Here is a 57,671-nt window from a genome sequence, read left to right on the forward strand (position 1 = left end):
CACGCCGTGCCCGGCAAGTTTACCGATCACTTCATCACAGTAATCCTTGCTTTCGGCGGCCTTTTCGACATCAAACAGGCGCTTGTCCCAGCTTGGAATCTGAACACCTTTATAGCCGAGTGACGCCGCCCAGCGACCAATCGCGTCAAGACTGTCGAACGGGGCTTCGTCGCCGGCAAATTGCGCCAGAAAGATCGCCGGTCCCTTAAGCGTTTTCATCTCAGACCTCTTTAACTGCGTTCTGGTGGAAATCAGTGGAAATCGGGCTGCGTCGGGCGGCGACCGCCCGACGCAAGAGTGCTTGTCCCAACCAAAGTTCGTTTAGAACGGGCTGTCCGGGAAATAGAAGTTCTCGGCATTTTCCTGGGTAACAACAGTCGCACCCAGGATATAGCGACCTTCAACCGGCGCATTCGACGTGAACTTCATAACGGTCACGTCCATCGCCGTTGCGATCATTGCCGGCGGATACAGAACATCAATCGGGGTCAGTTCATCGCCATCCATCACGCGTTTGATGATGTCTTTCATGCCAGCACCGCCAACGATGAACATCTCATCGGTACGATCGGCCTGTTTGACGGCTTCGATCACGCCAAGGGCGATGTCGTCATCCTGTGCCCAGACCGCGTTGATTTCCGGGAAGCGCGACAGGAAGTCCTGCATCACTTCATAGCCGTCATCACGGTTCCAGTTGGCATGTTTCATATCAAGGATTTCGATGTTCGAGCCGTCAAGCGCTTCGACAAACGCGTCCACACGCTCGGTATCGATCGTGGTCGGAATACCGCGAAGAACAACGATCTTGCCTTCGTCATTCAGGCGTTCACGGATATATTCGCCCGAAACACGGCCAAGTTCCGGGTTGTTGCCCGCAACATAAACGTCTTCAATCCCCGGAAGCGAAAGACCACGGTCAACCACGGTAACAAACTTGCCCGCCTGTTTGACCTGCTGGACCGGCACGGTCAGCGGATCAGACTCAAACGGCAGAACGACCAGAGCGTCGATATTCTGAACCGACACCAGATCTTCAAGATCGTTGGCCTGTTCGGTTGCACCATTCGCGCTGACCACAATGACATCGATATTGGGATAGGTTGCCTCAATACGCTTTTCGGCCTGTTCGGCATGCCAGTTCAGGCCACCTGCCCAACCATGGGTCGCTGCCGGGATCGAAACCCCGATCTTGATCTTTTCCTGTGCGATTGCACCGGTCGATGCCAAACCAAGGCCCAGAACACAGGCGGCCCCCAGATATTTTGTAAACGTTTTCATCAACGTTTCCTCCTGATCAAAAAAATGATGCGTTTTCACATTCTTCCCGGACGTTGATCGCCGGTTATTTGCTCTTTTTGCGTCGCCAGTCCCCGCGCTGCAGGAATACCGCAACGATGATGATCAGACCCTGAACTGCTCCGTTCAGATAGTTACTGATCGCATCCGTCAAATTCAGAATATTGCCAATCGTGGTCAGCATGATCGCGCCGATCACCGTGCCCCAGATCCGGCCATAACCACCCTTAAGCATCGTGCCACCAATGATCACGGCAGCAATGGCTTCAAGTTCCCAAAGCACCCCGGTCGAGCTTGAGGCCGACCCAAGACGCGGCACATAAATGATGGTCGCAACCGATACGCACAGCCCCTGAATGACATAGGTCAGGGTCTTCACACGGTCGACATGGATTGCCGAATACCGCGCAACCTGCTCGTTTGAGCCAATCGCGAAGCATTTCCGCCCGAACGGCGTCATGTTCAGCAAAACATAGCCCGCAACCGCCACGGCAAAGAACACAAGCACCGGCACAGGAATGCCCAGAATGTCGCCGTAATAGACCGGGCGATAAACACCGCGCACATCGAAATCAAGCGACAGGGTCCCGCCATCGGCCATATAGGTCACAAGCGACCGGTAAATCCCCATGGTGCCAAGTGTGACGATGAACGCTTCGATCTTGCCCTTGGTGCTGACCAGGCCATTAACGGCACCGGCCGCAATCCCCAGCAAAACCGACAACACCACACCGATCAAAACCGTCTCGATCCCGGCCCCCAGCGTTGCGACAAGCGTATTCATCACAACAATCATCGCACCCGAAATAAACGCCGCCATCGAGCCCACCGAAAGATCAATGCCACCCGCGGTGATCACAAAGGTCGCACCCACCGCGATGATGCCGATAAAGGCCGCACGGGTGAAAATGTTCGAAAGGTTGCCGCCGCTCAGGAACGCGTCATTAATACCCGTGCCCAGAACAAACAGGCCAACGAGGGCCAAAAACGGACCCAAGGCTTTGAAATCGATATTGAAACCACTCGAAGTCGAAGCTTCAGAGCGCTCAAGGCTACTCATGAACAGACACTCCCTGCTTGCCTGAAATTCCTGTCGCGTGCCGCATGATTTCATGCTCGTTGCGGTCGTTTCCTTCGAGAATGCCGGTGATACGGCCCGCCGCCATGACCGCGATGCGATCAGACAGGCCAAGCATTTCCGGCATTTCAGACGACAGGAGAATGACGGATTTACCGCGTTTGGTAAGATCGCCGATGAAATGATAAATCTGGCTTTTGGTGCCGATATCGATGCCGCGCGTCGGCTCGTCGATGATCACGACTTCCGGGTCGGTCTCCATGACTTTCGCCAGCAAAAGCTTCTGCTGATTACCGCCGGAAAAATCACCGACCTTGGCTTTCGGATCGGCCGCGCGAATGTCAAAGGCCTCGATCGCATTCGCCAGTGCGGCTTCTTCGGCCTTGCGATTGAGGATCACGGTGCCGAATTTTTCAAGTGCCAGCAAAGTCAGGTTGGGCCGCATATCCATATTCAGCAACAACCCGCTGCCCTTGCGATCCTTGGTCAGATAGGCAATGCCGCATTTCTTCGCGTCCTGAAGGCTGTGGATCGAAACCGGTTCGCCATTGCGTTCGATCTCGCCAGATGATCTGTCGCGCAGGCCAATGATCGCCTCCATCAAGGCTGTCCGCCCGGCCCCGACAATCCCGGCAAAGCCCAGAACTTCCCCGCGACGTAGATCAAAGCTGGCATCACGCACTTGGCCCTCAACCGATACATTGCGAACAGACATGGCAACATCATGGGCCTCAACCGGCGCGCGGTCGGGGAACATCTGTTTGATGTCCCGCCCGACCATCAGGCGCGCCATATCGTCTTTTTCAACATCCGCCACCGGCTCGGTCGTGATCAGGCGCCCGTCGCGCAGAACCGTCACCCGGTCGGCAATCGCCTTGATCTCGTCAAGCTTGTGGGAAATGTAAAGGATCGCGACACCTTGTTCGCGCAGGCGCCGGATCTGATCAAACAGGATATCAACCTCGCGCCCGGTCAAGACCGCGGTTGGTTCATCAAGGATCAGGATATCGGCGTTTTTCGAAAGTGCCTTGGCAATTTCGACCATCTGACGGTCCGAAACCGCAAGATCCTTGATGCGCGTGCGCGGGTCGACATCGCATTGCAATTGATCCAGAAGCTTTTTGGCTTCCGCGCGCATCGCCGCCTTGTCAAGGAACCAGCCCCGCTTGATCTCGCGGCCAAGGAAAATGTTCTCTTCGACGGTCAGTTGCTCGGCCAGGTTCAGTTCCTGATGGATCAGGATGACACCGTGATTTTCGGCAACTTCACTGTCTTCAAACGTGACCGCAGTCTGATCAAGACTAAGCGCGCCACTGGTCGGCTGATGATAGCCAGACAGGATTTTCACTAAAGTCGATTTGCCCGCACCATTTTCGCCCAAAAGCGCATGCACTTCCCCCGCACGCAGATCGATGGAAACATCGAAAAGCACCTGTGCCGGGCCAAATGACTTGCAAATCTCCCGACCGGACAGCCGCACGCGCGCCTGCTGATCGGGATTAACGGCGTGAACAGCCGCATCCGTCATGAATATATCCTCCCTAGCGTCGCATTTGTTGCGATCAACTGCTTATTAAGGCCTGTGTAAACGTTTTCATTTTCGATGTAAACCTTTACATTTTGCTCGGAGTGATCAAAATCACCTGCCGATCCGGGCGTAGAATGCCGCTGGACAGCCTGCAACCGGCGGAGTAGGAAGAAGAATGACTGAAAAAATCGCGACGATTGAAGATGTTGCCCGCCAGGCAGGGGTGTCTATTGCCACTGTCAGCCGGGCCTTGCACAAACCCAATGTGGTTTCCGAAACCACACGCGAAAGAGTGCAAACTGCCATCGCCGCGACCGGTTACACCGCCAATGTCATGGCCCGGAACCTGCGCCTGAACCGTTCGGGGATGATTCTTTTGCTGGTGCCTGATATCGGAAACCCTTTCTTTTCGGCGATTCTGTCCGGCATTGAAAAGGGTGCCAGTCAGGCGGGCTACAACGTCCTGATTGGCGATACGCAAAACGATCCCGAACGCGAAGCAACCTATGCCGCCTATCTGCGCAGCAATCAGGCCGATGCGATGATCCTGCTCAATGGCAGGCTCCCGGCACCGCTTGCCAAGGCCCCGGCGAACGCCACACCACCGGTGGTGATTGCCTGCGAACGCATTCCGGGATGTGCGCTGCCAACCGTCATCATTGATAATGACGAGGCATCCTTTGTTGCGACCAACCATCTGATTGATCTCGGCCATACCCGCATCGCCCATGTCAGTGGCCCGACGGGCAACATCCTGACCACGGATCGGGTGACCGGATATCGTCGCGCCCTGAAATCAGCCGGCATCACCCACGAGCCAGGCCTGATTTATCGCGGCGATTTCTCCATCGATTCCGGCATTGCCGCCGGGCGTGCGCTTCTGGCCGATCCAAAGACCCGACCAACGGCCGTGTGTTGCGCCAGTGACGGCATGGCGATCGGGGTGATTGTGGCGGCCAAGGAAGTCGGGCTTCGTATCCCGCATGATCTATCGGTTGTCGGCTTTGACGATATTCCGCATGCCGCGGCCTATGACCCGCCGATCACAACCGTGCGCCAACCGCGCCGCCGTCTGGGCGAACAGGCGATTGCCTTGCTTCTGGATCGTCTGGGATCAAAAACACCGCCGTCACACGGCGAAACCGGACCGGTGATCATCCCGACCGAACTGATCGTCCGTCAAAGTACCGGCCCCTGCCCGAGTTAGCGGCCCCTCTTAGGCACTGGCAATCTTAGGCACCTCTAATCTCAGGCACTGGCAATCTTTTGCCACTCGCCCATGACGGAACGCGCGTTTCCTTCATGATCCTCGCCGGATTTGGCAATTTCAGAGGCAAAGATTTCAAACCGGATACCATTGGGATCGCGCATAAATAACCGGCGCGACTTGCCGTCATCCTCGCTGTGATAGACCACCTTGTGCTGGAACAGATGGTTCTGCCAGGCGATCACATCACGCGGGGCTGAACAGCGCAACCCGATATGAAACACATCATCGGGCATGTTTGGATCGTCCGGATAAGGCCCGGTATCGGCCGGCCAGTCAAAGAAGGACAGGCGCGTGCCATCGGGCAGCGCATAGGTAATCAGCAAATAATCGGATTTCCACGACGGGCTATAGCCACTTTCCGCGTGGACCAGTGTTGCGCCCACCACTTTGGAATAAAAATGGTCGGTCGCCTCAAGATCGCGGGTCGGAAATGCAAGATGGTCGACACTTACAGGTGCAGGTGACATGGGGCCTCCTCCGTCTGAATGTATCCGTGTTACTGGCGCGACAACATGATGGTAATCATGAATGCGCCCCATGATCAACAGATGGGGCAATGGCCCTTCGAAATCAATGCGATTGCCCCTTGATCAAACCGTCATGAAACCACAACATGCACAGAGGCGCGAAATCGCCTAATAAAGGCGACATTGCAGTATTGACCGCCCCTGCCCCCGCTGCTATTGGGACGCAGCAAAACGCATTTGGCAAACCCGAAGGATGGAGGCATCTGATGAATGAATACAGTTTATCTGTCTCCGTCTATTGGATGACGCACCGTCAGGCTGACCACTAGAAAAGCCGGTTGCCCCCACCAATTTGGTGATTTTGCCCAAACCCGGAACCTGACAGCGTGATCGCGCGTTCCGAGTTCACCCGCATTCCCCGTGACATAGTTGTAGAGAGCCGTCCATGCCCGCAACGCCCTATTACCTGATCGACAAGTCCAAGCTGCTGCGCAACATGGAAAAGATCGCCTATGTGCGCCAACATTCTGGTGCAAAAGCACTTTTGGCGCTGAAATGCTTTGCGACCTGGTCGGTGTTTGACTTCATGTCGGACTATATGGATGGCACGACGTCATCCTCACTCCATGAGGTCAAGCTGGGCCGTCAGAAGTTCGGCAAGGAGACGCACGCCTATAGTGTCGCCTATTCCGATGACGAGATCGGCGAAGTGGTTGAGAATGCCGACAAGATCATCTTCAATTCCATCAGCCAGCTGACCCGCTTTGCCGATCAGGCATCCGGCATTGTGCGGGGGCTTCGCCTGAACCCGCAGGTCTCGACCTCAAGCTTTGATCTGGCCGACCCGGCCCGCCCGTTCTCGCGTCTGGGCGAATGGGATGTTGCCAAGGTCGAAGCGGTGATGGACCGCATTTCCGGCTTCATGATCCACAACAACTGCGAAAATGCCGACTTTGATCTGTTTGATCAGATGCTGGGCAATATCGAGGAAAAGTTTGGCTCGCTTCTGGCGCGCGTTGAATGGGTCAGCCTGGGCGGCGGCATCCACTTCACCGGCGAAGATTACCCGCTCGATAAATTCTGCGCACGGCTCAAGGCGTTTTCCGAGAAATTCGGCGTGCAGGTCTATCTTGAACCGGGCGAAGCATCGATCACCAAAAGCACCACCCTTGAGGTCACCGTGCTTGATACCCTGTTTAACGGCAAAAACCTTGCCATCGTCGATAGCTCGATCGAAGCCCACATGCTTGATCTTCTGATCTATCGCGAAAATGCCAAGGTCCTGCCGAACACGGGTGATCACCCCTACATGATTTGCGGCAAGTCCTGCCTTGCCGGCGACGTATTTGGCGAATTTGATTTCGAAAACGAGATCAAGGTCGGCGACCGTATCTCCATTCAGGATGCGGCCGGCTACACCATGGTGAAAAAGAACTGGTTTAACGGGGTCGGCATGCCGTCCATCGTGATCCGGGAACTCGACGGAACAGAGCGCGTTGTGCGTGAGTTCAGTTTTGACGACTACGTTTCGAGCCTTTCGTAAAACACGAAAGCGCAGTTTTCATAGCGAACCGGGGAAGTGTTTCCCCACCTCTCAAAACAGGGGAGTTTTTGGCCCGACATGAAAAAGAATGTTCTGATTATCGGCGCAGGTGGCGTCGCCCAGGTCGTTGCACATAAATGCGCACAGCATAATGACGTGCTTGGCGATATTCATATCGCATCGCGCACGGCATCCAAATGCCAGTCCATCATCGACAGCATCCACGAAAAGAAAAACCTCAAAAACCCCGGTGTTCTTGAAGGTCACGCTCTGGATGCGACCGATGTTGATGCCACTGCGGCCCTGATCGAAAAAACCGGCTGCCAGATCGTCATTAATGTCGGCTCTGCCTTTATCAACATGCCGGTCATGTCGGCCTGCATTAAAACCGGTGTCGCCTATCTCGATACCGCCATCCATGAAGAGCAGGACAAAATCTGCGAAACCCCGCCATGGTATGCCAACTATGAATGGAAGCGCCGTGCCGAGTGCGAGGCCGCTGGCGTTACCGCCATTCTTGGCGTCGGCTTCGATCCGGGCGTGGTAAATGCCTATGCCAAACTGGCGGTCGAAGATTACTTCGATAAGATTGACTCGATCGACATCATCGACATCAATGCCGGCAGCCATGGCAAATACTTTGCCACCAACTTCGATCCGGAAATCAACTTCCGCGAATTCACCGGCACGGTCTATTCCTGGCAGGACAGCAAATGGCAGTCGAACAAGATGTTCGAAGTCAAAAAGATCTGGGACATGCCAGTCGTCGGCGAAAGCCAGACCTTCATGACCGGCCATGACGAAGTCCATTCCCTGTCCCAGAACCTTGACGTGCCAAACGTCCGCTTCTGGATGGGCTTTGGCGATCACTACGTCAATGTATTCACGGTCCTGAAAAACATCGGCCTCCTGTCGGAAAAACCGGTCACAACCGCCGAGGGCCTCGAAGTCGTGCCGCTCAAGGTCGTCAAGGCCTGCCTGCCGGACCCAAGCTCCTTGGCTCCGGACTATACCGGCAAGACCTGCATCGGTGATCTGGTCAAGGGTACGAAGGAGGGCAAGGAAACCGAAGTCCTGATCTATAATGTGGCGGACCACAAGGACGCCTACAACGAAGTCGGAAGCCAGGGCATTTCCTACACCGCTGGCGTACCGCCCGTCGCGGCCGCGATGCTGATCGCAACCGGCGAGTGGGACGTGAAAAAGATGGCAAACGTCGAAGAACTGCCATCCAAACCGTTCCTGAATTTGCTCAACGGCATGGGTCTCCCTACCCGCATCAAGGACGCCGATGGCGACCGGGCGCTCGACTTCTCCTAAGTCATTCGCGTAACGCACAAACGAAATGGCGGGTTTCGACCCGCCATTTTGCGTTTTTGATAAGGTCGTCATTCCCGCGAAGGCGGGAATCCCCCGCCATTCGAACCGCTATAGATTGCAAGACTAGGCATCGCTCCGCCCGGAATGACGATGCGCAACACCCGCGCCTCAGGCGCGTCGCCAACTCACGATCACACCACACGTCACCAGAACGGCTCCAAACCCGGCCACGGCGGCAAAGCCGAACCCGGCATAAATCGGTCCCATGATCATCGGCCCGGCAAACACCGCCGAATAGGTCACCGCACTATTCAGCCCCATCACCGCTCCGCGCGCATCAGACGCCTGTCGGTTCAGCGACACCACCATCGTATTCAGACCAAGCTGATTAAGCATCCCCCAGATGGCAGTACCCGCCATGGCGCTGATCTGGCTTTGCAGGGTCAATCCCCAGGTGGCATAACTTGTCGCAATCGCGATCAACACCAGACACAAATACCCACGGGTAATTTTGGGCGATATCACGCCCAAAACAAATCCCATGACGCCAAACCCCACGCCATAGGCCATGACAAACATACCGCTGCCCTGTGCTGACAGGTCAAAGGCTGTGCGCACACCGACCCCGAAAAACGCAAAACAGCCGTAAAACGCGGTCATATAAACCAGCATCACCGCCAGTAACTGCCACACACCCGGCAGCCGAAATGCGCGCAAGGGCGATGTCCGCGTGCTCATCCCGCCGCGCACATCCGACAGCAACATCACCAGAATACCAGCCACCAGCACCGACAGCCCGGCCATCAGGAAATAAACCATCCGCCAGCCAAGATGCTCGGTAATGAACGCTGCGGCGGGGACTGCCACCACCAACGATAACGCCCACCCGGTCAGAACCACACCAAGCCGTGCTGCCTCCCGCCCCTTGGGGGCTGTGGCGGTGACCGTGGCATAGGATCCCGGCAACAACACACCAACCGCCACCCCGGCCAGCGCCTGCGACAGACACAGCCACATCCAATGCTGACTGAGCCCGCTTGAAACCTGCGCCACCGCCAGCAAAAGGGCCGCACCGCCCAAAACACGCCCGACCGACATCCGGTCAATCATCCCGGCCAGGGTCAGCGCCGATAGTGCCGTCGCCGCCCCGAACGCCGAAATCGCCCAGGCCACATGATAGGTCTGCGTCGAAAGCCCGCCTGCCACTTCTGACAGGATCGGGCTTAAAACAAACGAATTCGACCCGACAAGCAACACCGCGCCAAGCAGGGCCAGAACCTTTACTTGCGCAATGGCATTCGGATTAATCTCGGCATTTTGGTCTGTCATACCGCCATGTGATATGATTTGCCCTGTTTTAGGCAAGGAAATTCGATACTTAGCAGATAAAATCGAGCTCCGCTCAGTAACGGGACCATCCCCGACAGAATTGCCACTGATGGCATCACGCACCGTATTGGATGCAGCAACGGCGCGAGTCACCGCCGAACATGCCAAAACACACCACACCACGCGCGGCAACACAAAGGTTTGCGCCGCAAAATACGGCGCGCACTGAATTCTATACCTTTGGTTGATGAATTTACGCACAAGGCTTGGCGTGCATGAATTACACGCGATTTCACCCCACCCTTGCGGGTAGCCGGAACCCGCTGCCGCGTTGCAAAATAAATCGTTCAAAATCAACTATTTGACAACCGAAAGCGGTTTCGGATAGCGTTTCCCTGTTCCGAAAGCGGTTTCGGAACATCAAACACCGTCAAAAAGGCGGTGAAAAGCAGTAGAGCCTGTTGCATCAAATTTGCTTCGCTTTGTTTGTTTTTGGCGTGTCGTTTGGCAAGGCACAGCGTGCAGAGCGATGCGGCGCATCGGTCAAACGGTGTAACGCCGCGAAACGCCGCCAAAAACGAACCCTGTGGGCCGGGACATTCTTCCGCCCCGCAGCGTCAAGGTCCTTGAACCTTAGCCCCGCTACGCACAGCGGACCTTTCTTTGCCGGACAGAAGGATGTCCTCGGCAAAGTGAGGCAAATTTGATGCAACAGGCTCTAACGAAGACACTCAGGGAGGTTCCGTGCCGCGCGTTCGGAAGCAAAACGAAACCATGTCGATTGCCCGGCTGGCCAAACATCTTGGTTTGTCCGAGGGAACCGTTTCGCGCGCGCTTAACAATTATCCCGATATCGCCGAAAAAACCGTTGCCCGTGTGCGCAAGGCCGCCGATGAGCTGGGCTATCGCCCGTCAACCACCGCCCGGCGTCTTGCCCGTGGTATTGTCGAAACCATCGGCTTTGTCCTGCCCGCCCGCGACGGCCATCAGATCGATCCGTTTCTGGCCGAAATTCTCGATGGGCTTGCCACCGAACTTGCCCTGTCTGACTGGGACTTGCTGGTCTCCGCCGTTCCCGATGGTCATGACGAGGTCGAAGTCATGGACCGCCTGATCCGCTCAGGCAAGGTCGGCGGATTTGTTGTCGCGCGCACCAAACGCCATGATCCCCGCATTGATTTCCTGCGCACATCACATATCCCGTTTGTCGCGCAAGGCCGGACAGAGAACTGCGACGATTACGCATGGCTTGATATCGACAATGAAAAGGCCTTTGTCGATGCGGTGAATTATCTGGTCGGCCTTGGCCATCGCAAGATCGCCTATCTCGGCGGCGATCCCGAACTTAATTACGCCTGGCAACGGCGCGCGGGCTATCTTGCCGCGACCAAGGCCAATGGCTGCGACATTCTTCCGGGCTATATGCATGACGGCATCACCAACGAACTGGCCGCCCGCGAGGCCGTCCTGGAAATTCTCAAACTCCCCGATCATCCGACCGCCATTTTGTGCGTCACCGATGCCGTTGCCATCGGCGCCATCCATGCGCTGGCCCATGCCGGTATCGACGTCGGAACGGAAATGTCCGTGATTGGTTTTGATGGCCTGCCGATGGGCGAGGCCATCCATCCCGGCCTGACCACCATGAGCCAGGCCAGCTATCAGATCGGCCGTGAAGTCGGCCGGATCGTTGTTGCCCAAGCAAACAGGGCAAACAAGGCAAATTCGCCTGCATCCGAATTTTCCCAAATTCTGTGGGAAGCATCGCTGACCGTCCGTGGGTCAGCCAACCCGCCAGCATTGAAGCTGGCCGCAAATGCCAAGGGAGGCATCTCATGAAAACAAGGTTTACGCGTGCTTTAACGCTTGCTGCCGCTGGTCTGCTGGTTTCCACCAGCATCGCCAGTGCGCAACTGCGGTTCTGGACCACCGAAGAACAACCCGAACGACTGGCCAAACAAGAAGAAATGGCCAAGGAGTTCGAAGCCAAAACCGGCACCTCTGTGGAAGTCATTCCGGTCACTGAAACCGAACTTGGCACGCGTGCCACCGCCGCCTACGCCGCCGGTGACTTGCCAGACGTCATTTACCTGACCCTGCAATATGTCCTGCCCTGGTCCGAGGCCGGCATCCTTGATACCGAAGCCAACAACGAAGTCGTCAACCAGTTGGGCAAGGATACCTTCGCCCCGGCCGCGCTTAGCATGGCTGATTTCGACGGCGAAGTTGCCGCGGTCCCCTCTGATGGCTGGACCCAGATGGTGCTTTATCGCAAGGACCTGTTTGACGAGGCCGGTCTTGAGGCCCCCAACACGTATGCCAATATCGTCAAGGCCATCGAAGCACTGCACAATCCGCCTGAAATGTATGGCTTTGTCGCCGCGACCAAGATCGACGAAAACTTCATGAGCCAGGTTCTCGAACATGTCTTCCTGGCAAACGGCGCAACCCCGGTGGCCGCCGATGGCTCGGTCGGCTTTGACAAGGCAAAACTCGTCGAGGCGCTTGAGTTTTATAAAAAACTCGCCGATGCATCGCCCCCCGGTGATCTGTACTGGAAACAGTCGCGCGAGGTTTACTTCGCGGGCAAAGCAGCGATGATCATCTGGTCGCCCTTCATCCTTGATGAACTGGCAGGCCTGCGCGACAGTGCGCCGCCCACGATTAATAACGACCCGACCTCGGGCGAGCTCGCCTCGAAAACCGGTGTTGTTACCCGCCTGATGGGCCCATCCAACCCGAACGGGGCGGCCTGGGGTGACATTCGCTATTTCGGCATTACCAATGATGCCGATACCGACCCGGCCGAGGAGTTTGTCAAATTCTCGCTCGGTGAAGGTTACACCAGCACCCTTTCCATCGCACCCGAAGGCAAATTCCCGGTCCGTCATGGCACCGCCGACAATCCGGATGAATTTGTTAAGGCATGGGCTACGCTTCCGGTTGGTGTGGACCGCAAAAAGCCGCTGTCAGAGCTTTATGACCCGGCCGTCATCACCGACATCGTTTCCGGTCTTGAAACCGCAAACCGTTGGGGTGTTGCCGAAGGTCAGCTGGCCAAGGCATCGCGCATCATCAACAGTCAGGTCATCAACCGCCGTGTGCGCGAATTTATCGATGGCGAACGTAATGCCGATGCAACTGCTGATCTGATCAACGAAGAAGTCAGCAACATCGAATAAGCGATCTTGATCCGGGGCGCAGATTATCACCGCGCCCCGGATTTCCGATTTTCACAACGGATTTCAAGACGATGGCCCCTTCCAACTCAACCGCTCAACCTCCGGCAACCACCACGCTGCGCAAAGGCAAACTGGGCCCGATGGCCCGGCGCGAAGCACGGCTTGCCCTTTGGATGCTGGCCCCGACATTTCTGATTGTCATGGGCATTGTCCTGTTTCCGTTGCTGGCCAATTTCTGGATTTCGGTCAAGCCGGTCACACTATCGGATTTGCGCCCGCCAACCCCGGTGGTGTCCGAACGGGTCCGGGGCGATTTTGACATCGCCGGACAGGAATTTGAAATCCAGTATCGCCTGCGCAATTCATCGCGCGACGGCGATATTACCGACGTCGTCCTGACCGATACCTTGCCCGCGGGCATTACGGTTATTGATCCGGGGGATGTCTGTACGGTCACGGGGGCCGAGGTCCGCTGTGCCCTTGATGGCCTTCCGGCTGGCGAACGCACCCGGCTTAAGATGACGGCGGTTTCAGATGAAAGCTTTGCCGCCAATCCGGTTTCCCCGCGCGATAGCGAACCCACCGTCACCGGCACGTCCGACAACATCCTGACCAACAGTGAATTCACCCTCGATAACTTCGCACGTATTTTTGATTCCCACGAATTCTGGTCGGTGCTGTGGGTGACGATCACCTACACGGTCTTTGGCACTTTGGGCGCACTGGTTTTGGGCCTGTTTGCCGCGCAAATGCTCAACAAACCCTTTGCCGGGCGGTCGATCATTCGCGGGCTTTTCCTGTTTCCCTATGTGGCACCGGTGATCGCGGTCGCCTTTACCTGGGTGATCCTGCTTGATCCCTTCAACGGCACCTTCAATGCCATCTTGCAGCGCATGAACCTTGCCGACGAGGGCGTAAACTTCTTTGGTCAGCGCGACATTCCCATTGATGTTTTCGGGCTCACCATCGATTTCCCGCTGGCCTTGGCAACCGTGATTGCCTTTGAAGCCTGGCGCTATTTCCCGCTGTCCTTCCTGTTCATTCTGGCAAGGATGCAGTCGATTTCATCAGACATGTACGAGGCCGCCGAGGTCGATGGCGCCACGCCCTTGCAACAGTTCTGGCACATTTCCCTGCCGCAACTGCTGGGGATCCTATCCACCCTGTTCCTGCTGCGCTTCATTTGGACGTTCAACAAGTTTGACGACATTTTCCTGCTCACCGGCGGGGCGGCGGGTACGCGCACACTCACAGTCGATGTCTATGAACAGGGCTTTGCCCTGTCCAATCTCGGCGCCGGGGCGGCGGTGGCGGTGGCCATCTTCATCCTGCTTCTGGTCTTTGCCGTGTTCTATTTCAAATTCGTCCATCGGGAGGATTCGTAATGCGTATCGGTACGGGTCTTCTTCTGGGGCTGCTGACCGGCTTGCTTTGGGGCACGATTGCGGTTGCCCTCACCGGCATTTCATTGACCCTGATCACCGGCCTTCCGGCCACACCGATCATTTCGGCAGGTGCGCTTGGCGGGGCGGTCAATGCCGCCATCATCATGCTGCGCGCGCCCGCAGATCGCACACCGGGGCTTTATCTTGTCGCCTTTGCTGGCGTGATCGTCTCGATGATGCTGGTTTCCTTTGGCGCACCGTTCAGTCTGGCCTTCTCGGAAAGTTCGCTTATTCAGGCCTTCGGCGTCGGGTTGATTGCGCTTGCCGTGACCTTTGCCAACCGCGCAGTGCTGATCGACATTCAGTCGGGCATGCTCAAACGCTACAAAATTGATCTGGTGATTGTCCGCACACTCAAGGGCTTTGGCTTTGTATTCTTTAGCGTGATCGTCATCCTGCCATTTTATGTGATGGTGATGACCAGCCTCAAGAACCAGCAGGATCTGTTCCTGAACCCGCTGGATCTGTCGATTGACCTGACACAGGGTGCGGCCAGCCTGTTTGACAGCTATGTCGAACTGTTCACCAAGTTCAATTTTGGCCGCTTCCTTCTGATTTCGACCATCGTGTCAGTTTGCACCGTATTGATCACGCTGGCCTTTTCGATCCCCGGCGCCTATGCGGTGGCGCGTTTGAAGTTCCCCGGACAGACGGTGCTTTCAAGCTCCATCCTGCTGATCTATCTCGTGCCGATGATCGTTCTGGTCATTCCGCTTTATGCCGTCTTCAGTCAGCTTGGCCTGCGCAATACGGTGGTTGGCCTTCTGATCGTCTATCCAGCCACCACGGTGCCCGTGGCCCTTTATATGCTGCAGGGCTATTTCCGCGGCCTCCCCGCCGAACTGGAAGAAGCCGGTTTGATGGATGGTTTGTCGCGCTTTGGCGTGATCTGGAAAATCACCCTGCCACTGGCCTTGCCAGCACTGGCATCGGTATCGCTTTATGTCTTCATGATCGCCTGGAACGAATTCCTTTTTGCCTTCATGTTCCTTGATGATCCCGACATCTTCACCCTGTCGCGCGGGGTGGTATCGCTCAATTCATCCGAGGTCCCGCGCCAACATCTGATGGCCGGTGCGGTGATCGCAACGGTTCCGATCCTGGTCATTTTCCTGTGGTTTGAACGCTTCCTCGTTCAGGGTCTCACCGCCGGGAGTGTCAAAGGATGAGCCAGATGAGCCAGATGCGCCTTTCACTCGATCAGCTTACGGGCACCAACCGACGTGCGGCCAACATCCTGCTTGGCAATGATCGCGGCGGCTATACCGTGCCAAGTGCCAAGCTTTATCCGTTCCAATGGAACTGGGATAGTGCGCTGGTTGCCCTTGGTTTTTCGGTGTTTGATTCTGATCGCGCCTGGCAGGAAGTCGAAAGCCTGCTTTCCGCGCAATGGGACAATGGCATGGTTCCGCACATCATTTTCTGGAAAGAGGAAAAAAGCTACTTCCCCGGACCGGAACAATGGGGCACGACCGACATCGCCAAAAGCCCGCCAACATCGGGCATCACCCAGCCACCCGTTGCGGCAACCGTGATCGAACGGCTTCTGGCCGAAGATATCAATGCCCATCGCGACCGGGCGGCAAAACTTCTGCCCAAACTTGATCGCTGGCATCAATGGTTCCTCGATGCCCGGGACCCGGATGGCCGCGGTGTGGTTGCCATCATGCATCCGTGGGAAAGTGGCCGCGACAATCTGCCCGACTGGGATCGCCCGCTTTCGTTCATCGATACGGCGGGGGTCGGCACCTATCACCGCCGCGATACCGATATCGTCAACGAAGACGAACGCCCGAAAAACAACGACTACGATCACTACATGGCGCTGGTCCGGTTTGGTCGTGATTGCAATTGGAACACCGACCACATCGCGCGTAACTGCCCGTTCTGGGTCGCCGAACCGGGCATGAATGCCATATTACGCCGCGCCGAACGCGACCTGATCAGTATGGCAACGCTTCTGGGCCAGGACGGCATTGCCGCCCGCGCCACCGCCCGCCTCGCCCGTCTCGATGCCGGGTTTGAGTTGCTGTGGTCAGAAACCGTTGGCGGCTATGTCACGCTTGATTTGCGTCGCGATGAACACGCCACCGGCCTGACATCAGGAAGCTGGCTGGCACTCTTTGCCGGGCCTGTCGAACCGTCGCGGGCCTGCAAGATGGCGGCAACCCTGACCCACTGGCTATCACAGGTCAAACACGGGGTTCCAAGTTTTGATCCCGCTCATGAACTGTTTGATTCCATTCGCTATTGGCGCGGCCCGGTCTGGGCCATGATAAACTGGATGATCGCCACCGGATTGATCGAACATGGCGAGACCGATCTTGCCGATCGTATCCGGCGTGACACGCAGTCCCTTATCGACCAATCCGATTTTCGTGAATATTTCTGCCCGGTGACCGGCCGTGGTGGCGGGGGCACGGACTTTTCGTGGACGGCATCGATGTCGCTTTATTGGGCGGCCCGTCCCGAAACTTTGCCCATCACCCCACACCTTTCCCAAACCGGCACCGCAGATCAGGAGAACACATAAAATGGGCCAGATCGAACTTAAAGGCATCCGCAAATCATTTGGTGGGATTGATGTCATCAAGGGCATTGATCTTCAGATCGATGAAGGTGAACTGGTGATTTTTGTCGGCCCGTCCGGCTGTGGTAAATCAACACTCTTGCGCCTGATTTCGGGCCTTGTCGAAGCATCCGATGGCCAGATCCTGATTGATGGCGATGATGTCACCGGCAAGCCCCCGGCGGAGCGCGAGCTTTCGATGGTGTTTCAGTCCTATGCGCTCTATCCGCACAAATCGGTTCGGGAAAATATGGGCTTTGCTCTGACCGTGGCCGGCATGCCAAAGGCCGAAATCACCCAAAAGGTCGATGAAGCTGCCGCCACCCTCAAACTCGAAGACTATCTGGATCGCAAACCCAAAGCACTGTCAGGCGGCCAACGTCAACGCGTCGCAATCGGTCGTGCAATTGTCCGCGAACCGCGCGCCTTCCTGTTTGACGAACCGCTCTCCAACCTTGATGCGGCTCTGCGCGTTGAAATGCGCCTTGAAATCGCCCGCCTGCATCAAAAACTCGGTGCCACCATGGTCTATGTCACCCACGACCAGGTCGAAGCCATGACGCTTGCTGACAAGATCGTCGTTCTGCAGGCCGGCCAGATCGAACAGATCGGCACCCCGCTTGATCTCTATCGTCATCCGGGCAACCTGTTCGTCGCCCAGTTTATCGGCTCGCCGAAAATGAATGTGGTCGACTGCAAGGGCACGGGCACGCAGCTTACCTTTGGCAATGGCAACACGTCCGATATTGCCCGCAACACCGAAGGCGCCACCAAGATGGGCATTCGCCCGGAACATATGGCGCTTTGTGATGCCAATGATGCCTCAAAAGCCATCCTGACCGGCCAGATCGATGTCATGGAACATCTCGGCTCCGACAGCTTCGCCTATGTCAATGTGCCCGATGTCGGTCTGTTTACGGTCCGCATTGTCGGTCATTCCGACGCCAAGGAAGGCGACATGGTCGGCCTGCATTTCGCATCCGGTGATGTGCATCTGTTCGACGCCTCGGGAAAAACCATCCCGGCATGACGAAACGCGCATGCCGGATTTTCGATTTGGACGTCATTTTAATCCTCATACAATTAAAATGACGTCCAATATCGGGTTTTGGCCTGCCGTCTGATTTTTCACCAATAGTGAATAATGGGCTTGGTTATTCATTTTAAGTGAATACCCACAAACCCCCTTTTTGCGCTATTTCAGCGACCCCAGAACCGCCAGACTTTCATAGCGTTTGATATAGGGTTCATGAAACACCCGGTCGACAAATGCGCTGTATTCTTCCATGTCGCTGACCTGGATACGCAACACAAAATCATGCGCCCCTGTCACATGATGACACTGCACAACCTCAGGCATTCTGCCGAATTCTTCGCGCATCAGCATATACCGGTCCGGGCGGTCGCGCTCCATGGTCAGAAGCACGATCACCATCATCTTCTTGCCAAACACCTTGGGCGACACAATCGCAACGTCGCGTTCAATCACCCCGGTTTCGCGCAGGCGCTGCACCCGGCGCAAACAGGCCGCCGATGAAAGGCCAACTTTCGCGGACAGCTCATTACCTGTTAAGCGACTGTTTTCCTGCAACAATTCCAGCAGGCGATAGTCAAATTTATCGAGTTCCGCCAAGGTCCAATATCCCAAACGACGCTGTAATACCCTTCGGATAAACATGACCGAAGCAGCCAGCGAAAGAAAATCGTTTTTGCAGATTCTTTGCGAAAATCTCGCACGGATTTGCGAACTTTGCGCGCCGTTTCACATAATCCAGACGTAAATTGTTTGTGGGTCCGAAGGAAACTTTGTCCCCTTATTAGCAAACAAACTAGCGAGCCAGCATCATGCCAGCACAGTTTACAAATGGATCCCTCGTCGCCACCACCAATGTCGCGCCGGTATCAGGCGTAACCATCTGGCGCTGGCTCGTCCTTTTCCCGCGCAAATGGGCACTGGCTTACAAGGTCGCCCGTGATGCGGAAATGCTTCGCAACGCCCCGCGCGAAGTGCTTGAAGATATCGGCATTGCCCGCAATGACGTTGCGTTCGTCTGCGAACATGGCCACCTGCCGAGATAACGACCTCCCTCATTAACGGTCATAAGGCGCCCCACCTGACGGACCAGCTTGAAAAGCCTGTCGGTGTCCCATGCACTGGCGGGCTTTTTGTTTTGATCGCTTTTTCCTCTCCGACGTCTCGCGCCATCCGCCTTAAATCCCTTGGCTGCCTGCCTGTATAGCCCTCCGACCGGCCCGGAGATCGCCATCACATCTGCACCAAATAACGCATTCCGGGCGTTTACCGCTTGGTTACCTGCCCCCACGCGATGATCAGGCATAACAAGCCAAGAGAGAGATGAGGCGGTCATGCAATATCAGCTTAAGATCAATGGAGAATCCCGTACCGTTGATGTCGAACCGGGCACCCCGCTGCTTTGGGTTCTGCGCGACGAACTGGAACTTACCGGCACCAAGTTTGGTTGCGGCGTTGCCTATTGTGGTGCCTGCACTGTGCATGTGGACGGTTACCCGACCCGTTCCTGCCAGACCTTTGTCGAGGATGCGGTCGATAGCGAAATCACCACCATCGAAGGTGCGACCGACAAGGTCGCCAAGGCGGTTCAGGCCGCATGGCAGGAAAAAGATGTCGTGCAGTGCGGCTGGTGTCAGTCCGGTCAGATCATGTCGGCCATCGGCCTTCTGACCGAAAACCCCAATCCGACCGATGAGGAAATCAAGGATTACATGTACGGCAATGCCTGCCGCTGTGTGACCTATGTCCGCATTAACGAAGCCATCAAGCTCGCATCTGAAAAGCTGGAGGCCTAAGCCATGAACATCAACGTATCCCGTCGCGGCTTCCTTAAGGGATCGGCCGCAGGCGCCACAGCCCTTTTCGTCGGTGTGAATGCCAAGGGTGTTCTGGCTGCCGGAAGCTCGGTCACTGCAAATACCGACCTGAACCCGTTTGTCAAAATTGATGCCGATGGCGTTGTCACCGTCATCATCAAACATTTCGAAATGGGTCAGGGCACGACCACCGGCCTGACCACCCTGGTCGCCGAAGAAATCGATGCCAACTGGGACAGTGTCAAAACCGATTTCGCACCGGCCGATGATGTCCGCTACAAGAACCTGTTCTTTGGCGCGCAGGGGACCGGTGGTTCGACCTCGATTGCCAACTCGTTTGTGCAGTACCGCGAAGCTGGTGCTGCCGCGCGTGACTTGCTTGTCCGTGCCGCGGCCCAAAGCTGGGGTGTTGATGCATCAACCATCTCTGTTGAGAACGGCGTCATTTCATCGGGGGGCAATTCCGGTCACTTTGGCGAATTCGTTGCGATCGCAGCAACCCTTGAAGCCGTTGAAAAGCCGACGATCAAAACCCCGGACCAGTTCAAGCTGATCGGCAACCAAAAGCTCCACCGCAAGGACAATCACGGCAAGACCACCGGGACCGCGATCTTTGCCATGGATGTCAATCTGCCCGGCATGATCTATGCCGCGATCATGCACAGCCCGAAATTCGGTGGCACCGTTGTATCCTTCGATGACAGCGCGGCAAAGGATGTCGGTGGTTTCATCGCCGCACAGGTCCTGCCAAACAAGGCCGGTGTGGTTGCCTTTGGCAAAAACACCTGGTCGGCGTTCCAGGCGCGTGATGCGCTTTCGGTTGAATGGGACTTCAGCGTTGCAGAAACCCGCAGCACCGATGCCCTGATCGCGGCCCATCAGGCCCTGCTTGATGAAAAACCGGAATTCGAAATCGGCCACGAAATCACGACCGACGGTGTCGCCCCCTTGATCGACGGTGCGTCAAAAACCATCGAAGCTGACTTTACCTTCCCGTATCTGGCGCATGCGTCAATGGAATCGCTGAACTGCACGATTGAACCAACCGATTTTGGCGTGCGTGTCCATGACGGTTGTCAGTTCCCGACCATCACGCGGCCGACGGTTGCGGCGATCCTTGGGCTTAAGCCCGAACAGGTCGAAATCAAGACGCTATATGCCGGCGGTTCGTTTGGCCGCCGCGCCAATCCGACCGCCGACTATAATGCCGAGACTGCCATGGCCTTTGCCGTGTCGGGCAAGAAAGTCCCGGTCAAACTGGTCTGGAGCCGCGAAGACGACATGAAGGGCGGTTATTACCGCGCCATGTCGGCACACCGGGCAAAGATTGGTCTGGATGCGGATGGCAAGATCGTCGGATGGGACCATCGCCTTGCCATCAAGTCGATCATGAAAGGCACAAGCTTTGAGGGCATGATGGTCCGTGACGGCGTTGATGCGACCTCTGTCGAAGGCGTTTCCGAAAGCCTTTATGCCATCCCGAACCAGGCCATCGGCTTGACGGATTTCCATAACCCGGTGCCGGTTCTTTGGTGGCGTTCGGTGGGACATACCCACACCGCCTATGCCATGGAAACCCTGATGGATATGGTCGCAGCCGAAAGCGGTCAGGACCCGATCGAACTGCGTCTGTCGATGCTGGACGCAACACAGCCAAACCAGGCCCGCATGATTGAAGCCATCAAGCATGTGCGTGAAATTTCCGGATGGAAAGAAGGCGATAAGCGCGGCTTTGCCTGCCACTTCTCGTTCAATACATGTGTCGCGGTTGTGGCGGACGTCTCGGTCGATGACACCAGCGTGCATGTCAACAAGCTGTTCATGGCGGTTGAATGCGGTGTGGCTGTAAACCCCGATGTCATTCGCGCACAGATGGAAGGCGGTGCAGGCTACGGCCTGACAGCGATCTTGCGCAATCAGATTACCCTGACCGACGGTGAAGTCGATCAGTACAACTTCCCGGACTACGAATTGCTTCGTAATCCCGAAATGCCCGAAGTCGAAGTCGCCATCGTTCCATCGAACGGTGCGCCGACCGGTGTTGGCGAACCGGGTCTGCCCCCGACCGGGCCGGCCGTTGCCAATGCGATCTTTGCGCAAACCGGCAAGCGGATCCTGGATCTTCCCATGACCAAGGCTGGTTTCGACTTCGTGTAAGAGATTACTGCTCGGGGGATCATTTTCCCCCATCCCCCACCCCGTGGTTTCCCGGGCAGTTACCCTTTTGCTGAAAGGGCGAGGAATATGACCAATCAACTTTCTGCAATGCTTGGCACCTGGCAGGAAAACCGCGACAGCACTGAATGGGTGCTGGGAACGGTTTATCGTACCGAAGGGTCGGCTTATCGCAAGGCCGGTGCCATGATGCTGATCAACGGTCACGGGCAACAGTTCGGACTACTCAGCGGCGGCTGCCTTGAGGCCGACATTATCCGCAATGCGCGCCGGGCCATGGTGACCGGCAAGCCTGTCATGTTGACCTATGACGGCACTGACGAAGATGATCTGTCATTCAAACTTGGCGTGGGATGTGGCGGCACGGTCTATATCATGCTCCAGCCACTTTCTGCCGCGAATGATCTGGGCCTTGGCGATTTGTATGAAGCCCTGCAAAAACGTCAAAGCGGCGTCTATTTCCAGAAAATCGATGCGGTCGAAGGCTATTTCGAGACTGGCGCGCTTTATGGGCAGCGCCCGGCCCATATTGAAAACCGTGATGACGGCAATTGGCTGGTGACACCGATCCAGCCTGAACCCCATGTTCTTGTGGTGGGCGGTGGCCTTGATGCCCGCCCGGTGATTGGCATTGCCCATCAAATGGGCTGGCAAACAACGCTGGTCGATCCACGCCCGGCAAATGCCCGGGCCGAGCATTTCCCCACAGCAGGCATCATCCTTCGCAAGATTGATCGTGACCTCGCGACCTATGTGACCGATCACAAAGTCGATGCGGTAATTCTGATGGCTCATAGTGTTAGCATTGATGCCGCAGCCCTTGCGGTGCTTTGCGATGCACCGATCAAACATCTGTCCGCCCTTGGTCCACGCCATCGGTTTCGCGATGTTCTGAACGAAGCTGGTATTTCCATGAACGATCTGGCATTTGATATTTCAAGTCCGGCGGGTCTCGACATTGGTGGGCAACTTCCTGAAAGCATTGCTCTTTCGATGTTATCAGGCATTCATGCCGCCCTGTTCAAGCAATCAGCGGCCCCGGCCTTGGCACAAGCCGCCGAATAATGTGACCTTGATGATGACACCACGCACAGACATCCCGAAACCGAAACTGGCCACGCTTCTTCTGGCGGCCGGGGAAAGTGCGCGCTTTGGCGGGCGTAAGCAGCTTGCCGATATCAATGGCAAACCCATGATCGAACATGCGCTTGATGCCCTGTCCGGGATGCCAAAATCAGATACCTTTGTGGTTCTTGGTGCCTATGGCGATGAAATCGCGCCGCGCCTTGATAGCGGCGTGACCATTGTCACCAATGAACACTGGGCCACGGGGATGGGAAGCTCGATTGGGTGCGGCATGACGAAAATCGCGACCAACGGCGGATATGATGGTGTTCTGATTGCCCTGTGTGATCAGGTCAATCTGACCGGCGATGATTACACCCGATTGATCACGGCGTTTGACGGCAAACAGATTGTCGCAACCCGGCACAGCGATGGAATGGGTGTGCCTGCCATTTTTCCGAGATCTGTCTTTGATGATTTGCAAAGCCTTGCCGGACCGATTGGCGCGCGCAAAATCATCGATAAACATGCCGATAAGGTGACGGCCGTATCGCTTGCAAATGCCACGCTTGATATCGATACCCAAGATGACCTGAAGCAAGTGACAGACTAACCGGCCTAATGTGCCAAACCGGGTAGTGGGGTGTTTCCTGCTGACCCGTCGGCTGAATTGCGGCATGCTTGCATGTCTTGAAAAACGAGATGACGTGAATGAAAGCAACCGCCCACATCATGGTCCTTTTGGTTGAGGACAACATGGATATCGCCGCCACCGTCAGTGACTATCTGACGATTGAAGGCGTTGAATGCGACCATGCCTATGATGGTGAAACCGCCTATCAGATGGCGCTGACCGGCGAATATGACGTCATCCTGCTTGATCTGATGTTGCCATTCCGCGATGGCATCAGCATCTGCAAGGCGCTGCGCGACGAAGGGGTGGACACCCCGGTTCTTATGCTGACCGCGCGCGATACACTTGATGACAAGATCGAAGGTTTCCACGCCGGGGCGGACGATTATCTGGTCAAACCGTTTGAGCTTGAAGAGCTTCTTTTGCGCACACGTGTTTTATCGCGTCGGCGCAGTGGCGAGGTAAGGCGCTTCTCGCTTGGTGACCTGCTTATTGATTTTGAAAACCGTTCCGTGGTGCGGGCTGGCCAGAATATCAGTGTATCACCAACGGGTTGGACCATTTTGGAGGTTCTCGCGCAAAACAGTCCGCAGGTTGTAACCCGTTCTCGTTTGTCGATGGCACTCTGGCAAGGCGATCCACCCGATACCAATGCGCTGAAGACACATCTTTACAAACTGCGTCATCGGATCGACAAACCGTTTGAGAAAAATCTGATTCACACCATTCCGGGCCAGGGCGTGGCCCTTCGCGAGTAGCCGCTATGAGCACATGTTGCGCACCCAAGACCCGATCCTTTTCCCGCTTTGTGCGCAATTACGTGCTGCTGGGTCTGGTCATTACGCTCGTGCTTTATACGGTGGTCGTCAATTTCTACATGCTGTATGGCAAGTGGATGGTGGCGTCCTTCCAGCTTCAGGTCATTGCCGAACAATATGACAATGAACTGGCCGAAAACCCCGAAGCCCCCTTGCCCAAAGGTTTCAATATTGAAACCTTCACCGGTTTTGATCAGTTGCCGGCGGAATTGCGCGCGCACGCAACACCGGACGATCTTGAGATTGGCGAGCTTTTCTATATCAACACCGACAAATATGCCGCCGAGGAAAATCCCGAAAACCCGGTCTTTCTGGTCTTCCCCTATCAGCTGCGCAATGGGGATGACATCCTGATCCTGCAGACCTATCACGCCGGGGATGAAGACAGCATCTATTTCGTGCGCCTGCACAAGCTGGCCCTGCTGTCGATCCCGTTTGCCATGGCGGTGGTCGGCATCTTTGCCTGGTTCCTGTGGGTGATTGGCAAACGTCTGACCAAACCATCCGAGAACCTTCAGAACTGGGCCAACAATCTGACGGCAGATAACCTGCGCGAACCGATCCCGGATTTCGGGTTTGAAGAGCTGAATGACGTTGCCCACGAACTGCATCGATCGGTTGATCAGATCGACAAATTCGTCGCCCGTGAACGTGAATTCCTCCGTCAGGCCAGCCACGAGCTGCGCACGCCTGTTACCATCGTTTCGGGCAATGTCGAACTTCTGGAAAAGAGCCCGCTCAACGCAACGCAGGCACGCGTTATGGCCCGCATCAAACGGGCCAACCGCAATATGCAGCAATTGCTTGAAACCCTGTTGTGGCTGGGCCGTGACAATGCACCGCTTGGCCAAACCGAAACGATTAACATCAGCACCTTCATCGAACAGGAAATCAGTGATCTTTCCTATCTGATGGAAGGCAAACACGTTACCTGCACATTTGAACCTGACAGCCGCGAAACCGAGATCGCGACCTCGCGCGCGGCACTGATGATTGTGGTGTCCAACCTGATCCGAAATGCGTTCCAGCACACGCCAAAAGGCGAGGTCAAGATCACGCTTTCCGGCACACAGATCTGTGTCGAGAACGCCATCCTGACCTGCAATGGCCAATGCACAATGCCCCAGGGCGAAGGCATTGGCCTGCAACTCGTCCGGCGTATTTGTGAACGTCTTGACTGGATCTGCACACTTACGCATCTGCCCAATGGCGGCATGTCGGTTTGCCTCGATCCGGGCGCCGAAACGCGGGTTGAGCGCAAACCCGAACTGGCTGGAAACTAATCCTCAGACAAAAAAGGGCAGCCCATGTGCTGCCCTTTTTTATTTGTCTGACTTATGGCCGAAACAGCCTTGCCGCCGGGTGTTCGAACGTTACCCGACCATCCTTCATGCCCCAGATCGGGCGGCTGATTTCGGAGACCACTTGTGCGCGGCTTTGGGCGGGCAGGATGATGAAGCTTGCGGCTTCGCCAACCGCGATCTTGTGGGAGCGCCCCAGAAGTTTGGCCGGGGCGTCGGACACCATCGCAAAGCAGTTTTCAAGTTCGGCCTCGGTCGCAAGCTGACTGACATTGGCATACAGGTTGGCCATGCGCGACAGCGAACAATCGCCGTAAGGCGTAAACGGGTTCAGCACATTGTTGGTCGCGATCGTGCAGCACACACCATGGGCGGCAAGCTTGTGCGCAGGCGCGACACCGCAGGGTACGGAATGATCATGATCGCGCCCGGTGAGGAAAAGGTCGGTTGCGGGCAACACGGTCAGGCCGATCCCGGCATCGCGCATGATGGCAATCGTGTCTTCAAGTTCGGGTTTGGGCAGGACCGATAGCTTGGTCACATGCCCGATCATCACGCGGCCCTGCCAGCCAAAGGCGATGGATTGTTTTGCAACTTCATCCAAATGCCGCCAACTGGCATCCAGATCGAAATCCAGATGGAAATCGAGATCGACATCATAGTCGCGCGCCATTTCAAACAGACGCAGGATCTGGCCATGTGGATCGGTATCCATATAGGGACAGCCGCCCAGCAGATCGGCACCATTGTCCAATGCTGCGCGCAACAGTTCCTCGGTCCCGGGATAGTTAAACAGGCCTTCCTGGGGGAAAACGCAAATTTCGATATCCATTGCCCAGGCATAGTCGGCCTTAAGCCGCTTGATGGCGTCAAAGCCCGCCAAGCCGATGCCCGGATCGATTTCGACATGGGTGCGCACCGCATTGGTGCCCTCGGTAATTGCCTTTTCAATCACGCGGGCACCGCGGGCGTAAATGTCATCCTCGTTAAAGCCGCTTTTGGCGTTGGCGACCGCACTGATCGCGCCCTGAAGCGTGCCGGTTTCGTTTTTGGCACGGTCCAGAATGCAGGCCTTATCAAGATGGATGTGGCTTTCAACAAAGCCGCAACTGATCAACTGGCCCGCTGCATCAAAGCTTGGCGCATCAAAACTTGGCGTATCCCCGGCAATCGACTGGGCGATCTCGACAATTTTTCCATCCGCCACGGCAAGATCGACAAGCGCATTCTCGCCATTCAGGCAGGCGTTCCTCACCAGATAATCAAGCATTCTCGTGTGTTTCCTGTTTTGGTTTCTTATCGCCTTGTTCCGAGCCCCCCAAATAGGCGGCAATCAGGCGTTCATCTTTTCTCAGCTCGGATGCCTTGCCCTTGGCAACCACCTGCCCCTGTTCAAGGACATAGGCATAATCAGCGACCGAAAGCGCCATGGTCGCCATCTGATCGACCAGAAGGATGGTCACGCCTTCGTCGCGCAATTCGCCGAGAATGGCATAGAGTTCCTCGACCATGGCAGGCGCCAGACCAAGCGATGGTTCATCAAGCAACAGCGCCTTTGGCTTGGCGACCAGACCACGGGCGATTGCCATCATTTGCTGTTCGCCCCCGGACAAAAGACCAGCCTGGCTGTTGATGCGATCGCGCAAACGCGGGAAGCGGTTCAGGATGGCTTCAAGTTCATCGGAACTGACAGGTTTGGGTTGTTTATAGGCCCCCAGTTCGATGTTTTCGCGCACGGTCAGTTCCGGGAATACCTGACGGCCTTCGGGCACCAGAACCAAGCCCTGTTCGACGATCTGATGCGGGGCAAGATCATGGATATATTCGTTATTGAGAACGATCTTGCCATCCACCGGGCGGAGCAACCCGGCCAGTGCAGTCAGGAAGGTCGACTTGCCCGCACCGTTTGCGCCCAGAAGTGCAACCATTTCGCCCTGACGGACCTTGAGGTCCACGGAATGCAGAACCGGTGCGGCGCCATAGCCAGCCGTTAGACGCAGCGTTTCAATCACCGGGGAGTCCCCGGCCTCAAACGGGATCGGGCGCGGGCGGGCCTTCATTTCGCCGTCGCCAAGATAGGCCGCGATGACCTGCGGGTCGTTTTGCACGGCCTGCGGGGTGTCAAAGATGATCGGGGTGCCTGCATCAACCGCCAATATCTGATCGGAAATGCCCATGACCATTTCCATGTCATGTTCGACCAGCACCACCGTAATCCCGGCATCGGCCAGTTGGCGCAGCAATTTCGCCAGCGACACCTTGTCGGCATGCATCAGGCCAGCAGCCGGTTCATCCAGCAACAACACACCGGGTTTGGTCGCCAGCGACCGGGCAATTTCAACCAGCCTGCGATCAACATGCGGCAGGTCACCGGCACGGGCATCGATATCGCCATGATAGCCACAAAATGCCAGAAGCCCGGCGGCATGGTTGCGGTTGGCATCCGATGCAATCGCACTGAACGGCTTGCCAAAGCGACCGACCGGAAGACCGGCAATGACGTTGTCGATCACCGACATGTTTTCAAACAGACGGGTCGCCTGATAGGTGCGCGCAATGCCATTGCGCGCGGCAAAATCGGTGGGCTTGCCTGCGATGTCCTGATCCCCGATGCGCACAACACCCTCGGTCGGTTTGTAAAACCCGCTGATGATGTTCAAAAGTGTCGTTTTACCCGCCCCGTTCGGGCCGATGATCGATGTGACATCGCCCGGCTTGGCGGTAAAGGAAACGGCATTGACCGCCTTCACCCCGCCAAAGGCGATGGACAGGTTTTCAACCACCAGACCGTCTGATTTGGCGTAATCCTTAAGGCCTGCCTCGATCTCGGCCGCCGGGGTGGCGGTGACACCACGTTTGGTCAGTGGAATGAAGCGTTCGATCACGCCAACAATGCCGCGCGGTGCAATCAACAGAACGACAATCAGAAGTCCGCCAAAAATCAGCAGGCGATATTCGGCAAAGTCGGCCAGAAGTTCGGGCAACAACACCGAAACCGATGCCCCCACCAGCGGCCCCAGAACCGTGCCCGCACCGCCCAGAATGACGGCAAACAGATACAGGATCGACTGGCTAAGCGGGAAGTTTGACGGTGCGATAAACATCATGAGCGGTGCAAACAACGCACCGGCAAGACCGGCCATGGCAGCCGCAATCGCAAAGCCGGTCGCCTTGACAGCGAAGGCGTTATAACCGAGCGAACTTGCGGCGATTTCCGCATCGCGCATGCTGGTCATCGCCATGCCCCAGCCACTTGTTGCCAGACGACGGAAGGCAAAAAGCGCAACCCCGGCCAGAACGACACACAGCATCACAAGGTCACGTTCGCTAAACATATAGCCAAACAATTCGGGCATCGGGAAACCCATCAGGCCGTTTTGCCCGCCGGTCAGTGCCCGCCATTCAATCGCGCCATGTTCGACAATAAAGGCAAAGGCAATCGTCACCATGGCAAGGAACGGCCCGGCCATTCGCACAGCCGAAAGTGCCAGGACACACCCCGCCAACCCGGCAATCAGGGTCGATGCAATCAGCGCCATCCAGAAGTTAAGCCCGGCCAGGGTCAGGATCGCACTGGCATAGGCCCCGATGGCAAAGAACCCGACCTGCCCAAGCGACACCAGCCCGGTCAGGCCATATAAAACATTTAGCCCCACGCACAAAACCGTGGTGATGGCGACAAGGCCGATGACGAACTGGGTATAGCCGCCCGTGATCGTCACACCGATCAGACCGGCGATGATGGCGGCCAGGATGGTGGCATCAAGGGCGATGGGTTTATTGAGTTTGGGCATCGGGTTTTTAAGCTTCATATCGCGTTTCATCATCAGACCTTCTTGATCGCAGCACGGCCAAACAGGCCACTTGGTTTGACGGTCAGGACCGCGATCACAAGCGCGAAGACGACGATGAAGGTGTAGGACGATCCGAGATAAGTGGTCACACCGGCCTCAACCAGACCATAGATGAAGCCAGCCAACATCACGCTATAGGCCGATGTCATGCCGCCCAGAATGGCAACCGCAAAGGCCTTGAGACCAAAAAGCGTGCCCATATCCGAATGCACCGAAAACAGCGGCGCAATCAGAAGCCCGGCACACCCGGCCAGCATCGATGAAATGGCAAAGGATCCGGTAACCATCAAGGTGGTGTTGATCCCCATCAGCTTGGCGGCCTGAAGGTTCTGCACCACGGCCAAAAGGGCGCGGCCCTGACGGGTATGGCGGAACAGGGCATGCAGTGCGAGTGCCACACCAATGGCGGCGACCGGGATCAGGATCTGTTGCGGGTAAACACCCGTGCCAAACACATTCCAGCTTTCGCCAACAAGGGCGGATGGCAGGGTGCGGGGTTCGTTGCCAAAGGTAAACAGCACCGCGTTATCAAGCAAAATACCGCCCGCGACGGTCGCCATCAGCCAGGCTTCGGAATTGCGAATGGCAAACGGACGGACAAGGAAAAATTCAACCAGAATACCGGCAAGCCCGCAGCACAAAATGGCCAGCAGATAGCCGACAATGACCGGAAAACCGTATCGTTCGCAGAATACAAAGCCCAGAACAGCGCCCAGCATCACCATCGATCCTTGCGCGAAATTGACCTTGGAGGACACCGAATAGGTGATCTGGAAACCAAGTGCGATCAGCCCGTACATACTGCCCAGACCGATCCCGGTTATCAGAGCTGCGATTAAAAGTGTCATTGCCAGCCGCCTGCTTATGCCGTGCACATAAGTGCATCATTTAAAATGGATAAATCCCCCGCCGGCGCGCATTGGGGAACACGCCGACAGGGTTAGTTAAATCGCTTATTTGATCGGAATGATCTGGCCTTCGACGAAATGCGCGAAGGTGTAATCTTCCGGACCAAGCGCATCCTGATCGTCCGGGGTGAACGGCTTGTCATAGGTTTTGATCATGCCTTCGACACCGCTGATTTCGTACATCGCTTCGCGGATGGCCGGACCTTCGGTCGAGCCGGCCTTTTCAATGGCGGCTGCAATCAGAAGGGTCGCGTCATAGGCGTTGGCAATGCCGGTTGCCGGGGTCACGTCGGCAAGGGTTTTGATTTCCGGGAACTTTTCCTGAAGTTTGACGAACATCGGATTGGCCGGATCGGTAAACAGATAGGTCTGGATGAAGTGGACCTTCTCGCCCGACTTGCCAGCAAGCTCGGTGAAGCGGCCACCGGCCGGACCCCAATGCGATGAAATCGGAACATCCCAGCCCATGCGATCAAGCGACTTGATCACCTGTGCGGTCGGGGCAACGTTGGCAACCACAAACAGGGAATCTGCACCGTTTTCCTTAAGACGGGTCAGCTGCGGGACAACATCGACATCGTTTGATTCAAACTTTTCGATCCCGGCATGTTCCATGCCACGCTTTTCAAGCGCCTTGAGCAAGCCCTTTTCATTCGACTCCCCCCACGGGTTGTTGATCAGGATCATGCCCGGTTTCTTCGCACCGTAATTGGCGATCAGATATTCCGTGATGGCTTCGTCGACATATTCATCAACGGCCGAAACGCGGAAGACATAGTTTTCCTCTGCACCGTTTTTGGTGATCCCGGTTCCGGCAGCCCACGGGCCAATGAACGGGATTTTCTGCTGGTTCACATACGGCACGATGGCAAAGGATACCGGCGTATCAAGGCCGCCAATGATTGCCGCAACGCCTTCGCGCTGGGCCAGTTCACGGGCTGCAACCAGACCCTTGCCCGGGTTGCTTTCATCATCACGCGATACAAGTTCAAGCGGCTTGCCAAGAACGCCGCCCTCGGCATTGATCTTGTCAATCGCAAGAGTGATGCCGCGCGTAATGGCTTCGCCCGATTTGGCCGACTGACCGCTAAGGGCGGCAACAAGGCCAAGCTTCACAGTGTCTTCTGCACGGGCATCATGGGAAGGCAAGGTGGTGGCGAACATCAGCGCAGCAGCCCCGAGAAGGGCGGCACGCCGCGTTATTTTCCGGAAAGGCGAAGAAATAGGCATGTGAGACTCCCTGATTATGTGTCTGCGTCGTCCGGCGTCGCAAATTGGGCATGCGCACCAAATCGTCACCGCACTGCAGCAAGCGACATGCCAAGAATCACAATCATTCAAAATCAGGGACTTAGGCGTTTTTCGATCCGAGCGGAAAACAGAATTGCCTCATGTATGCGCAGATTGCATGCAATTTTTGCATAAAATTAGTGCATGCAAAATTTTTGCACAGCGTTTATGCTGATGCCAGATCAATTCCCGAAAACAGAGGCCTTCGAAATGAGTGACCAAACCACGGAAAATGTGCTCGATACCTTGCCGCCAGAGGCGCAGACGGTACGTGATTTTCTGGATGCATCCATGAAACCCGATCCGGAACTGGCGGCGACTTTCATGTCCGATGATGTTGTCATCACCTTTACCGATGGTCAGAAATACGATCATCCGTCGGGCACCACGGCGTTTAACGCCGCGCGTTATAAATGGGTGAAAAAGAAGTTCGGTCAGTTTGATGTCGCCCATACCAATGGCCAGACTGTTGTTTACAGCACCGGCTGGCTTTACGGCGAATGGCCGGACGGCACCGCGTTTGAAGGCAACCGTTATGTCGACCGTTTCGTGATTGAAAACGGCAAGATCATCAAAATGGATGTCTGGAATGAAAGTGCGGAACGCATTCTGATCCGCAAGGGTATCAAGGCCTGAGCCAAACCGGAATCCGAATGATGCAGCCCGCACCAACCATCTGCGATCCGCACGCCACGCACCAAATCCCGTGTGCGGCTGTTGATATGGCAGTGGTGCGCGCAGACTTAGCTGGTGCCGTCACGCACCTTTTTGGCATAGGGTTCCAGCGCATCAAGATACAAAAGCGGCCCGCTTTCCTTGGTCGTGAACAGGGCGCGGTCGGCAACCGCCGTCAAGTGATGGCGCATCAGTTTGCGCGCCGCATCTTCGTCACCCTTGGCAAGGGCCTCGATGATCTGGCGGTGTTCCTGAATGCCGCAATCGGTCGAATGCGGGCGAGCATAAAGCGACAATGTCAGGCCACAGCGATATCCGATTTCCTCGACATAGCGCAGCAAGACCGGGCTTCCGGCAAGGCGTGCCAGCAGGATGTGGAATTCGGTGGCAAGACGGATGGAAATCGGTTCGGACGCGTTTTCGGCTTCGACTTCCTTGGCAAGATGGGCTTCAAGTTCGCCCAGAATTTCCGGGCTCATATTCTTGATCACCCGACTGATGACAAGGTCTTCGATCTGGGTGCGGAGCTCAAAAAGATCACGGGCTTCTTCAAGGCTGGGCTTGGCAACCGCAGCACCCTTGTTCCGGCGAAGTTCGACCAGCCCTTCGGCGGCAAGCCGTTCAAGCGACTGGCGAATAAGCGTGCGGCTGACGCCGAACCGTTCGCCAAGGGAATCTTCGGGCAGCTTCATGCCGGGCATCAGAACACGTTCGAGGATTGCCGAACGCAATGCCGAACTGATCATGTCTGTGCGATGCTTTGCCTTGTCCGCTGCTTTCATCCCGATCCGCCAAGTTTCTTGTTTCGATCACTTTATTGCCTGCGTCTGTATAAAGGATTGCATGCAATTTCGCCACAACCGATGCATGCATAACGCTAACCTATTTGAAATCAATCCTTTTGGATGAAAGAACCAAGCCCATGACCGACCATCAAACTGCCCCCGAACATCGCGCCATGGTCACAAGCCCCAGCACAGCGGCCAGCGAAGCCGGTGCGCAAGTCTTGCGCGATGGCGGCACTGCGATTGAGGCCGTCGTCGCCACCGCGGCAGTGTTAGCGGTAACATACCCGCATTTCTGCGGCATTGGTGGTGATGCGGTCTGGATGGTTTCAGACAACACAGGCAAGGTGCAGTCCTTCCTGGGTATTGGTCAGGCCGCCGAAAACGGTGCCAATACAATTACGCCCGGCACGCCAATTCCGCTGCGCGGTCCGGGCTCGACCCTGACCACGGCGTGCACGGTGGATTCATGGCAACATGCGCTTGATCATTCGGCAAGGAACTGGGGCGGGACCAAAAGCCTGTCGGAATTGATCACGCCTGCGATTACGCTTGCGGAAGACGGTTTTGCGATCAGTCCGTCGCAATGTTTCTGGCTTGATTTCCGCAAAGAGGAAATCGCCAATTGGCCGGGCTTTATGGATGTCTTCACCGCGAATGCGCGGATGCCGCATGTCGGTGAGACATTTCATCAGCCGCACTTGGCGCAAAGCCTGAAACGCATTGCCGAATATGGCGCGCGCGATTTCTATGAAGGCGATCTTGCCGATCAGATTGTCAAAGGCCTGTCGGCCCTCGGATCGCCGATCAGCAAGGGGGATTTGGCAAAAACCCGCACCCGCACGGTGGATGCCGTATCGCTTGATTATGGTGATGTCACCCTGTTTGCCCCGCCCGCGCCAACGCAAGGATTGGCGACGCTTATGACCATGGGGGTGTTGCGCGAACTGGGGCAAAAGGACTGGGCCGAGGGAACAGCGGATCATTACCATCTGGTGGTCGAGGCCATCAAACGCGCATTCCTGAAGCGCGATCAGATCGCCGATCCCGATTTTACCAGCACTGATTTTACGGCCCTTCTGGGTCAAACCGGTCTGGCTGCAGACGCCAAGGATATCTCGCCCAGCAAGGCACTTGATTGGCCGCACCCGTTCCGGCATGGCGATACAGTGTTTCTGGCCGCCAAGGATGCCAATGGCAATTGCGCCAGTGTTTTGCAAAGCACCTATTTCGATTGGGGCAGCGGCGTTGTCGCGGGCGATACCGGCATTGTCTGGCAAAACCGAGGGGCGGCATTCAGCACCGATCCCACCCACCCGAATGCCTTCACACCGGGCAAGCTTCCGTTCTATACGCTTAATCCCGGCATGGCGCTTAAGGGTGGCAAACCGCATTTGCTGTATGGCACGCAAGGAGCCGATGGACAGCCGCAAACCCTTGCCATGCTGCTCACCCGACTGCTTGATTTCGGCCTGTCGCCGACGGACGCACTCGCCAAACCGCGCTTCCTGCTTGGCAAGACGTTTTCGGACACCAATGACAGCCTGAAACTGGAAGTCGATGCCGGGGATGACGTGTTTGACGAACTGGCCGCACGCGGCCACATCCTGCGCGCCATTGAGCCGCAAAGTGCGCTGGCCGGTCAGGCCGGGATCATTCGCATTGACGAAGATGGTTTCGTCGAAGGTGCGCATGATCCGCGCAGTGACGGCAAGGCGATTGGCGTTTAGAATCTTCGTTCGCTTGGCCTAGCGCGGGCACCGGTCCGGGTGGGCGTTGGCGAAGGCGGCAATCGCGTTACAGCGTTGTTCTATCGCACAAATTCGCGGAAGGTGAGAAAAGCTCACATTCCAGCGGCGCGCGTTATAAAGCTGCGGGATCAGGCAGATATCGGCCATGGATGGGCGGTCGCCGTGGCAGAAATCGCCATGGTGGCCGTCCCCGTCACCGGCCAGCATGGCTTCAAACCCGGCCTGGCCCGATCCGATATATTTCGTCATCCATTCCTGTCGTGCGGCGTCGGCGTCATCACCATGCGCCTCGGCAATATCCATCACATGGCGCACCACACCCAGATTACAGACCGGATGGGTATCCATGGCAATCGCATGCGACAGCGCCCGCACCCGTTGGCGGGCCAGCGTTTCGGTCGGCAGAAGTCCCTGCCCTGGCCGGGTTTCATCAAGATATTCGATGATCGACACCGACTGGGTCATCATGACCCCGTCGATTTCAAGGGCGGGGACGAGGCCTTGTGGATTGCGCACCAGGTGTTCGCCGATTTTGTGGCTGCCAGCCAGCAGATCAACCGGCACCGTCCGGTAGGGAAGATTGAGCAACCCCAGCGCAATCCGCACGCGATAACTCGCCGAGGATCGCCAATAGTCATATAAAACGATCTCGCTCATGATCTCGCTCATAGTGGGAGGCCTTACGGTTTGTATTCGCGCACAGTTTGTTCAATCGCGCCAAAGATCGACTGGCCGTTGGCATCGCGCATTTCGATTTTGACGCTGTCGCCAAATTGCAGGAACGGCGTTGCCGCCGAACCATTTTCAATGGTTTCGATCATGCGGATTTCAGCAATGCAGGAATAACCAGCACCACCCGCGGCAACCGGTTTACCCGGTCCACCATCCAGTTTGTTCGATACCGTGCCCGACCCGATGATTGACCCGGCACAGAGCGGACGGGTGCGTGCGGCGTGGGCGACAAGCTGGGCAAAGTCAAATGTCATATCGATCCCGGCATTGGCACGGCCAAACGGCTTGCCATTAAGGTCCACACACAGCGGCAAATGAAGCTTGCCACCATCCCACGCATCGCCCAATTCATCCGGGGTCACGGCAACCGGAGAGAATGCCGAAGACGGTTTGGACTGGAAGAAACCAAATCCCTTGGCCAGTTCGCCGGGAATGAGGCCACGCAGCGACACATCATTGACCAGCATGATCAAGCGAATGGCATCACGCGCCTGATCAAGGGTTGCGCCCATCGGGACATCGTCGGTGATGACGGCAATTTCGCCTTCCATGTCGATGCCCCAGGCGGTATCGCCCATCAGGATATCATCGCGCGGACCAAGGAAGCTGTCCGACCCGCCCTGATACATCAGTGGGTCGGTCCAGAAGCTTTGCGGCATTTCGGCGCCACGGGCCTTTCGGACCAGTTCGACGTGATTGACATAGGCCGATCCATCAGCCCACTGGAACGCGCGCGGCAAGGGTGAATGTGCCTTGGTCTGATCAAATGCAACGCGTTTGGCCGGACCTGATCCGGCTTCGACATCGCCTGCCAGATCCTGAAGGCGCGGGGCAATATCGGCCCAGTTATCAAGCGCAGCCTGAAGGGTTGGCGCAATGGCGCTGGCATCGACATATTCCGACAGATCCTTGGAAACCAGCACAAGCTGGCCGTCGCGGGTACCATTTTTAAGGGTGGCGAGTTTCATTGGTTTTGTGCCTCCGGCATTCTTTTCGTTAAGTCCTGAGTGATTGTTTTTTGGGGTCGCGGTGACTTACGGGCGACCTTCTGGCGTGCCATCGAACTTGCGTTCCAGCCCCGACCAGCAATCAAGATAATCGTCCTGAAGCGTTTCCAGTTCGGCGGCGAATTTCGTGAGTTGCTGCGGATAGCGGGTCTCGAACATGAACGCCATGGTGCCATCGAGTTTTTGGGGCCCGAGTTCGGCGTTCGATGCCTTGTCAAACCCGTAGGCATCCGGGCCATGCGCCAGCATCATGTTATGCAGGCTCATGCCGCCGGGAACAAAGCCCTCCTCCTTGGCGTCATACTGGCCGCAAATCAGACCCATGAATTCCGACATGATGTTGCGGTGATACCAAGGCGGGCGGAAGGTATTTTCAGCCACCATCCAGCGCGGCGGGAAGATCACGAAATCAACATTGGCGGTGCCAGCCTCATCGGTTGGGGCAGTCAGCACGGTAAAGATCGATGGATCGGGATGATCAAACAGGATCGCGCCGACCGGCGAGAAGGTCCGAAGATCATATTTGAACGGTGTGTAGTTGCCATGCCATGCCACGACATCCAGCGGTGAATGGCCGATTTCGGTGACATGGAACTGCCCGCACCATTTGACCAACACCCGACACGGGGTTTCCTTGTCCTCATAGGCGGCCACGGGTGTTTTGAAATCACGCGGATTGGCAAGGCAGTTGGCCCCGATCGGCCCGCGTTCAGGCAGGGTGAATTTGGCCCCATAGTTTTCACAGACATAACCACGTGCGCCGCCATCAACCCCGGCCTCGAGGATGCTGACCTTAAACAGCATGCCGCGCGGAATAAGTGCTATTTCAAGCGGGGCGACATCCATCATGCCAAGTTCGGTGAAGATGCGAAGCGTGCCGCTTTCCGGCACGATCAGAAGTTCGCCATCGGCATTGAAGAAATAGTCATCGACCATGTCGGTGTTACAGACATAGACATGGCTTGCCATGCCGGTCTGGGTCATGGCATCGCCAGCGGTTGTGACCGTGCGCATGCCCGAAATGAAATCAACCGCATCCTTTGGCATCGGCACCGGATCCCAGCGCAACTGACCCAGCGCAAGGCTGTGGTCATTCAAACAAGGTGCTGTTTTCCAGAGCGGTCGATCAAGGGCGGCAAAGCGCCCGTTATGTTTGACACTAGGGCGAATGCGATACAGCCAGGACCGTTCGTTTGTGCCGCGCGGGGCGGTGAAAGGCGATCCTGAAAGCTGTTCGGCATAAAGCCCATAGGCGCATTTTTGCGGGCTGTTTTGCCCCTGGGGCAACGCACCCGGAAGACTTTCGGTTTCAAAATCATTGCCGAAACCGGGCATGTAACGCAGATCGTTGGCACCGCCTTTTTCGGCATTTTTGGTCGGCTCATTATGATCCGTCATTGCCTTTTTCCTCCCAATCTTTGATATAGTTACATTCGTAACTGTAATTTTTGTAACTATCAAACAGCCTTTTGAAGCCAATGAAATCTGAATTCGATCTTCACAGTTTCCTGCCGTTCCTGATGCATCACGCCAGTGAAAAGCTCAGCCTTGGCTTTCGCGATATCTATCGCGACCGATACCGGATGACGCGGTCCGAATGGCGGGTTCTGGCGACACTCGGCCAGTATGGCGCCTTAACCGCGACTGAAATCGTGACCCATACCGGACTGCATAAAACCAAGGTTTCTCGGGCTGTCTTTTCCATCGAGAAACGGCGTTGGTTGAAACGTTTTCAGGATGAAAATGATCGCCGTGTGCATCGCCTTGACCTGACTGCGCAGGGAAAATCGGCCTTCACGTCACTGTGTGAGGCGGGCGTCGCCTATGACCGGAAAGTGCGCGACTTTCTGGGCGAAGATGAATTCAAACGTCTTTCAGACCTCCTGAAACGGTTTAACGACCTGTGATCCCGGCACCCTTAAGCCTGATCAGATTCCGTGCGCGGCGTGCCACCCCAACTTTGCGTGAAATCGGCAATGGCACGGGTAAACACATCGAACGCCGCCTGCCCCGGCTGAAAGTAATTGGCATTGGGGTTCATCAGCGTGACGCAACAGGCCACCGCCCCGTCGAGATTATAAACCGGCGCACTGATCGCCGATAAACCGGGCACGATATCGCCTTCGATCACCGCAGCCCCGCGATGTTTGGTGTCGGCAATCAGCCGGTCCACCGAGGCATCATCCCAATGCAGGATATCCTGTTCGGCCGAAATGACATGTTCAATCGCGCTGCGCGGCATGCTGGCCAAAAAGGCCTGCCCGGTCGCAGAGCGCAAAAGCGGCATTACCGTGCCAAGCCCCATGGTCGATATGATCGGCGGGCCGCCATGTTCGGTGCGGATCAGGACCGGACCGCGTTCACCCCAGATCGCCAAATGACCCGATGATCGCAACTCAATCGCCAGATTGCGCAACAGCCGGCCGGCGCGCATCACCACATCATTGCGTTCAATCGCCGAAACGCCCATGCGCAACGCCATCGGGCCAAGGCCATACAGCCCCGTCTGATCATCCTGCCAGGCAAGGCCGATGCGCACCAGACTGGCAAGATAGCGATGGACCTTGGCCGCGGGCATAGAAACCGCGTCTGCAAGGTCCTTTAGCGGCACCGGGAATTTAAAATCGCACAAGGCGGCAATAATGACGCCACTGACTTCGACCGACTGGATGCCTTTGCGCTTGTCAGCGGCATCAACCACGTCGGCGATGTCATGTTCGGTTTCGCTATCCGGGATATTTTTGGGCGAGGCTTTGGTCAAAATTTACCTGCATAAATTTCATATTGCGTAATTGATTATATATATCATAATTCCAATTCAAAGAAAAAACAGCATTCCAGGCGCGATCCCAGACTGCCATCCCAGACATGCACAGACTGATGGCAACTGCACAGCAATCGCTTGGCCCGAAGCTGGTCAGACGCAAGACCAAATGAACGCCTTAAAAAAATAGGGAGACATCCGTGAAACATCCTAATCTTCGTAAAACGCTGCTTGGTCTTATGACCGGCGCAACCATTCTGGCCGGTGCCGGTATCGCGCATGCGGCCGACATCACCCTTAAAGTCAGCCACTATCTGCCGCCAAGCCATGGCTTCCAGAAAGACTTCCTTGAAAGCTGGGGACAGCAACTGTCGGAAAAAACCGGCGGCAAAGTCGAAGTCGAGATCTATGACGCCACGTCGGCCTTTGGCAAAATCGACCGTCAGGCCGATCAGGTACGCGCGGGCGTTATGGATATGGCCGTGGGCCTGAATGGCATTCCGCGTGACCGTTATCCGGCTGCCTCGGTGATTGAACTGCCGTTTTTGGTGAAATATGCCGATTCCGGGTCGGAAACCCTGTGGCAGCTTTACAAGGAAGGCCTGCTTGGCAGTGACTATCAGGACTTCAAGGTCCTTGGCCTGTTTACCCATCCGGGTGGCCTGATCCACACCCTTGATACACCGGTCAGATCGCTTGATGACCTCAAGGGCCTGCGTCTTCGCACACCAAGCCCGGCGATTTCGGCAATGCTGGAATCCTTTGGGGCATCCCCGGTCGGCCTGCCGCCCTCGGCCATCTACGAAAACCTTGAAAAAGGCAATATCGAAGGTCTGGTTGCCACCTGGGATCTGGTCAATGCGGTCAAGGCCAATGAACTTTTGAAATATCACACCGATGCCGCGGCCTATACCGCCGGCTTCTATTTCGTCATGAATCAGAAAAAATACGACAGCCTGCCCGACGACGTGCAGGCCGCAATTGACGAAATTTCCGGCGATGTCCTTGTCGGGAAATTCGGCGACTGGTGGGACAAATGGGAAGCCGTTGGCAGGGCTGATGCGGAAAAACACGGCAATGAAATCATCACGATTGATGACGCCACCCGTGCGGAATGGCAGGAAGCATCCCAGCCGATGATCAAGGAATACCTTGCCAGCCTGAAGGAAAAGGGCGTCTCAGACCCCGAGGCCGTCTATGCGCGTGCGCAGGAACTTATCGCGGAATTTGATGCCAAATATCACGCTGGCGACAAATGACCCAGCCGACTGAAAACTTCGGTGGATCGCGGCTTTATGCCGCGGTTCACCGCACTGACCGCTTTATGAACAAACTGACCGACATTCTGGCTTTTGTCGGCATGGCGGCCCTGATCGGTGCGATTGCCATTGTGGTTATCGATATCATCTGGCGCCGCATTGGTGGCCAATCGATGGTGGGCGCGGTTGACCTGACCCAGTTTTGTGTCATGGCGGCCGCATCCTGGGCGATCCCCTATGCGTTTAGCGCCCATGCCCATGTCACGGTCGACCTGGTCGGCAAGAACCATCTTCGCTTCCTGTTTCGCATCATCGATACCCTGATCCCTCTTCTGTGTGCCGGGCTGATGGCGTTCCTGTTTTATCTGTCATGGGGACGCGCGATGGAACAATGGAGCTATGGCGATGTGTCGCAGAACCTTGAGATCCCGATGATCCTGTTCTGGGGCTTCCTTCTCAGCGGCATGGCGATATCGACAGTGGTCTGTCTTGTCCATTTTCTGAAAATGCTTTTAACGAACGAGAATAACTGATGGCGACGGAATGGGCGGGATTGATCGGGTTTGTTGCAGCACTGGCACTGGCCCTGTTGCGCGTACCGGTTGCTGTCGCGATGGCGGTGGTTGGTATTATCGGAACGCTGCTTTTGACCGACTGGATGTCGGCAAGCTATGTGATGGCAAGCCTGCCGTTTGAGGCGATCTTCCCTTATGGCCTTTCGGTGGTGCCACTGTTCATTTTCATGGGCGTGTTCGCATCGCACTCCGGCCTTTCAAGCAACCTGTTTCGCGGGATCACGGCGTTTTCCGGACATCGTCCGGGTGGACTTGCCGCATCAAGCATCGGGGCCAGTGCGGTGTTTGGGGCGATTTGCGGATCGTCGCTTGCGACCTGTGCGACCATGGGGCGTGTGGCACTTCCTGAAATGCGCCAACGTGGCTATGCCAAAAGCCTTGCCGGGGCATCGATTGCGGCGGGCGGCACATTGGGCGTTCTCATTCCGCCATCGATCCTGCTGGTGATTTACGCGCTGATGACCGAACAGTCGATTGGCGCGCTGTTTGCCGGTGCGATGATCCCGGGTCTTTTGGCGACGGTGCTTTACATTGCCTCCATCCGTATTCAGGTGATGCGCGATCCGTCGCTTGCGCCAATCAGCACCTATGTACCCTGGTCGCAACGCTGGGGTGCCTTGTTGCAGATGTGGGATGCGGTCCTTTTGATCGCCTTGGTGATTGGCGGCATTTATGCCGGCCTGTTTTCCCCGACAGAGGCCGCGGCCGTTGGCGCGGGGGCGGCTTTGCTGTTTGCCTTTATGCGCAAACGCCTGACCTGGAGCGTTTTGCGCACCGGTATTCGCGAAACGGCCGGCATGACCGGGATGATTTTCCTTATTCTGGTGGGGGCGGCACTTTTCAATTTCTTCATTGAAACCAGCGGACTGACCCAGACCTTGGTCGACTGGATCACCACACAGGGTTATTCGCCGCTTGTCGTTTTGATCGCGCTTCTGGTGTTTTATGTCGTGCTGGGGTGCTTCATGGACAGTCTTTCCATGATCCTTCTGACCGTGGTTCCGGCTTATGGCGTGATTACCGGGGTTGGATATGACCCGATCTGGTTTGGTGTTGTTCTGGTATCGGTTGTTGAAATCGGCCTGATTACCCCGCCGATTGGCATGAACCTGTTTATCATTCAGGGCGTTTCACCGGACATGAAGATCACGACCCTTGCACGCGGTATCCTGCCATTTCTGGCGGCTGACTTTGTGCGGGTGATCCTGATGATCGCAATCCCGGGGCTGGTTTTGTGGTTGCCGCATTTGCTGGGATTTGGTGCCTATTGATTGGTCCCTCGGTTAAAATCGAAGCCCCGGAACAGACAGAACCTGTTCCGGGGCTTTTGCGTTTCTGACCTCAATCGCGCTTATTCGGCGGCATCCACCTTCAGCACGCCACGGCGGATCTGGTCTTCTTCGATGCTTTCAAACAGGGCGCGGAAATTGCCCTCGCCAAAGCCTTCGTCGCCTTTGCGCTGAATAAACTCAAAGAAGATCGGGCCGATCACGGTTTTCGAGAAGATCTGAAGCAAAATCTTGGTCGTGCCGCCATCAACCACCCCTTCACCATCGATCAGGATGCCGTGGGTTTTCATACGTTCAATCGGCTCGTCATGGCCGTGGACGCGTTCATGCGATTTCTCGTAATAGGTTTCCGGCGGGCCGGGCATGAATTTCAGGTCATTGGCGGCAAGCTTGTCGGTGGCGTCATAGATGCCATCGGTGCCGACCGCGATATGTTGAATGCCTTCGCCCTTGTATTTGCGCAGGTATTCTTCGATCTGGCTTTTGTCATCGGTCGATTCATTAAGCGGAATGCGGATTTTGCCACAGGGGGACGTGATCGCCCGGCTGACCAGACCGGTGATTTTACCGGCAATGTCAAAGAAGTGGATTTGCTTGAAACCAAACAGGTCGCGATAGAAGTCCCACCATTTATCCATATTGCCGCGATAGACGTTATGGGTCAGGTGATCGAGGTAATAGAAACCAACACCTTCGGGCTTCGGATCGCGTTCGCCCAGCCAGTCAAATTCCGCGTCATAGGCCGAACCGGTTTCACCATATTTGTCGACGAAATACAGCAACGACCCACCAATGCCGACGATGGCCGGGACATCAAGCGTCTTGTCATCCCCGTTGTAGGGTTCTGCCCCCTTGGATACCGCATGGTCAAAGGCATGTTTGGCATCCACCACGCGCCATGCCATGGACGGTGCGCAAGGGCCATGTTTCTCGACGAATTTCATGCCGTGGGAGGATGGCTCGGCATTGAGGATGTAGTTGATATCGCCCTGACGCCAGACGGTGATGTTTTTGGTCTTGTGCTTGGCAACCGGGCTGTATCCCATGCGGGCAAACAGGGTTTCCAGTTTGTCGGCGTCTTCATGGGCGAATTCGACGAACTCGAACCCGTCGGTTCCGGCCGGGTTTTCGTCGCTAATGGTTGCGCGCGGGGCATCATGCGGGAACGGACCCATCGGAAGTCTCCTTTGATTGGCACATTCGAATGATTGGAATTATTCGAATTCTTGTTATGTCCCAATCGTGCGCCAAACCGCGTGCAACGTGCGTGCATTTACGCTTGCTTTTCGGAATTCTTTGCATACATCATGCATTAAATAACCATTTGGCGCGTGAAACATGCAACTTGACCGACTGGACCTTAAACTGCTGGCGGAACTGCAAAAGGATGGCCGTCTGACAAACAATGATTTGTCGGAACGCATCGGTCTTTCGGCATCACAATGTTCGCGCCGCCGAGCGCGCCTTGAAGACGATAAGGTTATTCGCGGATACCGTGCCGATATTGACCGGCAAAAGATGGGCATGGGGTTGCTGGTGGTGATTTCGGTGACACTTGCCACCCATAACCGCGACAATGCCAAACGGTTTGCCAGACTATTGGCGGATTTGCCCGAAGTGCTCGAAGCGTTTTCGCTGACCGGGGAGATGGATTACCACCTTAAGGTCGCGACCAAGGATCTGGCCGCACTTTCGCATTTCGTCAATGAGGTGCTGTTGCCCCATGACTCGGTCCAGCATGTAAAGACATCGATTGTGCTAAATGTGCTTAAGGATTTTGAGGGGCTTGCCGTCGATCCTGATCTTTAGGGCGCGTTGCGTTCAAGCCCTAAAAAGGGAAAAGGCCGCGCCCCAAAGGCACGGCCTTACCTGTCCCGAAACTCCCCTTACAAAAAAGTTTCGGTGACGCCCCCCTGTATCAGAAACTAGATGGCAAGGTACTGATCGCGCAGTTCCTCGTTATCCAGAACAGCCTGCGCGGTCCCGTCAAAGACGATCTCGCCGCTATCCATGATAATCGCACGGTCGGCCAGTTTCAGGGCTGCAATTGCGTTCTGCTCGACAATAATCGTCGTAATGCCGAGCTTCTTGACATTTTGCAGGGTCTTTTCAATTTCCTGAACAATGACCGGCGCCAGGCCTTCATAGGGTTCATCGAGCAGCAAAAGCTTGATGTCACGGGCAAGTGCACGCCCGATCGCCAGCATCTGTTGTTCGCCACCCGAAAGGGTGATGGCTTCCTGTTCCGCCCTTTCGCCAAGACGCGGGAACAGTTCATAGATGCGCTGGATCGACCAGCCATGCGGCTCGGCAATCTGGGCCAGTTCAAGGTTTTGCTGAACCGTCATGCCCGGAATGATGCGACGATCTTCGGGCACAAGTTGCAGACCCAGACGGGCGGCCTGCCATGCCTTCATTTCGTGCAAGGGTTGGTGATCAAGCCAGATTTCACCATGCTTGAGTTCCGGGTCGCCCATGCGCGCAAGCGTGCGGAGTGTCGATGTCTTGCCCGCCCCGTTACGCCCGAGAAGGGCCAGAATTTCGCCCTCGCGGACGTCAAAGGACAGCCCCTGAACGATATAGCTTTCGCCGTAATAGGCATGGATGTCATAGACCGAGAAAAACGCCGGATCTCCACCCTGTTTACGGACGGGTTCCTGTTTTGGCAAAGCGTTCATACCGTTTCCCCTCCGAGATAGGCTTCCTTGACCCGTGGGTCGTTACGTACTTCTTCCGGCGTGCCTTCACAAATGATGGCACCCTGGGCCAAGACGCTGATGCGATCGGCAAGACTGAACACAACATGCATGTCGTGTTCAATGATCACCTTGGTCATGCCGCGCTCCTTGATCCGTTTGAGCAGATCAATCGTGCGGTTGGTGTCATGGCGCGACATGCCGGCAGTCGGTTCATCCAGCAGGAACAGTTTCGGCTGCTGGCCAAGGCACATGGCAAGTTCAAGACGACGTTTGTCACCACGCGACATCGAACCGGCAAGATGATCCTTGTGCTGAAGCAAACCGACATCTTCAAGAAGGTGCTCGGCATGTTCGCGGACTTCTTTTTCCGAAAACAGGCTGCTGAGGAAGTTCATCTTGAAAATGCCTTCGCGCTTGGCAAAGGCCGGAACCATCACGTTTTGCAAAAGCGACAGTTCCGGGAAGATTTCCGGCGTCTGGAAAACACGCGCGACACCAAGCTGGTTGATCTCGTGCGGTTCCTTGCCGGTCAGAACCTGATCGCCAAGCAACACACGACCGCGGCTTGGTGCCAGACGTCCGACAATCACGTTCAGCAATGTCGATTTGCCCGCACCGTTTGGCCCGATGATCGCGTGCACGGTGCCTTCCTTGACCCGAAGGTTGATATCGGAAAGCGCCTGCAGACCGCCAAAGTTCTTGTCGACGTCGGTGACGTCAAGAATGTATTCGGACATGGATCAGACCTCCCCCGCCGATGTTTGTTCTTTTTCTTTGGTTTCGTGGGCTTCGGACTTCGGCTCGGCTTTCTCACGTTTGGTAACCAGGCGCGTGAGGCGCGTGATACCTTCCATGATGCCACCAGGCAGGAAGATCACGATCAGCATGAAGACAAGACCAAGGGTCAGGTGCCAACCTTCGCCGACAAACAGACCAACCACCGATGCCACCGGATGGGCCAGCCAATCGGGCAGGAAGGAAAACGCATTGAGCAACACGGTATCGTTAAAGGCCGAGAAGATGTTCTCGAAATACTTGATGATACCAGCGCCCAGAAGCGGACCAATCAACGTACCAACACCGCCAAGGATCGTGATCAGAACGACCTCGCCCGATGCGGTCCATTGCATGCGCTCGGCCCCGGCCAGCGGATCGGTCACCGCCAGAAGCGAACCGGCAAGACCGGCATACATGCCCGAAATGACAAAGGCAGTCATCAGGTATGGACGGGTACTGAACCCGGTATAACCCATGCGGTTCTGGTTCGACTTGATCGCACGCAGCTTAAGCCCGAACGGTGAGCGGAAGATGCGCAAGTAAATGAAGAAGGAAATCAGCATCAGGGCGGCACAGATATAGAAGCCGGAATAACCGATCCCCTCGATCCCGAACAGGTTCGGGGTCGGAAGCGATCCGTCATCGACGATGCCCGACATCCGATCCAGAACGCGCGGGTCGGCCTGTTCAAGCTGCAGACCGGTTTCACCATTGGTGATCGGGGTCAGAACCGAATAGGCGAGGTTATAGGACATCTGCGCAAAGGCCAGTGTCAGGATCGAGAAGTAAATCCCCGAACGACGCAACGACACAAAGCCGATCGCGAGCGCAAACAGCCCCGACAGCACCGTGCCAAAGATCATGGCCGGAATAACGTTCATCGACAGCAGTTTGAACGACCAGACCGCCGTGTAGGACCCCACCCCAAGGAAGGCTGCGTGACCAAAGGACAGGTAGCCGGTCAGGCCAAACAGAATGTTATAGCCGATGGCAAAGATGCCAAAGATCATGAACTTCTGCATCAGGTCAGGATAGGCCGCCCCGAAGGGTTGCAACCAGATCGGCATGGTCAGAACCACGACCGACAGGATGGCCATAAAGATCATATCTTTCTTGGGCGAGACGATTTTTGTATTTGACATTATTAGCTCTCCATCACGCCCCGGCGTCCCAGCAGACCACGCGGACGGGTCAGCAGAATGACGACGGCAACAAGGTAGATGATGATCTGGTCAATGCCCGGGAAGATGTCTTTTACCTCGGTCATGGACGAGAAGGACTGCAGGATCCCCAGCAGGAAGCCAGCGGCCACCGCACCGGGCAAGGAGCCCATGCCACCCACAACAACCACGACAAATGATAGCACCAGGAAGTCCATGCCCAGATGGTAATCCGGGGGCAGAACCGGCGTGTACATCACGCCTGCCAGACCCGCGACCACGGCCGCGATGCCAAACACAATCGTAAAGCGACGTTCAATATTGATGCCCAGAAGTTCGACCGTTTCGCGGTCGGCCATCCCGGCGCGCACCACCATCCCGTAGGTGGTGAAATGCAGGAACGAGAACACAAGACCAATGGTGATCAGCGAGAACGCCAGATAGATCAGACGCCACCACGGATAAACCACCGCTTCGCCCAGACCAAAGATCGCACCAACGGCAGCAGAGCCGGAAACGATATCCGGTGCGCCCTGCGGGATCGGGTTTGCGCCAAAGGCGGCCTTGACCAATTCCTGAAGCACGATGGCCAGACCAAAGGTCACAAGAATCTGTTCGGCGTGAGGACGCTTGTAGAAATGCCGGATGAGGGAGCGTTCCATGACAATGCCGATGAGCAACATCACCGGTATTGCCAGAATGATCGATAACGGTACCGACCAGTCAATGATCGCCGTCCCGGTATCGCCAAACCACAGTTCGAGGTAGGGCGTTTCCTTGTAGGCGTCAAAGAAGGTAACCGACTCATCCTTGACCTTGACCGAAAGGGTCAAAAGTTTTTCGAGAGTTACCGCGCAAAATGCGCCCATCATAAAGATGGCACCATGCGCGAAGTTCACCACGCCAAGCGTGCCGAACACCAGGGTCAGGCCAAGCGCAATCAGTGCATAGGCACCGCCCTTGTCCAGACCATTCAGGATTTGAAGAAATATAGCGTCCATCAGATATCCGCCGCGTATTCGTAAGGGACTTAGTCAAAAGTCGTACAGGCCGAGGCCAGAGGGCAAACGGGCCGACCATTGGGAGATGGCCGGCCCTGCTTGCATCAATTTGGGTGCATCAGACTTGATACGGACCCAGTTCACCGCCGAACATGTCGGCCGGATACTCGACCTGTGACCGCGGCACTTCCTTGACGACTTCAAGAAGGTCGAAGTTGGACTGCGGGTTTTCTTTACCACGCACGACCAGAACATCCTTGAAGCACTGATGGTCTTCTGCACGGTACAGGGTCGGGCCATTGCCCGCGCCATCGAACTCGAAACCTTCGAGCTGTTTGATGACTTCCCAAGGTGCGAACGTACCGGCCATTTCGCAGGCGTTTGCATAAAGCAGCGTCTGGACGTAGCAGGTATGTGCAGCCTGGGACGGCGGGAAGCCGTATTCCTGACCGAACGACTTCACGAAGGCCTGCGAACCGGCATCCTGAAGCGACCAGTGCCAGTTGGTGGTCCCAAGGATACCTTTTGCAGCTTCGCCAGCACCCTGTGCCATCAGGCGAGAATAAAGCGGAACAACGATTTCGAAGTTCTTGCCATTCACCTGCTTGTCACGCAGACCGAACTGAACCGCCTGGGTCAGGGAGTTGACCATGTCCTTACCATAGTGGTTCAGGATCAGGACATCTGCGCCAGAGTTCAGAACCGGGGTGATGTACTGGGAGAAGTCACCCGCACCAACCGGGGTACGAACCGTGTTGACGGTTTCCCAACCGATATTCTCGGTTGCGGCCTTGATCGATTCTTCCTGGGTCCAGCCCCAGGTGTAATCGGCCGTCAGGTGATAAGCACGGCGTTCTGCGCCATACTCGTCGAGCAGAACCGGCGCGATCGCCTGACCGGACATGTAAGCGTTGAAGAAGTGGCGGAAGCCATAACGCTTTTTGTCTTTACCGGTGGTGTCGTTCGAGTGGGTCAGACCCGCCATGAAGATGACGCCCATTTCCTGGCAAAGACCCTGCACGGCAATTGCCACACCAGAGGACGAACCACCGGTGACCATCGCCACATTGTCTTTTTCAATCATACGCTTGGCAGAAGCACGCGCAGCATCGGACTTGGTCTGGGTATCACCGGTCACGAACTCGACTTTCTTGCCGAGGATGCCGTTACCCTTGAGCTCAAGCGGCTTGATGGTATTGAGCATACCGCCGTCGCCTTCGCCGTTGATATGCTTGACCGCAAGCTGATAGGCACGCAATTCGTCAGCACCCTCATCGGCATACGGACCGGTCTGCGGCACGTTGAAACCGAGTTTGACGCTGGCAGCACTGCCCGGATCACCCCGGAAGGTCTGGGCATGCGCGTTCTTGATGAAATGCATCGGGAAAGTGCCGCCGATGAGGGCTGCACCCGTGGTTGCCGCGGATCCCTTCAGGATCGTACGACGAGATACATTTCCGATAAGCTTAGTCTCCGACATGGTTTTCCTCCCCAATGTCTTGGGATCTGTTTCAGAGAAATCTGAGGCCTGTTTTTTGGTTCGTTTTTTTATCGACCTGACAAAACAATGAGGATCATCTGAAAATGAATCAACACCTAGTTGATATAAAAGAACTTTTTTGTAAATATATAGATGAGCTTTGTGAAAATTAGTAAATTCTGTCAACAGGTAAGACTTTAGTATGGCGCGTCAGGCCCCCATCGGACACCGCATTCGCGGACGGCGAAAAGACATCGGAATGACCCAGAATGCCCTGGCTAAGGCTGCGGGTATCTCGGCGTCCTACCTTAATCTGATTGAACATAACCGCCGCTCGATCGGTGGCGGATTGTTGATGCGAATTGCCGAGGCACTGGAAATTCATCCTCATAGCCTTTCAGGGTCCGAGGAAAGCCGGTTGCTTTCGGATCTGGCCGAAGTTGCATCAGATCCGGTCTTTCGCACCACCCCGGTCGAAAGCCGCGAATTCCCCGCCATGATTGCGGCATCACCGGGCATGATCACTGCATTCTTGTCGCTGTATCGCGCCTATCGCAGTGGCCTTGATGATATTGACGCGCTGTCCGAACGGCTCAGCCATGACCCGTTCCTGACCGAGGCCAGCCATTCGATCCTGACCCGGATTACCTCGATCCGGACAGTGGCCGAGATTTTCGATGATTATGATGATCTGTCACGCGACCAGCGGGCACGCTTTAACGCGACACTGGTGCGCGAGTCCCAGCGCCTTGCCGAATCCGCGACCGAAATTTTCAACTTCCTTGAACGCGGCGAGGCCGGGCGCCCGGCCGCCAGCCCGGCCGAGGAAGTTGATGATCTGCTTTATGACAATGCCAACCACTTCCCCGCCCTTGAAGACCACGCCAACAAGATGCGCCCGGTGATTGATCCCGATGGCGGGCTCTATCTGACGGATCTGATCAACTATCTGGAAGACACCCACAACACCCGGATCGAACGCCGCCCGTCCGAGGACTTCCTGACAAGCGGCTATCAATGGGATGCCAAGAACAATACCCTGCGCATTTCCCGCGCGCTTCCGATCACCTCGGCGCGTTTTCAGGCGGCACGCACCATCTGCCGGCTTGAGGCCGCCGACCCGATCAACGAGATATTGGATCGCGCCCAGATTGGCAGCAAAGCCGGACGGGTTCGTGCATCCGAGGCATTGATTTCATACACCGCCGCCGCACTGCTGTTTCCCTATGACCTGTTTTTGGATGATGCGCGCAGGATGCGCCATGACATCGAACTTTTGCAGCAACGCTACGCGGCAAGTTGGGAACAGATTTGCCACCGCCTGACAACGCTTCGCCGCCCAGGCGCCGAGGGCATTCCATTCCACTTGGTGCGCACCGACATCGCCGGAAACATTTCCAAACGGTTCTCGGCATCGGGCCTGCAATTGCCGCGTTATGGCGGGGCGTGCCCGCGCTGGGTGGTGCACGAAGCCTATACCGCGCCCGAACGCGTCATTCCGCAATTTGTCCGCCTGCCCGATGGTAGTGAATTTCTGTTTGTTGCACGCGCCTTGCGGTCCGGGGCGGGGGGATATGGCGTTCCGCGCTCGGTTCATTCGGTAATGATCGGCTGCGACACGGCCTTTTCAAATGACGTGGTTTATGGCGACCGATTATCGCTTGATCGTCCTGAATCGGCGGTGCCGGTCGGGATTTCATGCCGCCAGTGCCCGCGCGATGACTGCGCACAGCGGGCCTATGAAATGGCCGATGGCACACCGAAAACCGCCAAAAAATGATCCGATGAGGGCTTTCAAGCAACGTCTTATGTATACCACCCCAAAGTAGCATTATCATTCAGCCCTTAAGCCGTTAGGATTGGGAATATAAAAATCCAAAAAATCGGGGAGAACGTCCTTGAATGAGAGACCAAAGGTCTTGATTGCCGAAGACGAGGAAACCATTGTCGAATCACTCAGCTTTCTGATGGAAAAGGAAGGCTATGACGTCAGTGTTGCAACGGATGGCCGTACGGCGATTTCGATGATTGCGCGCGATATTCCGGACATGGTTTTACTTGATGTCATGATGCCCGTTTGCGACGGGTTTGAAGTCGTGCGCGCAGCGCGTAACGATCCCAACACCCGACAAATGCCCATCATGATGCTGACTGCCAAAACCCGCGAAGTGGATCGCCGCAAGGGGCTTGAGCTTGGCGTGGATGACTTTGTCACCAAGCCGTTTTCCACACGCGATGTTGTGTCCCGGGTCAAAGCCCTGCTGGAACGCACGGAAAACTGACAGGCGCGTTTGCGTTCCCAATCAATGCGCAGGAGGCCCCCATCACACCACCACGCAAACTTACCGAACGCGCCCTTGTTCTGATGCTGGTGGCGTTATTCATCTGGCTGCCGCCGATTGTGGGGATGTTCTCGCTTGATGGCACGATACTTGGCCTGCCGATCCTGTTTGTCTATTTCTTTGCCGGATGGGCTATCCTGATTGCGCTGTGCGCCGTTCTGACCCGTGCGCTGCGCAGTGCCGCCCAGATCGAGAGGAAATAGCCCATGCTGTCCTCGGAACTGGTCATCCTTGTGTCGCTGATTTATGTCGGCCTGCTTTATGCGATTGCATGGTGGGGCGACAAGCGTGCGCGCGATGGCCATTCCTGGGTCCGCAATCCGACGGTCTATACCTTATCCATCGCGGTATATTGCACGTCATGGACGTTCTATGGCGCAGTCGGAACAGCCGCGCGCAACGGGCTTGAGTATCTGACGATTTATCTGGGCCCGACCGTGATCTTTCTCGGCTGGTGGTTTTTGCTGCGCAAGATGCTGCGCATTTCCAAGGCCCATCGCATTACCTCGATCGCTGACTTTATCTCGTCACGCTATGGCAAAAGCACCCAGCTTTCGGTCCTTGTGACCCTGATCGCGGTGATCGGCACCACGCCCTATATCGCGCTTCAGCTCAAGGCGATTGCCACCAGTTACACTGTTCTGACCGGCTGGGAATTCGGCATGGTCGAACCGGTCCGCGAAACGGTCAGCATCTTTTCCGATAGCGGCTTTTGGGCCGCGGTTGGCCTGACGCTGTTTGGCATTCTGTTTGGCACGCGCTTCATTGATGCTGACGAACATCATGAAGGCATGGTGGCCGCCATCGCCTTTGAAAGTCTGGTCAAGCTGTTTGCCCTTTTGGCCGTTGGTTTCTTTGTCTCGTTTGTGATGTATGACGGGCTTGGGGACCTGTTTGCCCAATCGGCCGAAAACGCCGATACGGCAAAGCTTCTGATGCTGCCCGAAGGGGGAAGTTCGCGCTGGCTGACGCTTATGATGCTTTCGATGGCGGCCATCCTGTGCCTGCCCCGCCAGTTTCAGGTGATCATTGTTGAAAATGTTGATGAACGTCACCTTGCCACCGCAAGCTGGGCCTTCCCGCTTTATCTGCTGGCGATGAACCTGTTTGTTCTGCCGATTGCACTGGCCGGGCTTGGTGCCCTTCCGGTCTGGTCGGACCCGGACTTCTTTGTGATTTCCGTGCCGCTGTTTGAAGACCAATCGATGCTGGCGTTACTCGCCTATGTCGGCGGCCTGTCGGCCAGTACCAGCATGGTGATTGTTGCGACCATCGCGCTTTCGACCATGGTTTGTAACGACCTGATTGTGCCGGCGCTGTTGCGTATTCGCCCGCTGCGTCTGACCGAACGCGATGATCTGACCGGGCTTTTGATCTTTATCCGGCGGGCCTCCATCGTCGTCGTGGTGTTTATGGGCTTTGCCTATTACCAGTCCGCCGGGGCCAGTGATGCGCTGGCCGAAATCGGGCTGATTTCCTTTGCCGCCATTGCCCAATTCATTCCGATCATGATTGGCGGGCTTTACTGGAAGGGCGGCACACGTACCGGCGCGCAGGTGGCACTGACCATCGGCTTTGCGGTTTGGGGCTATACCCTGTTGCTGCCATCGCTTGCCGATAGTGGCTGGATGGATCCGTCACTTATTCTCAATGGCGCGTTTGGCCATCCGTGGTTGCGCCCCGAAAGCCTGTTTGGGTTGACGGATTTTGCACCCCTGACCCATGCCCTGATCTGGTCGATTTCACTCAATACAGCAGCCTATGTATTGATCAGTCTGTTTACCGAGCCGAGCGCGCTTGAACGTATTCAGGCAACCCTGTTTGTCGATGCCTTTTCCCGCAAGGGACAGGACACCGTGATCTGGCGGTCATCGGCCTCGGCCAATGATCTTTATGAACTGGTCGAACGGTTTTTGGGCCGGGATCGTGCCTATCAGTCGTTCCGTCAGTTTGATCAAAGCATTGATCCATCCTGGCGCGGCAAGGGCGAAGCCGACGCCGACATGATTGCCTTTACCGAACGACTTTTGGCGGGCTCCATCGGGGCGGCATCGGCCCGTGTGATGGTGTCGTCTGTCGCCAAGGGCGAGATGGTCAGCCTTGATGAAGTGCTTGAGATTCTCGAAGAAACCTCGCACGTTATCGAATATTCCCAGCGCCTTGAAACCAAGTCGCGCGAACTTGAAAAAGCCGCAGCCGAACTGCGTGCCGCCAACGAACGGCTCAAGGAACTGGACCGGCTTAAGGATGAATTCCTGACCATGGTCAGCCATGAGTTCAGAACGCCGCTGACCTCAATCCGCTCATTTTCCGAAATTCTGGTCGACTCCCCGAACCTGGACCCGAAACAAGCCGATCACTTCCTTGAAATCATTGTCCGCGAAAGCGAACGCCTGACCCGCCTGATTGATGACCATCTTGACCTTGCCCGCCTTGAAGCCGGTCATTCCGACTGGCGCGCGGTCGAAGTCGATCCACGCACGGTGCTTGATGAAAGTATTGATGCGGTCAAAGGGCTGTTTGATGCCAAGGGTGTTGTTCTGACCAAGGAATATTCGCGTAATTCGGCTTTGTTGCATGTTGACCGCGATCGCCTGACACAGGTCTTTATCAATCTGCTGTCGAATGCCGCCAAATTCTCTGCCCCCGATCACCCCGAAGTATCGGTGCGCGGGGAAGCCATGGATGGCGGCTATCTGGTTTCGATCACCGATAACGGCAAGGGCGTTGCCCCGAACGAGCTTGAAATCATCTTTGACAAGTTTTCGCGCGGCGGCAAATACGCCGATGACAAACCAAAGCCATCCGGCTCCGGTCTTGGCCTCGCGATTGCCAAGCATGTTGTCGAACATTGTCAGGGCAAGATATGGGCCGAAAGTCCTGCGGGACGCGGGGCAACCTTCCGCGTGTTTATTCCCGGCACCATCATGGAAGCCATCAAGCCCGCCAAACCGGCATCCTTTGGCAGCTAACACCCCGAACAAATAAGGGCGCGCAAATTTGGCTTTGCGCGCCCTTTAATACTGCGATGAGTGCAATACTTATTTCATCGCTTATTTCATGGTGGGCATGACGAACTCAGCACCCTTGCGAATGCCGGTCGGCCAGCGCGTGGTGATGGTTTTAAGCTTGGTGTAGAAGCGAACACCTTCCGGACCATGCATGTGATGGTCGCCAAACAGCGATGCTTTCCAGCCACCAAACGAATGGAAGGCCATCGGGACCGGGATCGGTACGTTAATGCCAACCATACCGGTCTGGGTGCGTGCGGCAAATTCACGGGCGGTGTCGCCATCGCGGGTGAAGATCGCGGTGCCATTGCCATATTCGTGGTCATCAACAAGGTTGGCAGCGGTTTCGAAATCATCGGTACGCACAACCGACAGAACCGGGCCAAAGATCTCTTCCTTGTAGATGCTCATATCCGGGGTGACGTCATCAAAGAGCGTACCACCGACGAAGTAACCGTCTTCATAGCCCTGAAGCTTGATGTCACGGCCGTCCACCACCAACTTGGCACCTTCTTCGACACCCTTGTTGATATAGCCGACAACCTTGTCACGGTGGGCTGCGGTCACAAGCGGGCCCATTTCGGCCGCCGGATCAATACCCGGTGCCACGCGCAGTTCGTTGATGCGCGGAACCAGCTTTTCGATCAGGGTATCTGCGGTTTCCTTGCCAACCGGAACAGCAACCGAAATGGCCATGCAACGCTCGCCAGCCGAACCGTAAGCTGCGCCCATCAGGGCATCAACCGCCTGATCCATGTCCGCATCCGGCATGATGATCATGTGGTTTTTCGCACCACCAAGGGCCTGACAACGCTTGCCCTGCGCGGTCGCGGTTTCATAGATGTATTTGGCAATCGGGGTCGATCCGACAAAGCTGATGGCCGAAACATCCGGATCAAACAAAAGCGCATCCACTGCTTCCTTGTCACCCTGAACAACGTTGAACACACCATCGGGAAGACCGGCTTCGGTCAGCCATTCGGCCAGCAGAAGCGAGGCGGACGGATCACGTTCCGACGGTTTCAGGATAAAGCAGTTACCGCACGCAAGGGCGACCGGGAACATCCACATCGGCACCATGGCCGGGAAGTTGAAAGGCGTGATACCGGCAACGATGCCCAGCGGCTGACGGATGGAATGGCTATCAACCTTGGTGCCGACATTCTCGGTGAACTCACCTTTCAGCAGCTGCGGCGCACCGGTGGCAAATTCAACAACCTCGATCCCGCGGGTCACTTCACCCAGCGCATCGGACAGAACCTTGCCATGCTCAGCCGTGATGGCGGCAGCCAGTTCTTCGGAGCGATCTTCGAGGATGCCAAGGAACTTGTTGAGAATACGTGCACGGCGCAGCGGCGTGGTTGCGGCCCATTCGGCGGCAACGGCGGACGCGGATTCAACAGCGGCACGGACCTCGGCCTTGGATGCCAGATCAACCGTCGCACTCTGTGCGCCAGTTGCCGGATTGAAAACCGGTGCCGAACGACCGGATTTACCGGCAACGCGTTTGCCGTTGATGTAATGGGTAAGTTGGGTTGCCATTGGGTTTCTCCCGATAAACCTGATGATCAGTGGGACGATCTTAATATAAGTGGGGGTCTTCCCCCTTAATAACCTGCACCCATTATGACTATGCACAGGGATGCACATCAATTATCATTTCCGCAAATTCGATGTGCAAAAATTAAAGTCATGACAGGATCACACCCATCATGGATTGGGATCGCTTCCGCATCTTTCTGGCTGTTGCCCGCCAAGGTCAGATCCTTGCCGCTGCCCGGCAGCTTGGCCTGAACCACGCAACAGTTGGGCGCCAGCTGACCGCGCTTGAGCAGGAACTTGGCACCAAACTGATTGAACGGCGCACCACCGGATCGGACCTGACCCCGGCGGGAAGGGAATTGATGCAGGCAGCAGAGGCCGCAGAGTCGGCTTTCTTGCGTGCTGGCACCGCCGTTTCCAACCAGTCAGAGCTGATCAGCGGCACGGTCCGCGTTGGCGTCCCCGATGGATTGGGCAACTATTTTCTGGCAAGTGAGTTGGCTCACTTTGCGTCCAATCACCCGGATCTTGTGATCCAGCTTGTCCCGCTGCCACGCACATTCTCGCTATCGCAACGCGAAGCCGATATCGCCATCACGCTCGACCGACCGAAACAAGGCCGCCTGGTGATCAGTAAACTCACCGACTACACACTCAGTGTCTATGCCAGCAAATCCTATATCGAACGTTTTGGCGCGGTCAAAACCGAGGCCGATCTGACAGACCGCCTGTTTGTCACCCATATCGAAGACCTGATTTACAGCCGTGCCCTAGATTACGCCGCCCGCCTTGGCAAACTGATGAAACGCCGATTTGAATGCGGCAGCGTGGTGGCCCAGATGGAAGCTGTGCGTAACGGATACGGCATCGGTATCCTGCACGACTACGCCACCGAAGGCA

General features: G+C 56.1%; 51 protein-coding genes (2 of these 51 only partly in view). 28 read left to right on the top strand and 23 right to left on the bottom strand.

Annotation, left to right across the window (positions count from 1 at the left end):
• The 4 genes from AC5Q5A_RS08395 to AC5Q5A_RS08410 all read right to left on the bottom strand — a co-directional run.
• Positions 1-219: the 5' end (the start) of a sugar phosphate isomerase/epimerase family protein gene (locus tag AC5Q5A_RS08395; protein WP_493894952.1), read on the bottom strand. It extends 837 nt beyond the left edge of the window; the window shows 219 of its 1,056 coding nt (coding positions 1-219); its start codon is at positions 217-219; its stop codon lies off the left edge, out of view.
• Between the two features lie 102 nt (positions 220-321).
• Positions 322-1,278, bottom strand: coding sequence for an ABC transporter substrate-binding protein (locus AC5Q5A_RS08400; RefSeq protein WP_040823275.1), 957 nt, complete (start codon positions 1,276-1,278; stop codon positions 322-324).
• 64 nt (positions 1,279-1,342) lie between these two features.
• Entirely contained in the window at positions 1,343-2,356 is a 1,014-nt protein-coding gene (locus AC5Q5A_RS08405) for an ABC transporter permease (protein WP_008890019.1), read from the bottom strand.
• Positions 2,349-3,902, bottom strand: a complete 1,554-nt coding sequence (locus AC5Q5A_RS08410) for a sugar ABC transporter ATP-binding protein (protein ID WP_493894953.1) — start codon at positions 3,900-3,902, stop codon at positions 2,349-2,351. The genes AC5Q5A_RS08405 and AC5Q5A_RS08410 overlap by 8 nt, the downstream gene beginning before the upstream one ends.
• Before the next feature lie 175 nt (positions 3,903-4,077).
• On the opposite strand from AC5Q5A_RS08410, the gene AC5Q5A_RS08415 reads away from it, so the two are divergent.
• Complete coding sequence (locus AC5Q5A_RS08415; protein ID WP_197146730.1) at positions 4,078-5,109, top strand: LacI family DNA-binding transcriptional regulator; 1,032 nt, start codon at positions 4,078-4,080, stop codon at positions 5,107-5,109.
• Between the two features lie 41 nt (positions 5,110-5,150).
• Here AC5Q5A_RS08415 and AC5Q5A_RS08420 read toward each other — a convergent pair whose 3' ends face one another.
• Entirely contained in the window at positions 5,151-5,639 is a 489-nt protein-coding gene (locus AC5Q5A_RS08420; RefSeq protein ID WP_063086976.1) for a VOC family protein, read from the bottom strand.
• 445 nt (positions 5,640-6,084) lie between these two features.
• Between AC5Q5A_RS08420 and nspC the strand changes: the two genes are divergently transcribed.
• Both nspC and AC5Q5A_RS08430 read left to right on the top strand, forming a co-directional pair.
• Positions 6,085-7,182: a carboxynorspermidine decarboxylase gene (gene nspC / locus AC5Q5A_RS08425; RefSeq protein ID WP_493894954.1), complete on the top strand. Its 1,098-nt coding sequence runs from the start codon at positions 6,085-6,087 to the stop codon at positions 7,180-7,182.
• Between the two features lie 78 nt (positions 7,183-7,260).
• Complete coding sequence (locus tag AC5Q5A_RS08430; RefSeq protein ID WP_493894955.1) at positions 7,261-8,502, top strand: saccharopine dehydrogenase family protein; 1,242 nt, start codon at positions 7,261-7,263, stop codon at positions 8,500-8,502.
• A 168-nt stretch (positions 8,503-8,670) separates the two neighbouring features.
• Here AC5Q5A_RS08430 and AC5Q5A_RS08435 read toward each other — a convergent pair whose 3' ends face one another.
• Positions 8,671-9,831, bottom strand: a complete 1,161-nt coding sequence (locus tag AC5Q5A_RS08435; RefSeq protein WP_493894956.1) for an MFS transporter — start codon at positions 9,829-9,831, stop codon at positions 8,671-8,673.
• A gap of 744 nt (positions 9,832-10,575) precedes the next feature.
• Between AC5Q5A_RS08435 and AC5Q5A_RS08440 the strand changes: the two genes are divergently transcribed.
• The 6 genes from AC5Q5A_RS08440 (at position 10,576) to AC5Q5A_RS08465 (ending at position 18,057) form a co-directional block, all read left to right on the top strand.
• The gene (locus tag AC5Q5A_RS08440) at positions 10,576-11,670 is read left to right on the top strand and encodes a substrate-binding domain-containing protein (RefSeq protein WP_493894957.1); all 1,095 of its coding nucleotides are present in this window, start codon (positions 10,576-10,578) and stop codon (positions 11,668-11,670) included.
• Complete coding sequence (locus AC5Q5A_RS08445) at positions 11,667-13,013, top strand: ABC transporter substrate-binding protein (RefSeq protein ID WP_493894958.1); 1,347 nt, start codon at positions 11,667-11,669, stop codon at positions 13,011-13,013. The genes AC5Q5A_RS08440 and AC5Q5A_RS08445 overlap by 4 nt, the downstream gene beginning before the upstream one ends.
• 71 nt (positions 13,014-13,084) lie before the next feature.
• Positions 13,085-14,398: an ABC transporter permease subunit gene (locus tag AC5Q5A_RS08450; RefSeq protein WP_493894959.1), complete on the top strand. Its 1,314-nt coding sequence runs from the start codon at positions 13,085-13,087 to the stop codon at positions 14,396-14,398.
• Entirely contained in the window at positions 14,398-15,627 is a 1,230-nt protein-coding gene (locus AC5Q5A_RS08455; protein WP_286792580.1) for a carbohydrate ABC transporter permease, read from the top strand. The genes AC5Q5A_RS08450 and AC5Q5A_RS08455 overlap by 1 nt, the downstream gene beginning before the upstream one ends.
• A gap of 5 nt (positions 15,628-15,632) precedes the next feature.
• Positions 15,633-16,991, top strand: a complete 1,359-nt coding sequence (locus AC5Q5A_RS08460; RefSeq protein ID WP_493894960.1) for an MGH1-like glycoside hydrolase domain-containing protein — start codon at positions 15,633-15,635, stop codon at positions 16,989-16,991.
• A gap of 1 nt (position 16,992) precedes the next feature.
• Positions 16,993-18,057 carry an ABC transporter ATP-binding protein gene (locus AC5Q5A_RS08465; protein ID WP_493894961.1) on the top strand — a complete coding sequence of 355 codons (1,065 nt, stop codon included), beginning with the start codon at positions 16,993-16,995 and terminating at the stop codon, positions 18,055-18,057.
• Between the two features lie 165 nt (positions 18,058-18,222).
• Here AC5Q5A_RS08465 and AC5Q5A_RS08470 read toward each other — a convergent pair whose 3' ends face one another.
• Positions 18,223-18,660, bottom strand: coding sequence for an Lrp/AsnC family transcriptional regulator (locus tag AC5Q5A_RS08470; RefSeq protein WP_062955801.1), 438 nt, complete (start codon positions 18,658-18,660; stop codon positions 18,223-18,225).
• Between the two features lie 212 nt (positions 18,661-18,872).
• On the opposite strand from AC5Q5A_RS08470, the gene AC5Q5A_RS08475 reads away from it, so the two are divergent.
• The 7 genes from AC5Q5A_RS08475 to AC5Q5A_RS08505 all read left to right on the top strand — a co-directional run bounded on the left by AC5Q5A_RS08475 (position 18,873) and on the right by AC5Q5A_RS08505 (position 25,852).
• Complete coding sequence (locus AC5Q5A_RS08475; protein WP_063089053.1) at positions 18,873-19,106, top strand: hypothetical protein; 234 nt, start codon at positions 18,873-18,875, stop codon at positions 19,104-19,106.
• A 288-nt stretch (positions 19,107-19,394) separates the two neighbouring features.
• Positions 19,395-19,856 (top strand): (2Fe-2S)-binding protein, encoded by a 462-nt coding sequence (locus tag AC5Q5A_RS08480; protein ID WP_008890003.1) that lies wholly within the window; start codon positions 19,395-19,397, stop codon positions 19,854-19,856.
• Positions 19,857-19,859: 3 nt separating this feature from the next.
• The gene (locus AC5Q5A_RS08485; RefSeq protein ID WP_493894962.1) at positions 19,860-22,034 is read left to right on the top strand and encodes a xanthine dehydrogenase family protein molybdopterin-binding subunit; all 2,175 of its coding nucleotides are present in this window, start codon (positions 19,860-19,862) and stop codon (positions 22,032-22,034) included.
• Positions 22,035-22,121: 87 nt separating this feature from the next.
• Positions 22,122-23,117 carry an XdhC family protein gene (locus tag AC5Q5A_RS08490; RefSeq protein ID WP_493894963.1) on the top strand — a complete coding sequence of 332 codons (996 nt, stop codon included), beginning with the start codon at positions 22,122-22,124 and terminating at the stop codon, positions 23,115-23,117.
• 10 nt (positions 23,118-23,127) lie between these two features.
• A complete protein-coding gene (locus AC5Q5A_RS08495; protein WP_493894964.1) occupies positions 23,128-23,730 on the top strand; it encodes a nucleotidyltransferase family protein in 603 nt (200 codons plus the stop codon).
• Between the two features lie 98 nt (positions 23,731-23,828).
• A complete protein-coding gene (locus AC5Q5A_RS08500; RefSeq protein WP_493894965.1) occupies positions 23,829-24,509 on the top strand; it encodes a response regulator transcription factor in 681 nt (226 codons plus the stop codon).
• Positions 24,510-24,514: 5 nt separating this feature from the next.
• On the top strand, positions 24,515-25,852 hold the full coding sequence (locus AC5Q5A_RS08505) for a sensor histidine kinase (RefSeq protein ID WP_493894966.1): 1,338 nt from the start codon (positions 24,515-24,517) through the stop codon (positions 25,850-25,852).
• A 52-nt stretch (positions 25,853-25,904) separates the two neighbouring features.
• Here AC5Q5A_RS08505 and AC5Q5A_RS08510 read toward each other — a convergent pair whose 3' ends face one another.
• From AC5Q5A_RS08510 to AC5Q5A_RS08525, 4 genes are all read right to left on the bottom strand, one after another.
• Entirely contained in the window at positions 25,905-27,140 is a 1,236-nt protein-coding gene (locus AC5Q5A_RS08510; RefSeq protein ID WP_493894967.1) for an amidohydrolase family protein, read from the bottom strand.
• The gene (locus AC5Q5A_RS08515) at positions 27,133-29,697 is read right to left on the bottom strand and encodes a branched-chain amino acid ABC transporter ATP-binding protein/permease (protein WP_493894968.1); all 2,565 of its coding nucleotides are present in this window, start codon (positions 29,695-29,697) and stop codon (positions 27,133-27,135) included. The genes AC5Q5A_RS08510 and AC5Q5A_RS08515 overlap by 8 nt, the downstream gene beginning before the upstream one ends.
• Positions 29,697-30,572, bottom strand: coding sequence for a branched-chain amino acid ABC transporter permease (locus AC5Q5A_RS08520; RefSeq protein ID WP_493894969.1), 876 nt, complete (start codon positions 30,570-30,572; stop codon positions 29,697-29,699). The genes AC5Q5A_RS08515 and AC5Q5A_RS08520 overlap by 1 nt, the downstream gene beginning before the upstream one ends.
• Before the next feature lie 105 nt (positions 30,573-30,677).
• Positions 30,678-31,862 (bottom strand): ABC transporter substrate-binding protein, encoded by a 1,185-nt coding sequence (locus AC5Q5A_RS08525; RefSeq protein WP_493894970.1) that lies wholly within the window; start codon positions 31,860-31,862, stop codon positions 30,678-30,680.
• 270 nt (positions 31,863-32,132) lie between these two features.
• Between AC5Q5A_RS08525 and AC5Q5A_RS08530 the strand changes: the two genes are divergently transcribed.
• Entirely contained in the window at positions 32,133-32,558 is a 426-nt protein-coding gene (locus AC5Q5A_RS08530; protein WP_493894971.1) for a nuclear transport factor 2 family protein, read from the top strand.
• A 107-nt stretch (positions 32,559-32,665) separates the two neighbouring features.
• On the opposite strand, the gene AC5Q5A_RS08535 is transcribed toward AC5Q5A_RS08530, so the two are convergent.
• Positions 32,666-33,379: a GntR family transcriptional regulator gene (locus AC5Q5A_RS08535; protein ID WP_008889992.1), complete on the bottom strand. Its 714-nt coding sequence runs from the start codon at positions 33,377-33,379 to the stop codon at positions 32,666-32,668.
• A gap of 140 nt (positions 33,380-33,519) precedes the next feature.
• Between AC5Q5A_RS08535 and AC5Q5A_RS08540 the strand changes: the two genes are divergently transcribed.
• Positions 33,520-35,112 carry a gamma-glutamyltransferase family protein gene (locus AC5Q5A_RS08540; RefSeq protein ID WP_493894972.1) on the top strand — a complete coding sequence of 531 codons (1,593 nt, stop codon included), beginning with the start codon at positions 33,520-33,522 and terminating at the stop codon, positions 35,110-35,112.
• Positions 35,113-35,130: 18 nt separating this feature from the next.
• On the opposite strand, the gene maiA is transcribed toward AC5Q5A_RS08540, so the two are convergent.
• From maiA to hmgA, 3 genes are all read right to left on the bottom strand, one after another.
• Entirely contained in the window at positions 35,131-35,790 is a 660-nt protein-coding gene (gene maiA, locus AC5Q5A_RS08545; protein WP_493894973.1) for a maleylacetoacetate isomerase, read from the bottom strand.
• Positions 35,791-35,813: 23 nt separating this feature from the next.
• On the bottom strand, positions 35,814-36,833 hold the full coding sequence (locus AC5Q5A_RS08550; protein WP_493894974.1) for a fumarylacetoacetate hydrolase family protein: 1,020 nt from the start codon (positions 36,831-36,833) through the stop codon (positions 35,814-35,816).
• A 66-nt stretch (positions 36,834-36,899) separates the two neighbouring features.
• Positions 36,900-38,270: a homogentisate 1,2-dioxygenase gene (gene hmgA, locus AC5Q5A_RS08555; RefSeq protein WP_336233216.1), complete on the bottom strand. Its 1,371-nt coding sequence runs from the start codon at positions 38,268-38,270 to the stop codon at positions 36,900-36,902.
• Positions 38,271-38,350: 80 nt separating this feature from the next.
• Between hmgA and AC5Q5A_RS08560 the strand changes: the two genes are divergently transcribed.
• Positions 38,351-38,779 (top strand): MarR family winged helix-turn-helix transcriptional regulator, encoded by a 429-nt coding sequence (locus AC5Q5A_RS08560; protein ID WP_120225623.1) that lies wholly within the window; start codon positions 38,351-38,353, stop codon positions 38,777-38,779.
• 11 nt (positions 38,780-38,790) lie between these two features.
• Here the strand turns inward: AC5Q5A_RS08560 and AC5Q5A_RS08565 are convergent, their stop codons facing one another.
• Positions 38,791-39,633, bottom strand: coding sequence for an IclR family transcriptional regulator (locus AC5Q5A_RS08565; protein ID WP_493894975.1), 843 nt, complete (start codon positions 39,631-39,633; stop codon positions 38,791-38,793).
• A gap of 203 nt (positions 39,634-39,836) precedes the next feature.
• On the opposite strand from AC5Q5A_RS08565, the gene AC5Q5A_RS08570 reads away from it, so the two are divergent.
• The 3 genes from AC5Q5A_RS08570 to AC5Q5A_RS08580 are packed head-to-tail and all read left to right on the top strand — an operon-like array spanning position 39,837 to position 42,741.
• Positions 39,837-40,895, top strand: a complete 1,059-nt coding sequence (locus AC5Q5A_RS08570) for a TRAP transporter substrate-binding protein (protein WP_493894976.1) — start codon at positions 39,837-39,839, stop codon at positions 40,893-40,895.
• The gene (locus tag AC5Q5A_RS08575) at positions 40,892-41,428 is read left to right on the top strand and encodes a TRAP transporter small permease (protein WP_493894977.1); all 537 of its coding nucleotides are present in this window, start codon (positions 40,892-40,894) and stop codon (positions 41,426-41,428) included. Before AC5Q5A_RS08570 ends, AC5Q5A_RS08575 begins: the two co-directional genes overlap by 4 nt.
• Positions 41,428-42,741, top strand: a complete 1,314-nt coding sequence (locus tag AC5Q5A_RS08580) for a TRAP transporter large permease (RefSeq protein WP_493894978.1) — start codon at positions 41,428-41,430, stop codon at positions 42,739-42,741. The genes AC5Q5A_RS08575 and AC5Q5A_RS08580 overlap by 1 nt, the downstream gene beginning before the upstream one ends.
• Before the next feature lie 80 nt (positions 42,742-42,821).
• On the opposite strand, the gene hppD is transcribed toward AC5Q5A_RS08580, so the two are convergent.
• Positions 42,822-43,934: a 4-hydroxyphenylpyruvate dioxygenase gene (hppD, locus tag AC5Q5A_RS08585; RefSeq protein WP_493894979.1), complete on the bottom strand. Its 1,113-nt coding sequence runs from the start codon at positions 43,932-43,934 to the stop codon at positions 42,822-42,824.
• 163 nt (positions 43,935-44,097) lie between these two features.
• On the opposite strand from hppD, the gene AC5Q5A_RS08590 reads away from it, so the two are divergent.
• The gene (locus tag AC5Q5A_RS08590; protein WP_008889980.1) at positions 44,098-44,568 is read left to right on the top strand and encodes an Lrp/AsnC family transcriptional regulator; all 471 of its coding nucleotides are present in this window, start codon (positions 44,098-44,100) and stop codon (positions 44,566-44,568) included.
• A gap of 116 nt (positions 44,569-44,684) precedes the next feature.
• Here the strand turns inward: AC5Q5A_RS08590 and AC5Q5A_RS08595 are convergent, their stop codons facing one another.
• The 5 genes from AC5Q5A_RS08595 to AC5Q5A_RS08615 all read right to left on the bottom strand — a co-directional run bounded on the left by AC5Q5A_RS08595 (position 44,685) and on the right by AC5Q5A_RS08615 (position 49,876).
• Positions 44,685-45,437, bottom strand: coding sequence for an ABC transporter ATP-binding protein (locus AC5Q5A_RS08595; RefSeq protein ID WP_008889979.1), 753 nt, complete (start codon positions 45,435-45,437; stop codon positions 44,685-44,687).
• Positions 45,434-46,195, bottom strand: a complete 762-nt coding sequence (locus tag AC5Q5A_RS08600) for an ABC transporter ATP-binding protein (protein ID WP_493894980.1) — start codon at positions 46,193-46,195, stop codon at positions 45,434-45,436. The genes AC5Q5A_RS08595 and AC5Q5A_RS08600 overlap by 4 nt, the downstream gene beginning before the upstream one ends.
• Positions 46,196-46,198: 3 nt before the next feature.
• Positions 46,199-47,377 carry a branched-chain amino acid ABC transporter permease gene (locus tag AC5Q5A_RS08605; RefSeq protein ID WP_064790740.1) on the bottom strand — a complete coding sequence of 393 codons (1,179 nt, stop codon included), beginning with the start codon at positions 47,375-47,377 and terminating at the stop codon, positions 46,199-46,201.
• Positions 47,378-47,379: 2 nt separating this feature from the next.
• Positions 47,380-48,396, bottom strand: coding sequence for a branched-chain amino acid ABC transporter permease (locus tag AC5Q5A_RS08610; protein WP_008889976.1), 1,017 nt, complete (start codon positions 48,394-48,396; stop codon positions 47,380-47,382).
• 118 nt (positions 48,397-48,514) lie between these two features.
• A complete protein-coding gene (locus tag AC5Q5A_RS08615) occupies positions 48,515-49,876 on the bottom strand; it encodes an ABC transporter substrate-binding protein (protein ID WP_082923636.1) in 1,362 nt (453 codons plus the stop codon).
• A 202-nt stretch (positions 49,877-50,078) separates the two neighbouring features.
• Between AC5Q5A_RS08615 and AC5Q5A_RS08620 the strand changes: the two genes are divergently transcribed.
• The 4 genes from AC5Q5A_RS08620 (at position 50,079) to AC5Q5A_RS08635 (ending at position 55,190) form a co-directional block, all read left to right on the top strand.
• Positions 50,079-51,656, top strand: coding sequence for a helix-turn-helix domain-containing protein (locus tag AC5Q5A_RS08620; RefSeq protein ID WP_064781080.1), 1,578 nt, complete (start codon positions 50,079-50,081; stop codon positions 51,654-51,656).
• Positions 51,657-51,774: 118 nt separating this feature from the next.
• A complete protein-coding gene (locus AC5Q5A_RS08625; protein ID WP_417836914.1) occupies positions 51,775-52,158 on the top strand; it encodes a response regulator transcription factor in 384 nt (127 codons plus the stop codon).
• A gap of 83 nt (positions 52,159-52,241) precedes the next feature.
• Entirely contained in the window at positions 52,242-52,421 is a 180-nt protein-coding gene (locus tag AC5Q5A_RS08630) for a hypothetical protein (RefSeq protein ID WP_063089075.1), read from the top strand.
• Positions 52,422-52,424: 3 nt separating this feature from the next.
• A complete protein-coding gene (locus AC5Q5A_RS08635) occupies positions 52,425-55,190 on the top strand; it encodes an ATP-binding protein (RefSeq protein ID WP_493894981.1) in 2,766 nt (921 codons plus the stop codon).
• Positions 55,191-55,271: 81 nt separating this feature from the next.
• Here the strand turns inward: AC5Q5A_RS08635 and AC5Q5A_RS08640 are convergent, their stop codons facing one another.
• Entirely contained in the window at positions 55,272-56,771 is a 1,500-nt protein-coding gene (locus tag AC5Q5A_RS08640) for a CoA-acylating methylmalonate-semialdehyde dehydrogenase (protein ID WP_493894982.1), read from the bottom strand.
• A 170-nt stretch (positions 56,772-56,941) separates the two neighbouring features.
• Between AC5Q5A_RS08640 and AC5Q5A_RS08645 the strand changes: the two genes are divergently transcribed.
• Positions 56,942-57,671: the 5' portion of a LysR family transcriptional regulator gene (locus AC5Q5A_RS08645; protein WP_493894983.1), read on the top strand. The gene runs 158 nt beyond the window's last position; 730 of the gene's 888 nt are visible here — the first part of the coding sequence; the start codon lies at positions 56,942-56,944; its stop codon lies beyond the right edge, outside the window.

Source organism: Thalassospira sp. CA1 (assembly GCF_059052855.1).

Bases quoted from the DNA above. Each gene is read 5' to 3' on its own strand.
- AC5Q5A_RS08520 (WP_493894969.1), bottom strand. From the start codon at position 30,572: ATGACACTTTTAATCGCAGCTCTGATAACCGGGATCGGTCTGGGCAGT.
- AC5Q5A_RS08450 (WP_493894959.1), top strand. From the start codon at position 13,085: ATGGCCCCTTCCAACTCAACCGCTCAACCTCCGGCAACCACCACGCTG.
- AC5Q5A_RS08420 (WP_063086976.1), bottom strand. From the start codon at position 5,639: ATGTCACCTGCACCTGTAAGTGTCGACCATCTTGCATTTCCGACCCGC.
- AC5Q5A_RS08525 (WP_493894970.1), bottom strand. From the start codon at position 31,862: ATGCCTATTTCTTCGCCTTTCCGGAAAATAACGCGGCGTGCCGCCCTT.
- AC5Q5A_RS08620 (WP_064781080.1), top strand. From the start codon at position 50,079: ATGGCGCGTCAGGCCCCCATCGGACACCGCATTCGCGGACGGCGAAAA.
- AC5Q5A_RS08590 (WP_008889980.1), top strand. From the start codon at position 44,098: ATGCAACTTGACCGACTGGACCTTAAACTGCTGGCGGAACTGCAAAAG.
- nspC (WP_493894954.1), top strand. From the start codon at position 6,085: ATGCCCGCAACGCCCTATTACCTGATCGACAAGTCCAAGCTGCTGCGC.
- AC5Q5A_RS08490 (WP_493894963.1), top strand. From the start codon at position 22,122: ATGACCAATCAACTTTCTGCAATGCTTGGCACCTGGCAGGAAAACCGC.
- AC5Q5A_RS08515 (WP_493894968.1), bottom strand. From the start codon at position 29,697: ATGATGAAACGCGATATGAAGCTTAAAAACCCGATGCCCAAACTCAAT.
- AC5Q5A_RS08405 (WP_008890019.1), bottom strand. From the start codon at position 2,356: ATGAGTAGCCTTGAGCGCTCTGAAGCTTCGACTTCGAGTGGTTTCAAT.
- AC5Q5A_RS08575 (WP_493894977.1), top strand. From the start codon at position 40,892: ATGACCCAGCCGACTGAAAACTTCGGTGGATCGCGGCTTTATGCCGCG.
- AC5Q5A_RS08630 (WP_063089075.1), top strand. From the start codon at position 52,242: ATGCTGGTGGCGTTATTCATCTGGCTGCCGCCGATTGTGGGGATGTTC.
- AC5Q5A_RS08465 (WP_493894961.1), top strand. From the start codon at position 16,993: ATGGGCCAGATCGAACTTAAAGGCATCCGCAAATCATTTGGTGGGATT.
- AC5Q5A_RS08500 (WP_493894965.1), top strand. From the start codon at position 23,829: ATGAAAGCAACCGCCCACATCATGGTCCTTTTGGTTGAGGACAACATG.
- AC5Q5A_RS08600 (WP_493894980.1), bottom strand. From the start codon at position 46,195: ATGTCCGAATACATTCTTGACGTCACCGACGTCGACAAGAACTTTGGC.
- AC5Q5A_RS08445 (WP_493894958.1), top strand. From the start codon at position 11,667: ATGAAAACAAGGTTTACGCGTGCTTTAACGCTTGCTGCCGCTGGTCTG.
- AC5Q5A_RS08460 (WP_493894960.1), top strand. From the start codon at position 15,633: ATGAGCCAGATGCGCCTTTCACTCGATCAGCTTACGGGCACCAACCGA.
- AC5Q5A_RS08635 (WP_493894981.1), top strand. From the start codon at position 52,425: ATGCTGTCCTCGGAACTGGTCATCCTTGTGTCGCTGATTTATGTCGGC.
- AC5Q5A_RS08560 (WP_120225623.1), top strand. From the start codon at position 38,351: ATGAAATCTGAATTCGATCTTCACAGTTTCCTGCCGTTCCTGATGCAT.
- hmgA (WP_336233216.1), bottom strand. From the start codon at position 38,270: ATGACGGATCATAATGAGCCGACCAAAAATGCCGAAAAAGGCGGTGCC.
- AC5Q5A_RS08435 (WP_493894956.1), bottom strand. From the start codon at position 9,831: ATGACAGACCAAAATGCCGAGATTAATCCGAATGCCATTGCGCAAGTA.
- AC5Q5A_RS08550 (WP_493894974.1), bottom strand. From the start codon at position 36,833: ATGAAACTCGCCACCCTTAAAAATGGTACCCGCGACGGCCAGCTTGTG.
- AC5Q5A_RS08640 (WP_493894982.1), bottom strand. From the start codon at position 56,771: ATGGCAACCCAACTTACCCATTACATCAACGGCAAACGCGTTGCCGGT.
- AC5Q5A_RS08495 (WP_493894964.1), top strand. From the start codon at position 23,128: ATGATGACACCACGCACAGACATCCCGAAACCGAAACTGGCCACGCTT.
- AC5Q5A_RS08415 (WP_197146730.1), top strand. From the start codon at position 4,078: ATGACTGAAAAAATCGCGACGATTGAAGATGTTGCCCGCCAGGCAGGG.
- AC5Q5A_RS08480 (WP_008890003.1), top strand. From the start codon at position 19,395: ATGCAATATCAGCTTAAGATCAATGGAGAATCCCGTACCGTTGATGTC.
- AC5Q5A_RS08595 (WP_008889979.1), bottom strand. From the start codon at position 45,437: ATGAACGCTTTGCCAAAACAGGAACCCGTCCGTAAACAGGGTGGAGAT.
- AC5Q5A_RS08410 (WP_493894953.1), bottom strand. From the start codon at position 3,902: ATGACGGATGCGGCTGTTCACGCCGTTAATCCCGATCAGCAGGCGCGC.
- hppD (WP_493894979.1), bottom strand. From the start codon at position 43,934: ATGGGTCCGTTCCCGCATGATGCCCCGCGCGCAACCATTAGCGACGAA.
- AC5Q5A_RS08430 (WP_493894955.1), top strand. From the start codon at position 7,261: ATGAAAAAGAATGTTCTGATTATCGGCGCAGGTGGCGTCGCCCAGGTC.
- AC5Q5A_RS08580 (WP_493894978.1), top strand. From the start codon at position 41,428: ATGGCGACGGAATGGGCGGGATTGATCGGGTTTGTTGCAGCACTGGCA.
- AC5Q5A_RS08610 (WP_008889976.1), bottom strand. From the start codon at position 48,396: ATGGACGCTATATTTCTTCAAATCCTGAATGGTCTGGACAAGGGCGGT.
- maiA (WP_493894973.1), bottom strand. From the start codon at position 35,790: ATGAGCGAGATCGTTTTATATGACTATTGGCGATCCTCGGCGAGTTAT.
- AC5Q5A_RS08400 (WP_040823275.1), bottom strand. From the start codon at position 1,278: ATGAAAACGTTTACAAAATATCTGGGGGCCGCCTGTGTTCTGGGCCTT.
- AC5Q5A_RS08475 (WP_063089053.1), top strand. From the start codon at position 18,873: ATGCCAGCACAGTTTACAAATGGATCCCTCGTCGCCACCACCAATGTC.
- AC5Q5A_RS08535 (WP_008889992.1), bottom strand. From the start codon at position 33,379: ATGAAAGCAGCGGACAAGGCAAAGCATCGCACAGACATGATCAGTTCG.
- AC5Q5A_RS08615 (WP_082923636.1), bottom strand. From the start codon at position 49,876: ATGTCGGAGACTAAGCTTATCGGAAATGTATCTCGTCGTACGATCCTG.
- AC5Q5A_RS08510 (WP_493894967.1), bottom strand. From the start codon at position 27,140: ATGCTTGATTATCTGGTGAGGAACGCCTGCCTGAATGGCGAGAATGCG.
- AC5Q5A_RS08530 (WP_493894971.1), top strand. From the start codon at position 32,133: ATGAGTGACCAAACCACGGAAAATGTGCTCGATACCTTGCCGCCAGAG.
- AC5Q5A_RS08485 (WP_493894962.1), top strand. From the start codon at position 19,860: ATGAACATCAACGTATCCCGTCGCGGCTTCCTTAAGGGATCGGCCGCA.
- AC5Q5A_RS08455 (WP_286792580.1), top strand. From the start codon at position 14,398: ATGCGTATCGGTACGGGTCTTCTTCTGGGGCTGCTGACCGGCTTGCTT.
- AC5Q5A_RS08605 (WP_064790740.1), bottom strand. From the start codon at position 47,377: ATGTCAAATACAAAAATCGTCTCGCCCAAGAAAGATATGATCTTTATG.
- AC5Q5A_RS08505 (WP_493894966.1), top strand. From the start codon at position 24,515: ATGAGCACATGTTGCGCACCCAAGACCCGATCCTTTTCCCGCTTTGTG.
- AC5Q5A_RS08540 (WP_493894972.1), top strand. From the start codon at position 33,520: ATGACCGACCATCAAACTGCCCCCGAACATCGCGCCATGGTCACAAGC.